The sequence below is a fragment of the Paraburkholderia sp. Ac-20342 genome (assembly GCF_017104985.1).
Classification (GTDB): Bacteria; Pseudomonadota; Gammaproteobacteria; order Burkholderiales; family Burkholderiaceae; genus Paraburkholderia.
In genome coordinates this window covers 1-57671 of record NZ_JAAGPQ010000052.1, presented here as the reverse complement: position 1 = coordinate 57671, position 57671 = coordinate 1, and the positions used below count along the sequence as shown (strand labels likewise).

Below are 57671 nucleotides of genomic sequence, written 5' to 3'. Positions count from 1 at the left end.
AAGCAGCCCCATTGCCGGCTCCTGGAAAATTCGCGAGTCCATCCGCTTAAGCGCGGGAGACTTTTTCAATTCAAAGCCGACCTGATCCTGAATATCGCGATCGAAATCAATTCCCGGAGCGATTTCGATCACGACCGGACCATCGTCTCCCAGCTCGAACACAGCTCGCTCGGTGATATACAGAACCTGCTGTCCCTGCTTGCGCGCTCGCGTCGCATTCAAGGTGACTTGCTCCACCCGGTTCACGAATTTTTTGTGTCGGCCTTCGCGCACGATTCTGAGCTCACCGTCCTCGACCGCCACCTGGAGACCGCCCGTGGTGAGCGATCCGCAAAACACGAGGCGAGATGTACGATCGGTGATGCTATTGAAGCCTCCGCAGCCATTCCATTCGCGCCCAAACTTGCTGACATTGACATGTCCCGCGGCATCGATTTCGCCGATGCCGAGGAACGTCACGGAAAGACCACCTGACTCATAGAAGCCAAACTGGAAACTCGAATCCATGATCGCATCCGCATTCAGCGCTGGAACGAACGACTTGCCCAATACCGAGGTGAAAATGCCGCCGAAAATGCCGTGTTCGTTGGTGAAGGTCAGATCGTCGAGAATGCCTTCTTCCAGCGCGATGCTCGGCAGGCTGGTGGCAACACCCACGCCGATGTTGATGACATCGTTTGGCCTCAACTCCAGCGCCGCCCTGCGCATCATTACACGCAGCATTGGATCCTCGAGACGCGGAAGACGATGGAGCGGCACCTTTAACGAACCAGAGAGCGCCGGATTCGCTCCTAGCGCAGGGTCGAACATCTGGCTGGACACCTGCGTTTGCGCTGGATTCACGACCACCACATCGACCAGCGGGCCAGGTATGCGGACCAACTTTGGGTCAAGGCTGTTCGCCCTCGCCAGCCGTTTCACCTGTGCAATCACGAGGCCACCGCATGCCTTCGTCGCGGAGGCGAGTTCCAGCATGGCGAGCGTATTCGGCTCTTCCTCGAAACTGATGTAACCGTTCTCGTCTGCTGTTGTTCCGCGAATGATCGCCACATCGATATGGTGCGTGGGGTAAAACAGATACTCCTTGCCCGCCACTTCCGTCACCTGAGCCATCGTGTCGCGCGACCGGGCGTTCATCCGCCCAGCTTCGTTGCGAGGATCCAGAAACGAGCCAATGCCCACCGTCGTATGCACGCCCGGTTTGCCGCTCGCGGCGGCATCCAGTAACTGCACGAGCGTCCCCATGCCAATGACGTAGCCTTCACAGGCCTCGTTGCGAATCATCTCGATGAGCGCAGGGTGCCGGGAACTGCTGAAGGACGCCCCGATCATTCGCGCAAGCAGCCCTTCATGTGCGATGCAGTTGAGTCCGCCAATTCCCGCCCGATCTCCAGGCAACGCAGGCGCAAACACAGTCAGGTTGCGGGGGCTGGCTGTTTGCACAAAGCGCTCTTGCAGCGCCTGGAGTACGGCATCTGCCTCGAGCGATGGCCCCGTGCCCCCGATCGCAACGGTTGCGCCATCAGGGATGCGGCTGACGGCGTCAGCCGGGCTCAAAAACTGGACATGGGATAGCATAGTTACGTTCTCTCTAGAACTCGAAACAGTTGGCCGGCATGAGTTGAAGCTCCGGCGAAATCTCGAAGTCGCAATCCAGCACGCGCTGCAGATCTCGTTGCGGATCAACGCCTGGAGCGACTTCCAGAAGTACAAGTCCGCGATGGCTCAAACCAAAGACAGCTCTCTCGGTGACATAACGCACGTGAGTTCCCAATAGACGGGCACGTGATGCCGAAAACGTTACCTGTTGAACCGCCTGTCTGAACTTGCGCACGCCCTGACCTTCCAGCGTGGTACAGAAAACCACTCGGCGAATGCCTTGCGTGATTTCGATAAAGCCACCGCTGCCCGGAATTCGCCGGCCTAACCGGCTGACATTGACGTTGCCCGCGCTATCGATCTCGCCGACGCCAAGGAATGCGATATCGACTCCGCCGCCCGCATAGGTGCGCAACTGGTCGGCCGCGTCGATGATCGCCTCCGGGTTATGGGCCAGCGGAAACGTACTGCCGCCAGCCGAATAACCGTTGAGTCCACCGATCACGCCGTGCTCAATCGTGAAGGTCACCCGATCGAACAGGCCAGTGCGTATGGCTTCGTTCGGCAGAAAGCCGGGAAGACCCGCGCCGATAGCAATCGACTCGCCTTCGTCGACTTCCATCAGCGCGCGCCGCAAGACGATGCGCTTTTCACGCGGCACAGTCGGCAACGTTGACATGTCCATACGTGCGTCGCCAACCGTGGTCGGATCGAACGCGTGGCGCGTCGTTTGCCACTGCGACGAGTGTTCGACGACGGCGTCGACAAGAATGCCCGGGATCCTGACTTTGCGCGGATCGAGCGTGCCCGCGGGCACGATGCGCTTGACCTGGACAATCGTGCGACCGCCCGACGCGCGCGCCGCCTGCGCAAGCAGCAGGCTGCCGCACACCGACGGCTCCTCCTCGGTGCTTACGTTGCCCAGCGTGTCCGCCACCGTTGCGCGGATGATCGCCGTATCGACCGGAAGGGCCCGATAGAACAGATATTCGGTACCATGAATTTCGATGCGTTCGACGAGACGGCGCGACGAACACGAATTGAGAGAGCCTCCGCCAAAACGCGGGTCCATGCAGGTATCGAGTCCTACTGACGACACGACGCCCGGGCGTCCGGCAGCTGTCGCTTCGAGCATTGCGTACAGGATGCCAATCGGCAGGTTGTATGCCTCCATCTCGCCATCGTTGATCCGCTCCACGAGTTCGGTCATGCCAGACGGCCAGATCGCCCCGCCGACCATGCAGCTCACCAAACCCGGCACGCCCAGCGCGCTGGTCCCGCGGCCATCGATTTCGCCAGTGCGTATCGGATGGATTTCGGTCAGATTGCCGGGTTCGCCGGTACGGCGGTAACGGCTGACCAGCGCTTCGATAATCGCGTCAGGTTCTCCAACACCGCCCGCCCCACCGATGGCGATCGTCGACCCGCTGCGAATCAACGAAATCGCTTCATCGGCACGCTGAACCTTCGGACGCGCGGTACCGCGCATTTTTTCTCTGGCGCTCACTATCACCTCGGTGCAAACGGCGCTTTGCGCGCATTGGGCCGATCGCCGCGCAATTCGACCTGAACTGGGCAATCCCATTCAGAATCGGTCTGCGGGAAATCACTGCGGAAGTGGCTGCCACGTGTCTCGCGCCGGATGCTTGCAGCAGCGACCATGATTTCGCCGACGTCGAGCAGGTTCCACGCCTCGTTCATTTCCACGGCCTGTGCGGGGGTGTCGATCCGAAACCGATCGGCAAGCACCGACTCGCGAATAGCCCCAAGTTCCTGTGAGGCACTGTCGAGCGACTTCGCCGAGCGGATAATCAGCACATGCTGGCTCATGGCCGCCCTCACCCTCCGCTTGACTTCGCGCACGTCTTCGCTCCCGCCGCCGAGCGCGAGATGACGCAGTTCGGGACGTTCGGTCCGCAACGCGAGTCCCCGGCGTGACATGCCCAGTTCGGCCGCACGACGGCCGGCACGACGGCCGAACACCTGACACGTCAGCAGCATGTTTCCGCCCAGCCTGTCGGCGCCATACGGACCGCCCGCAGTTTCGCCGACGGCTAACAGATTGGGCACAGTGGTCTCGCAATCGTCATTGATAACCATGCCGCCGTTGATCGAATGCCCGAACAGGCCGATTTCGAGCGGTTGCGCATCGACGTCCATGCGTTTGCGCTTCATCCAGTCCTTGGAGATCGGCCACATCACCGACAGATCGCCACCAGGCGGCAACAGCGTTTGATCCACATTGCGCAGATCGAGAAGGAAGCTGCCGGAGTCGGGCACACGTTGTTCGTCGATGGCGCGTTTAGCGGCGATCTCCAGCCATCTCGACGCATCCGAGGTACTGAAAGGATAGTGCTTCACCTTGGTCTTCATCGCGTGCGCCGCCTCGACGTCCGGCGGCAGCACGCCGTCCAGAATGTCCTGCCCGTCGCGATCGGTGAATCGCGGCAGCAACGCCCAGTACCACGGCAGCACGATATTGAGCGACGGCCTGACAGTGCCGAAGCCTGCCTGCATGAATTCCATGTTGACCAGCTTCGCACCGTTCCGATAGCCCCATGCGTAGCCATCTCCGGTAATGTCGGGTGGCATCAGGCTGCGCTCGAACAGTTGACCGGCGCCGCCGGTCGCGAGCACGGTCGCGCCCGCGCGTACTTCTCTAACGACGCCGTTCTCATCGGCGCAAAGCACGCCTTCAATCCCCGCATCGCTTTTGAGCAATCCGAGCACTGCGTTGTGCTCGAGTACGACCACACCCAGCTTCGCGATTTCCTGCGCCAGCACTTCGGTGATCGGCTTGCCATGGTGATAGATCTTGCGATTGCGCGGCCGCGATGCGAAGTCTCCCATCGCCACAAGCGGCTTGCCGGTGTTCGGGTCCATGACGAACTGGATACCCCAGCGTTCCAGATCGTGCGCGGCGGAAATGGCTTCGTCGACGAGAATCCGCACAAGACGCTCATCGTTGCAACCCTGGCCGACCCGCATGATGTCGGCGAAGTGAACATCAGGCGAGTCGAGCGGATCGACCGCGCCGTCGGGCACCGAAAATCCGGCGAGTTCTGCGACGCCAAAAGCCGTCGCGCCGCTTCGTGTCAGGCGGCCTTTCAACACGAGAATCGTCGAGGCGCCCTGTGCTGCCGCCTCGTATGCGGCGCGCAGCCCGGCTCCGCCGCCGCCGACGACCACCACATCGGCACTGAGTGGTTCATGCTCTAACCAGTTCATGTCTTGCCTGAATAAATGGAATGGATTGAAAAAACGTAGACGTTCAGATCGCGCCGCGCGTATTGACGTAAAGCGCGTAGAGAGATCGCGACGCAGCCATAAACAGACGGTTCCTGACACGGCCTCCGAAACACAGATTGGCGCAGCGCTCCGGCAAGCGGATCACGCCAATCGGGCGGCCCGAGGGATCGAACACTCGCACGCCGTCCAAATCGTCGCGGCCCATTCCCCAGCCGCACCACAAGTTACCGTCCTCATCGCATCGCACCCCATCCGGAATACCCTCGCCACAATCGATCAGTACACTCGACGCGCCGAGCGAACTGCCGTCGTCATTGACAGGAAACGCCACGATCTTGTGATGCGGCTCGCCTCGACTCTCAACAACGTAAAGCGTCTTCTCGTCGGGAGAAAAACAGAGTCCGTTCGGAGACAGGACATGTTCGGCTACCACGGAAAGCACACCTTGCACGGAAAGCCGGTAGACGTATGTGCCCAGTTCCGCCTGCGCGCGCCGCCCGAGATAATCGTTGCTAATGCCAAAAGGTGGATCCGTAAACCAGATCGAGCCGTCAGACTTCACTACGACATCGTTTGGCGAATTGAGTCTCCGCCCTTCGAAATGATCGGCGAGCACGGTGATCGATCCGTCGTATTCGGTACGTGTGAGCCGCCGTGTGCCATGCTCGCAGCTCACCAGACGGCCCTGTCGATCACGCGTGTTGCCGTTCGTGAGCTGAGACGGTTTGCGATAGACCGATATCTCTCCGGTCGCTTCAAGCCATCGATAGACTGTGTCATTCGGAATATCGCTGAACAGCAGATATCCTCCGTCGCCGAACCAGCACGGACCTTCGGTGAAACCAAAGCCGGTTCCCAGTCTCTCGACGCGAGCCAGCGACAGTCGGTACCGTTCAAACGATGGATCTAGCGCCACGACGGCGGGATCGGGATAGCGATCGCAGGGCTGCCAGGAAGTCGTCATCGGCTCAGTTCACAGGTCGAAAAGCAACAGGTTCTTCATGCCGCCGTCTACGGTCAGCGTCGTCCCGGACGTCGATTTGGCTGCCGGATGTGCCAGATAAACGACGGCTTCCGCCACTTCCGCCGGACTCACGAGAAAACCAGTCGGCTGACGATTCTGGTACGCAAGAAGCTGCGCTGCGGGATCTTTCGCGCGTGCCACGAGCGTGGAAATGAACGGCGTGTCGACAGTTCCGGGATTGACGCAATTGACGCGTACCCCTTCGTGAAGCAGATCCGCGGCCATCGCCTGTGTCATTGAAACGATCGCGCCTTTTGTCGCCGAATAAACCACGCGCCGACGCAATCCCGTCGCTGCCGTACACGATGCGATGTTGACGATCGACGCGGACTTCGAATGCTTGAGATAAGGCAATGCCGCTCGCACGCATCGGGCGTACCCGACTACGTTGATGTCGAACACTGGCAGCCAGTCCGCGATCTCGCCATCCTCGACGCGCCCCTGGTAGCTAATGCCCGCGTTGTTCACGAGTACATCAATGCCACCAGCGGCGTCCGCGAACCGCTCGATGGCAGCATTGACCTGCTGGTCGTTGCGTACATCGACGACGAAGCCCTGCGCGCCCTCAGGCACACCTTCGATCGACAGATCGAGCACACCGACATGCATGCCCCGCTCAATGAACGCCTGAGCAATCGCCTGACCGATGCCGGCACCTCCCCCCGTGACGATCGCCTTCATTCCCTCGTAGGGATTTTTCATACCCTTTCCTCCGCATAATCAAATTGATGAACGCTATGCCGCAGAAACACCGCGCATACCGCCGCCAGAATTGCCATCGCGCCCATATACAGGGCAATCACCGGCCAACCCCAGTTCTGCTTGAGGATCGTCGTCGCCACGAGCGGTGAGACGCCCGCGCCCAGGATCGGCCCGATTTGTTGAACCAGCGACAAAGCTGTGTAGCGCACCTTCGGCGGAAACAGCTCGGAATAAAAGGCGCCTTGTGGGCCAGACACCGACGCGTGACCCACGGTGAGCGCGAGCACCAGCGCGACACCAATCCATAACGGCCTGCCTGTGTTGAGAAGCATGAAAAACGGCCATGCCAGGATTGCCTGATAGATCATCCCGCCCGCGAACACCGCCTTGCGTCCGACCTTATCTGAGAGCCAGCCGAAAAACGGCAGCGTGAAACATTCCAGTACCGAAGCGAGGATCATCCCGTTCAGAACCGCTTGCCGCGGCACTTTCATTTGTGTGACGCAGTAAGCGATCGCGAAGACGGCATAGATATTGAACAGGCCGCTCTCGGCAATTCTGCCGCCGATGCCTAGCAGAATGCTTGCCCAGTGACCGCGAATCGCCGTGACGAGTGGCAGCTTCTCCATGTCGCCACGCGAGCGCATCGCGACAAAGTCCGGCGTCTCGGAGATCTGCATCCGGATGATCACGCCAAGGACGAGCAGGACGATCGTCAGCAGGAACGGGATACGCCAGCCCCAGCTCATGAATGCCGTGTCGGACATGAACGCGTTGAGTACCCCTAGCAGAAACAATGGCAGTAGCAGGCCAGCGGGAATGCCAATGTGGACAAATGCGCTATAAAAACCACGCAGCCTCGTTGGTGAATGCTCGACCACCATCACCATACCGCCACCGTACTCGCCGCCTATACCGATACCTTGAAGGAAACGCAACGTGACCAGCGTTACCGGAGCCCAGATGCCGATCGACTGATATGAGGGAATCAGGCCGACGATCACAGTGGCAACGCCCATGATGATCACGGTCATCAGAAGCGACTTCTTGCGTCCGATCCTGTCGCCCAAATGACCGAACACAATCCCTCCCAGAGGGCGCGCGCAATACCCCACGAAAAACGTGACGAAGCCAAGCAGTACGCCGACCAGCGGATCGTGCGCCGGAAAAAATATACGGTTGAACACGAGTGCCGTGGCAATCGCATAGAGCGTGAAATCGTAATACTCGATCGTCGTGCCGATCGCGCAGGTGGCGGCGATCTTCGGCATGCCCTGCTCCAGGGTTTCGCGAGCACTCGCGCTGCGTTTGTCTCCTTGCACCGGCTTGCTACTGGTAAGTGAAGTCATCGTTCCTGTCCTATCAATAAGACACGGCATACCCCAGTTGAATTGAGCCAGCACTGACGTGCCAGCAACCGAGGCTGTCTCCGATTTAAATTATATTGATCGGAATACGATCACATGTATACAATCCGATCATCAATTGAAACTGCCCAAATAGTATGAGTCGGATAGCTGCTTGTTTATCGGGGTTATCACGCATATCTGCATACTCGTGGGGCATCTAGTATCAAACACATGGAAAAACATATGAACGCAATCCGATCAACTGGCACTCCAGACGAGCTATCTGTGGCATCGCCTGCGGAAGGTGTCCGCGCGTCGCCCGCTGACAATCCGAAGAACGTTGTGAACTCCGTGGCCAAGGCGTTCAGCGTGCTTCAGTGCTTCAGTGCCGGCCAGCACGTGCTGACGATTCCCGAGATCGCAGCGAGAAGCGGCATCGACCGTGGCACCGCATTCCGGTTGACCCACACGCTGGTGAGTCTTGGTTATCTACGGCCGGTTGCCGAACGCCGCTTCAGGCTGACGCTGAAATGCCTGGATCTGGGATACGCAGCGCTCTCGTCGCAGGACCTCGGATGGCACGCGGGCCCACTACTCGAAGAATGTGTTCCCGACTATTGCGACGCGGCGTCGGTCGGAGTATTGGAGGGCGCGGATGTCGTGTATCTCGCGCGCGTGGAGCAAAACCTCGGACGGTACAACCTGGATCGAAAGCCGGGACGTCGCGTACGTGCGTATGGCGCCGCACTAGGCCACGTGATCCTCGCGTTCATGCCTTTGCCCAGGCAGGTGGAAGTTCTAGCGAGTGCAGAACGCATCAAACTTTCTGAACATACGCTGACTGACCTCGATGCGCTCCTCGAGCGTCTCAAGCATGTGCGCGAGCAAGGGTACGCCATATCGGATGGCGAGAACGCCTATGGCTTGCGGACGATCGCCACTCCGGTTTTCGATCCTGACGGCAATCCAGTAGCGGGAGTTAGTCTGACCATCGACGCACAGCGAATGGCGATGCAGGAGTTTGTGACACTCGCCAGATCGCGGGCCCAAGCAATTGCCACTGAGCTTGGCCGTGCCCTACAGGCCGCTTCCGGCGGCATGCAAACCGACCCACCTCATCGATCTCATGGACACTCGCATCAATCAATTTAAGCAGGCGTTGCTCGCCCACAAACAGCAGCTCGGCCTCTTCTCCACGCTGGCCAGCCCCAATCTCGTCGAGTTGTTGGCGGGCTGCGGATTCGACTGGCTGTTACTCGACACCGAGCACTCTCCGAGTGATATGCCGGAGATCGTGTCGCAGTTGCAGGCTATCGCGGCGTTGCCCTGTAGCGCGATCGTGCGCCCGGCGTGGCTCGACATGGTTCTGGTCAAGCGCTACCTGGACGCCGGTGCGCAGTCTCTGCTGTATCCGTGTATTCAGACCGCGGACGAAGCGGCTGCCGCCGTCAGTTTCACACGCTATCCCCCGCGCGGCGTACGTGGCGTCTCGGGCAGTACGAGAGCGGCGTCCTATGGCCTCAACAACAATTACTTCCGTACCGCGGAAGATCAGATCTGCGTGCTGGTACAGATCGAAACCCAGCGAGGTCTGAACAATCTCGAAGCCATCGCGAGCGTTGATGGCGTCGACGGCGTGTTCATCGGACCGACAGATCTGGCCGCCTCGATGGGTCATATCGGCGACGCGCTCCATCCCGAGGTCCTCTCGGCGATCGATGATGCGTTCGCGCGTCTGCGCGATCTCGGTGTGCCGGCCGGGTATCTGACGCTCAACGAACAGGAGGCGTCACGGCGCATCGCACAAGGCGTTGAATTCGTGGGAGTGGCCACCGACACCTCCATCATCATGCGAGGCGCGAAAGGATTGATTGATCGAATGACTGCCGCGCCCGTGGCAGCGCACGGTTAGGTGCCGGCATGGCCCGTATTGCATTCATTCATACTGTGGCGTGGCTGGTAGACGAGTTCCGGAAGCAGGTCGCCGAAACACTTCCGCACGCCGACGCTTTTCACATGCTCGATGAGAGCTTGCTACAGGACCTGCTTGCCCGCAAGCCCGTTCCTGGCGTTTATCGGCGCGCTGTCACGCAGATCATGCAGGCCGTCGACGCGGGCGCCACGCGGATCGTAATGACGTGCTCTTCCACGTCACCGTCGGTGGATATCGCCCGCACGCTGACGTCGGTGCCAATTCACAAGATCGATGACCCGATGGCGGAGAAAGCTGTGCGGACCGGGCAAACGATAGGGCTACTGTGCACGGCTGACAGCACGATACAACCGAGCACCGCGTTGCTGCACGCGCATGCCCAGACTCTCGGCCGCGAAGTTCGAGTTGTACCGTCTCTTGTGCCGCACGCATTGGACGCATTGACGCGCGGCGATCGCGATCGCCACGACGAACTTGTGCTTCGCGCCGCCCAAACGCTCGGCGATGAAGCGGACGTGATCGTCCTTGCGCAAGCATCGCTAGCGCGATTGGAGCCCGCATTGAATAAAGAATTGAAGGCGCCCGTTCTCGCCAGCCCGCCTCTGCTCATGGATTTACTGCGCAGCGTGCATTGATCGACACGCCGAAGCGCCACCCAAGGAAAAGTCATGGAACGCGAATACTACGAATCGCCCACGGGCAATCTCGACGGCGTCGAAATCGGCACGACCGTTGTGTTCACAAAGACGGTCTCCGAATCCGATATTTACCTGTATGCCGGCATTACAGGCGATTTCTCGCCGAATCACATCAACGAGGAATACATGAAGGACAGCCAGTACGGAGGCCGTATCGCACACGGAACGCTGCTGATGGGCTTCATGTCGACGGTCTCCGCCCGGACTCGCATTGGCCGTTCTGTATCGCTCGGGTATGACAAGGTGAGATTTCTCGGTGGCGTACGCCCGGGCGACACCGTGACGACACGCTATACGGTCGAGAACATCGACAAGGAAAAAGGAAGAATGACCTCGCGTGTCGAGTGCTTCAACCAGCGAAAGGAACTCGTCGCGGTTGCCAGCCATATCAAAATGATAGTCAAGTGAGAGGGCTCACGTTTCGCCGGCTTTAACAAAGACCACCGCGCCAGACTTACCACATGACTGAGCTTTCTCCCGCCCGTTCCTTTGCTAGTGTCTCTTCGCGCACCGTTTGCTTTCCGACGTTCGACGAGGCAACGCAATTATTAAACGCACCGGTGCCACTTCTGTCGCATTTGACTTGCCGTCTCTTCCAAAGTTGGAGCGCTCTTTGGCATGAAGTCAACCGGTCCGGCTTTGTCCCATCCGGAGCCCGTTAGGACCGAGCACGACTAGCGTTGCGCAAGGGCCCCCTTTCGTGATGGTTGACCTGGCTGCTGTGCAGCGCAACATCGCTTCCTACCCAGCTCGGACATAAGCGCGCTATCATGGAAAGATCGACTGGAAGCGGCGCGTGCAAGTCTGCAGGGGTTCGCAGAGAGCCCGTTCGGGAGGTACATCATGAAGCCAACTGCAAGTGCCTGCAGGGGCACATCAATGGCTGCTTGTCTTGGCGGCCTGTTGATATCGTCGTTCGCGATCGGCGCGACTGAAGCGACGATTACAATTATTTCGGGCACATCCGGCGGCAATTGCGGTGCGCCGCACGGCAACGTCACGCAGGACATCGCGCAGCATTGCAACGGCTTGCACACGTGCGACTATCCGCTCTCCACTACTGCGAAACCTTCCGGAGATTGCCGCGGTGACTATCTTGCCGAATGGCGCTGCGGCAGCCAGGAATTCCACAACGCCAGGCTCGACGCTATTGCCGGCGGAGGCGATCGCCTCGTGCTCAGTTGCGTGCCTCCTCGTGGCGCGGGGCATTGACTTGCGCGGGACGCGTAGAAATATGGCCCGGATGGATTCGAGCAAGGTGACTTACTTGGAGGCGTGGCGGCGCGGCGTTCTCCTTAAAGCGTGTCGCATGCCGTCAGTATTATGAGAAGCCGCTCAAGCGACCTGGGGCTTCGGCTAGCTGCTGGCTCAGCGCGATACCTGTAACAATATCTCGAAATCGAGACTCAGCGATGGCGTGATCTCTCCGCAATGCAGAAATTCTGCTGTTATTTTGGTGAGGCTCAACGCAAGCTGCTTCGGCGCTGGTTACAGCGGATGACGCACCAGTCGTTCAACAGACACCGGTGCGAATCAACACAATGGCCTCCTTCGATAAACTAGCAGCGGATACCAAGCTGGTTTGCGCCGGTACTGACGGTCAAATCTTGTTCCGTCATCCGATTCGAGATGGTTACTCCCGCAGATTTCAACTGGATGTGGGCCGATCTCTCCTCCCTGACTCCTCGCCCCCGAAGAACTGACTGGCTGCCGTTGGCAAGCTAATAGTGTGTGGTCGCCAGCCATCAAGTTCGCCCGCCACTTTGTTCGGCGAACATTGCGAGGGCGAGATCATCTAACGAGGTGGGAGCTAGGGTCTCAGGCTGGCTCCATACATAAACCGCCCCCCACTGGCACACGCACTTCGAAGGATTGCACGACCTCCATTCGTGCCCTACGGAGACGCGGGCTTCGCAACCATCCGAGCTGCGGTGCTCTTGAGTATTTGAGTGAACTCTGACGCAATAGTCTTCGGCTCGACACCACGACGAGTGGCACCGATCAAATCGATGCTGACGGAAGGTTCTACCAGCATTGATACCATCACTCGCCGCCTCAAACAGTCAGGAAGGGCAAACGAAGGAATGATCGCGTTCCCTAGTCCTGCTTCGACCATCCCAACCAATGTTCCTATGAAGTTCATAGTCGGACGCCTCTCATGCGCTCGATCGATCCGCTTCAAGTGACCTTCAATGAGGTACTGAATCGGGTTGTCAGGCGGCAAACTAATCAAATCAAGTCCTGAAAGGCTATTCCAGTTTCGAGGCGGTCCAAGCCCAGCACGACCAGACACCGGTGAACCGAACGATTGAACCGGACTGACCAACATCAGTTTGAACTTACAAATGGGCGTTCTACCCAATCCAACCGCTGGCCGGATAAAGAATCCCAAACCAATGTCGACGCGTCCGTCCAGCACCGCTTGACGAACGCTTCTCATCTCGACATCTTCGAGCTCAACCGTCACTCCCGGGTGACTAGTCCTAAAGTCGTTCAATGTCGCCGGCAGTAGATTGGCGGACACCATAGGGGTAGCTGCCAGCGAGAGTCTCGATGTGCGTTCGACATGCGTACCGGCGAGAGACTCTTCGAGGTCGGCGTAGTCGAGCAAAATCCGCTTAGCAGCGACTTGGAGTTTCCGACCGGCGTCTGTGGGCACGACCAACCTGGTTGTTCGATCGAACAGACGGGCACCAACGGTCGTCTCGAGATCTCGGATGAGCATGCTGATACCAGACTGCGACATTGGAATCTTCTCGGCAGCCCTCGAAAAGCTCTGCAGTCGGCAAACTTCCAAGAAAGCATGCAGTTGCCTCGGTTGAACGTTCATCAGCGACATTTAATTAGTCTCCATCTTAGGGCTCTCACGCCAAAAATGTTCCAAAGAAGAGGTCTGACGCCGACTCCCTTCGGCACTTATGAGCTTTTCTCACTGTGCTTCAGAGGAGCAGTCATGAAAAGGTACTACGAATCGTCTTAACCAAGGCTTCTTCTTACGCTTTAAGCCTGCAATCGGCCCCGTGCGACCGCTGACACAGCCCGCTTCCGAATTCAGCTGTACGGGCTGAATCTTGAATCATCTTTCGCAATTGAACTTATCAGCGTACCTGAAGAATTCATCAGAAAGTTCCGCTTGCCTGATGCAATCAAAATAGATTCAATAGCGGAACGAGGCTGAATGAGGCCGTGTGATTTGCCGTACCACGCGACTCAGGAGCCTCTGCGAGTGACCGTGTTGTAGACAAATCTCGGAGCGGGAGCAGTCGTTGGCATTTTCTGTAACCCGCCGCACTCGGCCTTGAAAGAAACCAATCACGGAGACATCCTTTAATGACATCAGTTCGCCGCAGCATTCGTGCTTCGGGTAAAGCCCAAATCACCGCTTCCCTCCCCTTCAAAAGTGCGCGCGAGCTCTCTGTTCGCCTTTCCTTCGCAGCTGCGAGTTGTGCTTTTCTATCTCTCACGGCCTGCGGAGGCGGAAATGTTGATTCGCAGGCAACTTCCCAAGCACCTGACCCGACCGTTGCGATGACGCAGCAAGGTAAAGTCACGGGGACGGCTACAAATGGAGTCATATCGTTTCAGGGCATTCCATACGCAGCTCCTCCGGTCGGAACGCTACGCTTTCAAGCTCCACAACCGACCGCGCAGCGTAGCTCTACGCTAGCCGCTAGCGCTCCCAACAGTGGCTGTGCCGTACAAGAAGATTGTCTCTACCTGAACGTTTGGAAGCCCGCTGATGTAGTTGCTGGCGCAAAGACACCCGTGTTGTTCTGGATTCATGGGGGCGGATTCTCCAGCGGCTCTGGAGGTATCTGGGACGGTACCGCCTTGGCTAAGGAAAATCACTTCGTCCTTGTAACAATAAACTATCGGCTTGGTGGGCTTGGCTTCTTTGCCCATCCCGCTCTGACCGCAGCAAACCCATCTGCAGCGACCGACTTCGGCCTACTCGATCAACAGGCCGCAATGAAGTGGGTTCAGGCAAATATTGCAGCATTCGGCGGTGACCCTTCGAATGTGACCGTCTTTGGCCAGTCGGCTGGTGGAATGTCGGTGACTACACACCTCGCGTCGCCTTCATCTGCCGGATTGTTCCAGAAAGCCATGGTGATTAGCAATGGTCCGGTTCGGCTCGATATCCCTCTTGCCTCCGCCGAGCAGCAAGGCGTAAAAGATGCAACAGCACTTGGATGTCCAGGCACAGACTCGTCGGTCCTCGACTGCCTCCGCAAGATCCCGTTTGCCACTCTTCGGGCTGGAACCCATGCATCGACAGGCGGAAGCGGCTGGCAACCGATCATTGATGGACATTTCCTGGTCGAGTCGACATCCGATTCTTTCGCTGCTGGCCGGTTCAACAAAATGCCAATCATCTTTGGTGGCATGCACAATGAACGGAGCCTGTTGGCAAAGAACTACGCATCGGCTCCACTCACAGATGCCAACTACGCGACGACTGTTGCGACACTCCTCAATTCCGTGTCACCGGTCACGACACCATCTGATGTCGAGCAGCTGTATCCGTCAGCCAACTTCGTGAATCCCACTCATGCCGCGACCGAAGCTGTTGGAGACTATGCGTGGTATTGTGGAACCATGACCGACGCGGCAAACCTCTCGAAATACTCACCATCAATCTGGCGGTACGAGTTCGCAGAGCAGAACCAGGCGCAGATCATTCCCGATGGATCGGCGAGTTACCCTGGTCCGATTCTTCCGTTTTACGGCCCGTGGGGAAATTTCCATTCGGCTGACAATCCGTATTGGTTCAGTCAGTTCGGAAGCTCTGAACAGACCGCGTCAAATCTGGCCTTGTCGTCAACCATGCGGCAGTATCTTCAGAACTTCGCTGCGGCTGGTGACCCCAATGGGGGAACGCTTCCCCATTGGGCCAGTGTAAGTGCCGGCGGCGGCACCGGAATGCAGTTCGCAACGCCCATCCGACCAAACGTCGACATCACGACTTCGCATCACTGTGACTACTGGGCTACCAAGCCTGCTAGCGGGCAATCGTACTAATCGCTCCCCTCTCACATCGTCGTCAGCGCGCACCAGAAATGCTAACTGAGACTGCGGCCGGCAGGCGCGTGCGCGTCGGCGACGTGTGAGAATAGGCGGTCCATCAACGAACGTAGGAGCGACAACGCCCCTCGTGAAAAAGAGATTAAGGCCTCGTCCAGTTATCCACTGATATCGTCTTCTCGCTCGATCCAGTTCGCTCCATGTATCACGCTGCGCGACCCAGTGGTTGCGACGCGTCGAAACTACTGTTCAGTAAATCAAAGTCACCTCCCTGAGAGTTGGGAAACTCCGCCAACTCCTCGCTTCTCAGCCACGAAGCCGGCAATGTGGCGCACATCGTGGCTATGCGCAATAGAGACTGCGGGATGACGTCAGATGGAGCGAGCGTGGGTTCGAGAGTGAAGTCGAAAAAACGAACATCAAGATGCCCGACTTCGCTAGCGTTTTAAAGTACTGTTGGACCGGTTGTGGTCATGCGCCGGCGAGACGGCTCCATGGAATCGGGCCACAACCAAAAGCCTGCATGTCTTGCACACGGTAACCCCGAACCACGTGCCTACCTGGATTATGTGCTAACTCGCACTTCCGATCACAAAATCATTCTCATCGATGAGTTCCCGCCGCGGCGTGTGGTCAACAATCTGCAGACGCCAGCGAGTCTGTCGAATTCCGTTGGCCCACCAGCAACTCTAATTCTCTGGCATTTCGCACGTCCACACGAATAGACGAGCTACCCAACGGGGTTGCCTACTACATGCCGACCCGAGCACTTCATGCACTGCCATCTTGTTTCCAATCTCGCCATGACGAGAACGGCGTACTAGCCAACCACGACTAGCAGCGGCCAGCGAGTAGGTATCTCAGTAGAAGGCCGATGAATTCGCCTTGATGGATTGGTCGAGACGATGGTCACAGTCGGTTGCGAGCAATGCCTTTGTGTCGGAGCCCTGTGGATTAGTATCCGCTTGAGAATGTCCCCAGATCGGCGTGCCGGCCAGGTCCGTTAAATTGAGTGAAGCGGATGCCACTCATGCTCGCAACCGCACCTGACCACTGCGCGGCGCCCGTCCATTAACCAGGTACCACCGCCAATAGCTCATGGGCGGATCTGATCTCCCCAAGTTGTGTCTGTGTGCACCTCGCCGTCAGCGAGATGCACACAGACACCTCCTTGCGCTCAAGACTGTTGTTCAGCGCTCTCGCAACCGCCAGATCCACGGATACCAACTTGCGCGGAAGCACGTATTCGTTCGTAAAGGGGTGTCGCACACCGGCTCAATGCGAGCCGTACAGGAGCCGGTGTCGGCTTGGCAGCAAGCATCGCTGTATCAAGTTCGATGTTAGATATCTCGATGCAGAACGGTAACGCTTGTTCGGCGGCCTCAGCTGAGTAAGCACGAGCACCATCGGCCCGAAACGCGGCATGAACTCGTTGAGCTTGCGGGGTCACCCGGGTTCTACGAGCGCCACGCGTCCGTCGAGTAGCTAGATACCCGACTTTCGGCTTCGAGGCACCTGTCGCTCTCGGAGAAGCTCGGCTGCCGACAGCGCTCGACCACGGTGTCATGCACTGGACGCGCATCGCGCCGAGCCTGGATGAGAGAAGTGGTTTCCATCCGTGATGTTGATCTGGACCGTCAGTTGCTCGGTGGCGACGTCCGTCGCGCACCAAATGGGGTAATACGATCCACTCAAAAAGCCAACAGTGGTGCCGGTTAAACCCAACTTGAAGTCAGATTCCAAACGCGCTATCAAAACTTGTGCATGACGCCGACCGCGATCGCCAACTGGTTCGCCCCTGTAGCAGCGGTTGTCACTGCGATAGGTGTCCCCCACCCGGTCGCGCTCATCGCAGCTTTCGAGCTGTTGATAACGTAGGTGACGTTGGTGTACAGCGCCGTACGCTTCGATAGCCAATAATCGGCATTAAGACCGGTACTAAGTGCGTGCGCGGAAACGTTGCGGTACGAATGATAGTAAGTAGCGGCTGCCACATCGAGCGCCGGGGTTACCAGATAGCGTACGCCCCCAAACACCATGTACTGCGGGGGCGAGGCGACGAGCGTCGTATTGATATCGTTCAGCAACAACTCGTAGCCGCCATATAACGTCGCTTTTTCGATCTTGTACGAACCGCCAAGCAGATAGCGACGCTCGCTATTGTCAGCCGATGCGACAGCCAAACCTTGCCGCTGTTCATAAGTGAATGTTAGATTGAGCGGTCCCTGTACGTAGCGGCCGCCGAAGTCGAATTGCTTGCCAACGCGAAACGCTCCAGGCACCGGTACACTAGCGGCAACCGATTCATAGCCGAAGCTGTATAGCGCGTTCAGTTCAAACGGTCCATAGTGCCCGAGATAAGACACCGCGTTATCCGCACGGCCCACGAACTGTGCATCCTGCGCGGAGAAACCGAAGCTCGAGTAGTTCAGCGGATCGAGCGCAAGGCCATAGCGATACATCGGGACCTGCTGACGACCAAACATCAGTGCCCCGTAGCTGCTTGACTCTAGGCCGACGAACGCCTGACGCCCAAACAAACGCCCTCCTTGCTGCAAGGCACCCGTGTTCATCGCCATGCCAGACTCAAGGGTAAATATCGCGTGTAGGCCGTTACCCAAGTCTTCTTTGCCGGTAAAACCCCACCGTGAATTTTGACGACTCCCCGTGCCGAGGGCAAACTGCGTCCCCGATGATCCTGGCGGCACGGCGCTATGGTTAGCAAAGGTAACTCCCGAATCGACGATGCCGTACAACGTAACGGAAGATTGTGCGTGCGCTGTACAACAGAACCCAATACCAAATGCAAAAAAAGCTTTGAACGACCGCGTGGAGATCTGGCTTTTCATCGAATTATTCCTTTTTTAAATTATTTGTACTACAAAATAAAATGGACAAAAAATAGCACTAGGTAGAGTTTGTCGCACAGATTCTCCGACTGTCCGACCTTATTCCAAGGTCCTTCTTACATGGAGGTACGCTTCTTGTTGTCCGCCCAGAACGGGCCCGTCCTTTGGACGGACAACTCCATCCTGCTGGCACGCAGGTCATTCATCTAGCTCGTCGACTCGTACAGTGCGTATCTGCTGTGCCTGATGACGCCCACGGGATCGTCTTTCAGTCCGACGACTTTCTACCTGGCCCTACTCGACATAGTCAGGCTGCTTGGCGGGCGAAGCTTGCAAAAATGCGGGATGCTCCGCGGCAAGAGAATAGATTGCGAGGCTTCGCGGAAACGCGCTGAGATCGCAATCCATGCGCAGCGCGTTAGCAACCTGCGGCACCAGGCACGCATCGGCCAATGTCGGCTGCTCACCGAAGCACCAAGGTCCGGAGTTGCTGCGGTCAAGGAGTCTCTCGACGCCTGCCATTCCTTCCGCAATCCAGTGTTGATACCATGTGCGCTTTTGCTGCGGTGTGACATTCAACTCTGCATCTAGATAGCGCAACACGCGCACGTTATTGACCGGATGCATGTCGCAAGCAACCAACATCGCGAGCTCAAGCACACGAGCACGCATGTGCGCTTCGAGTGGGATCAAGCGTGGCTCGGGATGTGTCTGGTCCAGATAGTCGATGATCGCAATGGACTGACCGAGTCTGAAATCGTTATCAACGAGAGCAGGCACCGATGCGGATGGATTCGTGTTAGCGACATAGTCCGCTGCTCGATGCTCGCCGACACGGATGTTGATGGGCAGCGTCTCGTGTGCAAGCCCTTTGAGAGCAAGAGCTATGCGGACGCGATACGAGGTCGAACTGTTGAAGAAGCTGTAAAGTTGCACGATGCGATGTCCTTTCTGTACAAGCGCGTGCCGTCATACGACGCGCACTGTGAGCTCACCGAGCCGGTCGACGCCGACCTTTATAGTGTCCCCCGTCTTCACCGGGCCCACTCCTTCAGGTGTTCCAGTGAAAATCACGTCGCCTGGCTCAAGACGGAAGAATTTCGAAAGATAAGCCACTGTCTCGGCAACCGACCAGATAAGGTGCGAAACGTCGCTCGTCTGCTTGGTCTCGCCATTGACCGTTAGCCACAACGCAGCCGTTTCGAAATGACCTACCACGCTCGCTGGATGGATCGGTCCCATTGGGGCGGAGCGGTCGAAGGCCTTACCGATCTCCCACGGACGCCCCATCTCGCGCATCTTCATCTGCAAATCGCGGCGCGTCATGTCGAGCCCGACGGCGTACCCCCATACGTAGTCGTTCGCCTGCTCAATAGAGATATCCGAGCCGCTCTTGCCGATCACCGCGACGAGCTCTGCTTCGTAGTGGTAGTTCTGCGTTTGCGACGGATACGCGAGATTGAGAGTTTCGTCATACGCAACGGGCACAACAGCGTCGGTGGGCTTGCAGAAGAAAAACGGCGGCTCGCGATCAGGATCAAAGCCCATTTCGCGTGCGTGCGCTGCGTAATTTCGGCCCACGCAATACACTCGGCGCACAGCTATTTGAGCGTCGCTCCCAGCAACACGTACAGCGACAGGCAATTCGGGTGGAAAAACAAATGACATGATGAATTCGCGTCCATTGATGGAAAAATCGAACGCGCCGTCGCTGCGACGCGATGTAACGAAATCTGGAATCCTAGCTTCGATCTTCGCGCAGCAGATTCAGCGCGTCGAGAACCGGGCGATCCGAGTAACTGAAAAGCACGCTTTCCGTCGATGCCGATAATTGCACCGGTACCCACGAGGGTACGACGAAGACATCGTGCGGTGCGAAGGTAAATTCATCTTTGTCGATTTTCACGCACCCCGTCCCTTCGACGACGCAATAGACCGTTGCATCTGTGCTGCGGTAGGTCCGCCCCTCGAAGCCGCGAGGCAAGTACTGCATGAACGTCGCGATAGTTGGCATGGGCCAGCTCCCCGTCGTGGGGTTAACATAGCGTAGTTTCACCCCGTCCCATTCGTCCAGTTCGCCCCCGCGACGCAGGGTCTCGAGCGCCTCGCGGGTACGCTCATAGGGATAGCTGAAAATTGGCGAAGTGGAATCTGAGGCGCAATACCGTACGGGTGCCATGTTGTGCCCGAAGCGAGCGAAGCTGTGGCCCTCTGGACGCGCGACCGGCTGCGTGGCCTCCGGATAGTTTTCTGCAAAGCTAGCATCCATCTGCGCGACAAGCGGAATATCAAGACCATCGAGCCACACGACCGGCTCACCACCGTCTTCGATTGACGGATTTCCGTGGTCATGCCACGTCCACGATGGCGTGATGATGAAGTCGCCGGGATGCATCGTCGTACGCTCTCCATTGACGGCTGTCCACGCACCCTTCCCTTCGACGATGAACCGCAGAGCCGATTGGGTATGGCGATGGCTGGGGGCAATCTCGCCGGGCAAAATCAATTGCAGCCCTGCGTACAGATTCGGCGTCATGCTGGACTTCCCGGGAAGACCTGGATTTTCGAGGACAAGCACCCGACGTACTGCTTCTTCGGCGCTGATAACAGCACCCGCCTGCATCACGAGATCACGCACCTGCGAGTATCTCCAAATTGCCGGAAGCGCTTTCGGCTGTGGCGTCTTCGGCACGAGGGTGTGCAGCGACTCCCAAAGCGGAGCCATACCACTGCGCGCGATCTTCTCGTAGTAGGTCGCGCGCGATGCGACGGGATGATTGACGGTCATGTACATCTCCTTTTTTGTACCTCGTGGTCCACGCGCACTATCCGTCATATGAGGCGGATCTGGTGCGCCCGCTGGAGCCGAGGTCAATTCAGATATTTCGCGACTGCAATGTTTCTTGCCTAGGCGTCGAGTCATGTATCGCCCCGCGCGAATGCAGCACCATAGACGCAATGCTGGCGACGAGAGCGGGAATACATCCGAGAGTGAACAACTGCGCAGGATCCCATTTGAGCGCAAGCAGCGCGCCACCAAGGAGCGGCCCCACAATGGAACCCAGTCGTCCGACGCCAAACGCCCAACCGACGCCGGTAGCCCGAATCGAGGTGGGGTAGGTACGAGCCGCGAGCGCGTTAGCAGCAATCTGACCACCAACGATGCAGAATCCCGCAGCGAGGATCGCGAGCGCCAATGCTAGGTATCCGCCACGCACGCTCAAACCAAGTAGCACTACCGAAGCCGCTGCGCCCAGATACACAACCGACAACATGACAAAGGGGCGGAGCCGATCGATGAAGCGCCCGAGCAGCAAGGTTCCCAATGCACCGCCGATCTGGAAGAAACTGCTAGTCGTAGCCGCCGCACTGACCGTCAGACCACTCTCGTGGAGCAGAATCGGCAGCCAACTCGAGAACAAGTAAAGCTGCAGGAGGCTCATGAAAAAAATGAGCCAGAACATCAAAGTGGTTGCTGCACGCCCGTATGAAAAAAGCTGGGCTACAGACGACACAGGCAGATCCGTCGCCTGACGAGTAAAGTTCGTGTCCGGTGTGAACGCGGTCTCCGGAGCGATTCGTGCGATTGCCGCTTCAATGCGCACACGTGGGACGCATTTCGCCACCATGAAATCAAGTGACTCTGGCAGATAGATCAACAGCAGCGGGACGAGAGCAAGCGGAGTGAGGCCTCCGACAATCAGTACACTGCGCCAACCCAATTCGTTAATCAGTGCACCAGCCGCGATTCCGCCCAACGCGGCCCCTAGTGAGAAGCCACAGAACATGCACATCACGACCGTGCTGCGGATGCGCGCAGGAGCGTACTCGGATGTCAGGGCGACGGCGTTCGGCATTACGCCACCCAGCCCCAAACCGGTCAGAAATCGCATGGCAAGAAGTGCGCCGACTGAGTTCACGGTTGCGGTGAGCAACGAGAACATGCCGAATATAGCGACGCTGATGATCAGTGCCATCCTCCGTCCCTTCCGATCGGAAAAGGAACCGAAAATCAGTGAACCGAACATCAGTCCGATCAGGCTCGACGCAAATACGGGAGCCAGCACTGGCTTCGATATGTGCCATTCGTAGACTAGGGCCGGTGCAATGTAACCAATAGCCTGGGTATCGAATCCATCGGTAAAGACCGCGAAACAGCAAAGTAGCGCGACGAGGAAACGTGTCCTTCCGAACGGCCCTTCATCGACAAGGCGCGTGATATCAACGTATTGCATCAGGTCTCCAGTGACGCGCTCAAACGCGTCTTTTCATGCCGCTCAATCTCGATCCGATCATTCGCGTCGGATGGCGTCGTGTTTCAGATGATCTTAAGCAGGCAAAGTCAACGACATTTGACGCTGCCTCACGATCGACGCTCGAATCTTGGCATTTAAGCAGACGTCTGTCAAAGTTTATACGCCAGGGTTTGCCCGAGGAATGACGTAAACAGGTACTAGCTGCTATGGAGTCTGATGTATTGAGTTGAGGCGCTGCGGGAGTGGCAACGGTGCGCCAGCGCCCGCTTCAAAATCGATTGGACCAATGGAAGTACCGACAATCACCAGATCCAGGATGCTATGAATCGATCGACCCGGCGATTGTGACGCGCGTGTTCGCATTGTGATAGCTGACGAACTTGTCCAGCAGCGACAGAAATATACGGCCTTCCTCTCCAGAGAATGGCGCGAGAAGTGACTGCTTTTCGCTTTCAGCCATTGCGGAGGCTTGCCGAAGCACCTTTTTGCCGTCAGTAGTTATTAGAATTTCGACTTTGCGGGCATCGAGCGAACTGGGGGATTTCATCGCGAGGCCGCGCTCAGTGAGCAGTTTGATTACGAGCGCCGTAGTCGAACGGTCGAGGCCAATGAGGCGAGCGACACCGATCTGGCTGATCGGCCCAACTAGATTCAGGATGTACAACACACCGTACTGGCTAGGCGTGAGATCCAGAGGCCCGCATGCCTCGATGAACATGTGCATCGCGATCTGGTGTGCCCTCCGGATCAGAAAGCCAGGACGACGGTATAACTCCTCCAGCAAGAAGTTGGAGGGAGACTGAGGCGCATTTTTTTTTGCCATGACTGACGGAGATTCTGAGAGTTTATCTCGATCAATTTTAGCGTAGCTCGGACGCCTCCTCTCTTTTGGCCGCCTCGACTGTATTCGCTTGCACGATTGACAGCTAGCGTTTTGGTCCATATTATTGATCAGACGTCTGTCAATTATTGTTTTTTGTTTGCACACGAGTGCAGGAGGCTGGGATGTCAAAAGAATGTGAAGTGTTGGTGATCGGTGCCGGCGTCGGCGGACTGACACTGGCGCTTGCGTTGCATGAGGCTGGCATTGCCTGCCGAGTCTATGAATCGGTTCAGGAAATCCGTCCGCTCGGTGTCGGGATCAACGTTTTGCCACACGCGACACGCGTGCTGGGACGCCTTGGATTGAATGATCGTTTAGGCAAACTAGGGGTTGCGACCAAGGAAGCGGCCTTTTTCAACCGACACGGGCAACTCATCTATCGCGAAGCAACCGGAACGGCGGCCGGTTATAGTACGCCGCAGTTTTCGATCCATCGCGGCGATCTCCAGCTCGCTTTGCTCGACGCGGTGCGCGAACGCCTTGGTAATGAAGCCGTCGTGTTTGATCGGCGATGTGTCGGTGCGGCGAGTTCGGATACTGAGGCCTCGGTCCGCTTCGTCGATTCGAATGAGAATGCTTATACGGTGAAAGCCTCGGTCGCAATATCATGCGATGGTCTTCACTCAGCCCTTCGCAAGCAGTTTTACCCGGATGAGGGCATGCCCAGATACTCTGGCGTGAACATGTGGCGTGGCGCGGTTCATTGGGAGCCCTTCCTGAGCGGCGCAACTATGGTACGAGCGGGTGCTCTTGTACCAGGGGTCGGCAAGATGGTCATTTACCCCATCAGGAATGATGCGGATGCCCAAGGTCGTCAACTGGTGAACTGGGTTGCGGAGCTCGATTCTCCTCAACCGGCTCGCCGTGACTGGAATGGTGCGGGACAGCTGGACGATTTTTTTCCGGCATTCAAGGACTGGCACTTCGAATGGCTCGATGTCGCAGCGATGATCGAGGCAACGAGCGGTATATTGCAGTTCCCCATGGTCGATCAGGATCCACTTCCACAGTGGACCTTCGGCCGCCTGACCTTGCTCGGCGATGCCGCGCATCCAATGGTGCCTCGCGGTTCCAACGGCGCCGGTCAGGCAATTGTGGACGCGGATGTGCTGTGCGCATATCTCGTCGAACTTGGTGTTGGACCCGATGCACTTCTCGCATACGACAAGGAGCGAGTCAAGGTGACGGGTGACGTCGTGCTGACCAACCGGAAGGCGCCGCCGGATAAGATTTTGCAGATCGTTCATGAACGGACGAACGGGCAACCGTTCGAGTCACTTTCCGGCATCATTGATGACTTGGAGTTGCAAAGTATCACTGCAAGTTACAAGGAAATCGCAGGTTATACCGTCGAAGAGCTGGGAGATGGGTGGCGCGTGCGATGACATTACCACTCACATGCAGTTCATGGAGGCGCAATTTTTCACGCGAACCTCGCTAAGCGAGCCAGAACCGAGGATGCACGTCGCCTCGTCAGGTCAGTACACGTGTTAGGGGACACACCTTGCGCCACCACTTTGTAACGCGACTTCGCATCTCCTAAAAGCCCAATTTTGCGACAGATCTGAAGACGGCGACGAGGTTCGCAGCCGACTGTTTTCGGATTCCATAATAACTATCTTCTCGTGAAAAACCGGGCGTTTGGGCGTGCAACGGGAGGTGGTTGCTGCGAATGCCGCTCTTGAGGGAACGTTCGGGGAAGGCGCAGGCATTCTCGATTGAACGCGATCTGACGCGACGACGTTGCTGGTAGCAGCTTCCACCCTTGTCTGAGATATGGGTGCCAGCGCGTCCCGCTCCGCCACCGATGAGTGCGGCCTTTCCGCTTGGACTGAGCGGACGTTGCACTGTGGTCGGTGCTCCGCGTTGTGTTCAAGGATTTCATAGGAAACGCCCGACCTCGCGAAAAATCCACTGACTTCAATGATCGAGCAAGCCGTCCTGCCAGGCATATGCGGAGATGGCGACGTTGGCCTTTTAGATAGCGTCTTTTGCATCGGATGCGTACGTAATCCGCACTAGAAATCCCGCCGTGCTCGCCCCCGAGATACGGGGTTTGCCCCCTCCGCCGCGCGCTGGAGTGACACCATTGACCATCCTGCCGCATCGCCATCGCCAGTGATCGGACCCGCAATCGTCGCGACGTTCGTCCCAACTAGCGGACCCCTTCGACCCATACTGATCGATTTAGTCCACAAAGCGCGCTTCGGATATCGTCTGGAAGCGCGATCTGCTGCAGGAATCCTAGACAGAAATGAGTGTTTGCGTAGTGGAGCAATTTTCCCACCACGCGGGAGCTTGGTGATGAAACGCAACCGGTGCTCGGTGGAGCAGATCGTTGCGGCGCTCAAGCAGTGATGGCTGCGCATGCCGGTAGCAGATCTGATCCGGCAACTGGGAATCTCCGAGCAGAGTACTTCCGCTGGATGAAGCTCGGCGCGGGCCCAGACGAACCGGGTCCGCGAACTGAAGGAGCTTCAGGAAGAGAATGCGCGGCTCAAGAAACCGGATGCGTCTCACGTAGTTGAGCTATGCGCTGCCTTTACCGGTAGAGGCCAATTGACCTACGCCACTCACAGCTTTCATGCTATGCCCCCCCGAGCGACCCAGCTGTCCCGAAACGAAGGGTCGAATGGCCGCAATTATGTGGAATTGAATACATTTTTATTGGCCCGTTACTGTCTTTCAAGGAATTTAATCGAACGTCAGGACTTTGCCGCCCGAGAGCGGCCATTCAGGGATTTCGCGTGCTGCGCCTCACAGCATGGGATGCCGGAATCGCAGGTGATGGTGGACGGCTCGCCGTGCGGACATGAAGATTGCAGGGTGCAAGCGACGGCCCTGCGAAACAGTATCGCCCGTGACGGGTATTTGAGGTGGGCGAGTATCACGGCGGAGATCGAGGCTCTGATTGACCTTGTGGAGGCGGCCGGCACGCGCGACGCGCGGTCTTGCAGCGCTCTTCACCTAGCCCGGTCGCTCCTTACCCTTGGGCACCCGATGGACGCGTTGGACCGCGGCCGACGAGCTTCAGCCACAACGGACGATTAAATATTAGAGGCACCTCATTCGAAAACAGACGCCTGACTATCCACAGACTCTCGGTCAGAATTTCAGTGCCCCCTCACCGGCTCGGCGGCACTGGGACTCGTCAGAAACGATGCCGAATGCCAAAATTGATGTTGAACTGCTTGTCGGTGGTCGACGCGGGCAGTTGCCCGATCTGCATGCGTGTCGCTCCGCCGCCCGCCGTTCCATAGATCGCCCACATATAGAGGTCGGTGCTCTTGGATAAGTAATAATCCGCGACGAGATTGTATTGCTGATAATTCGGATGCTGGTCCAACGAGCCGATGTTGCCGTAAATCAGATCCACCGCCGCGCCCAGCCGGATATCCGGTCGCATCCAATAGTCGGCCTGGGCCATATAGATGTTGAACTGCGTGTCCGCGCCATTGACCGACTGCGTCAGGACGGAGTGAGAAACGCCAACGCGTCCGATAAGGTTACCGAACTTGTAGGCGACACCTCCCGCCGCGATATTCAGGTCGCGCGCAGCCTGAAGATAGGGGCCGAAGATCAGTATGTTCGAGGCGCCGGTGCTGTCGAACCACGTTGCGTACGGATTACGCACGGACGTGTAAGCCGCGCCAACCTGCAACGGACCCTCGTTGTAGCCACCGCCTGCGCTCACCACGCTGTTGGTCGAGAATTGCCCGGGAACGCCGCCGAATGAATAGAGCGCGCCGGCCGAAAACCCGTGATACACCGGCGTCGTGTATTTGACGGAATTACTGGTCTGCCAGTCGTTACCCGTATTGTCGATATCGTAGACAGGCGCGGTGCCGCGGCCGTTGGCCATGATGGGCCCGACATAATCGACGACCGTATCGTACTGGCGCCCGAACGTCAGACTGCCGTACGGCGAACCGATTCCGAGATACGACTGGCGCCCGAACTGACGGCCGCCTTGCCCGAGCTTGCCGGTGTTCAGATCGAAGCCGTTCTCAAGGCGGAAAAAGGCCCGGTATCCACCGCCGAGATCCTCGTTACCGGTCAAGCCCCACTGCGAGCCAACCCAGGTACCGCTTCGCATTCGGACCGAGGAGCCGCCGCCCGCATTGTTGATGTAGGCAATCGCCTCGTCGATCTGGCCGAACAACGTCACCGAACTTTGCGCGGACGCGTAACCCGACACAGTCCAAAGTACGAGAAACATCCATTTCTTTTTCACTCTGCCATCCTTATTAATTTATATATGAAACGCCATTTCATCTTCAGTCCATCCAGCTGTCTAGGTGAAAGCCGGATCCCTTTGCGTCTGCCTCCTACTGCAATAGCCACCGTCTTTCCTCGACACCCCGCGCCATGATTCCCCGCCTATAGAATTTGTAGTACTTATCAAATACGCAATGAAACCGCCCTGAAGGCGGTCTTTCCCGGCTACTCCCCATCAGTCGGGCCGCGTTCTCGGCTATCGGGCGACGTAACGAGCACCGCCAATTCCTCGACCTTTGCATAGGGGGCCTCGCCGTCGATCGGCGGCAGCGTATCGCGATACGCCTCCCATGTCGCGCAATCCTGCTCGCTGCGCCATCCCGTGACGGAACTCAGGCAGTCGGGCATGCCGTCGCGCATGCCGACATGGCGAAACATCAGTCCCTGCTGCGAACTCATCCGCCGCGTGACTTCCCCGATCCGTGCGCGTGCCGCTTCATGCAGTCCCGGCAACACATGGTGATGCACGATGACAATCTTCATTCCACTGTCCTTTGTTATGAAATCAACCCGCGCCTTCACGCGAGCGCTCGGAGGTACGAATCAGACTCCGGTCGGCGAAGCGCATCAACTGCTCCCATTCAGCGCGCGGAATCGTCCATCCGTCAGCTCTGACGCGGGCCTTGAGCGCATCGAAGCGGGTCGAATCGATCGTGTACGCGCAGGCGTCGCCGGCAAGAACGGCCAACGGCTGCGGCGGCGAGGCGACGATCACCGCGTCAGCTTCGCCGAGCCATGTAACGTCGGGTTCGTCCGCTAGCAGCACGTCATCGCCTTGCAGCAACGCGCGAAACGTTGCTTGCGATGGCGTGCCGTGTTGCAACGCCGCCAGAAACGAGCGAGCCGCCGCCGGCACCGCGCCAGGCTCGTGCGAAGCCGCATAGCGCCAACCTGTCCCTTCGGCGCTGGCCGCGCTGAATACGGTCGCGTGCAAGACGCCGCCCGCAGTCTCACCCGCGGGCAAACCGGCCACCACGACCCCGGCATAGCCGTGTCGCGCGAGCCAGTACGGAACTGCATGCAGATCGCCGGGATGCGCGACGTTGCGCAGCGCGACCGCGACCCGTCCGCGTTGCGAACTCCACGCACACAGCCAGTCGGCCAGCGCCGCGCCGAAGAACAGCGCGGAGCCGCCCCGCGCGTCGCCCACCGCGCAGTCGTCATACTCGGCGACGATCTCGGGCGCACGCCACATCGCCGCGTCGAAGCTATAGAGTTGACCTGCGAGCGCGCTCAAGCGGCCGCCGCTCGTGAATTCGCCGAATTCGATCGCTTCCGCCGCGCCGCCGCTCGCACCCCAGGGCATCAGCGCAGTGCCGAGCACGCGCGCGGCCAGCCCCGGCACTTCCTTGCCGGACAGGCGAACCGGCGCCGATAACAGTTCATTCTCCAAGAAGCGGTTCCTCCATCGACTCGTAATTGCCCGGCACTTTTGGTAACAGCCCGTCGCCGGCATGGCCCGCGGCGAGTTCGCGCGGCAGGCCCGCGCCCTGGAACAGCGTCGCGCGCAGCCAGGTTCGCGAACGCGGGCGAAACTTCAGCATGCCGTAGGTGGCCAACTGGAAACGCATGATGCGCAGCGGAGAAAAGTCCTGGGCGAGCAGATCAGTACGGGCAATCGCATAGTGCGAATCGGCGAGCGTGCTGGCCCAGCCGACCATGAAGCGCATGTCCGGATGCGCGATCAGAAAGCGGCCGAGCGTCTGCTCCGGCGGCGCGGCGCGCAGCTTCGTCAGCAGTTCTTCCACGCGGCCCATGACGTCGACGGGCAGCGCGTACTGCTCGCCTTCGTCGAGATTGCGGCAGCCACGCCGCGGCTCCATGTTCTCCTCCGACGCGTACCAGAAGAACGGCCGCTCCACCTGCGCGCCAAAGCGGCTGACCCAGGCGAGCTGCGTTTCGATCCGGTCGCGCAGCACGCCGGCCCGCAGCGCCGGATCGAACGGCAATGATTCGTCGGCATGCAGCGCGCCGCCGTCGACATTGCCGCCGTCGTGACATTCGAGCAGCAGCGAATGCAGCAACTCAACGGTCTCGGTGCTGCTGCGGGCCCGCTCGCTGCCAATCAGTTCGACGACCGGATTAGCGGCGGCGCAGCCATCGGGCCGCCATGCGGAGCGGAGCGCGACGAACCGCTCGCGTGCGCGGCGCAATTCGGCATGGAGCACGTCACTCGCCACGAACTCGTCGAGTTCGCCGCTCGGCTCGTGCGCGAAATAGTCGATGGCCCGCGCGATCTGCCGTTCGAACTCGTCGCAACGGGCATCGGCGGCATCGAAAGTTTCGCCGTACATATCGGCGAGAGCCTGTTCGCGCGCGCCGATCCAGCGGTCCAGCAAACGCGGATGCCGGACCACGAACGGCACGAGCCCGATCCCCGATGAGTTGCCCACGCCGACGAAGCGCCGCGACTCGTCGGACAGATCGACCGCATGGGGATTACGCACGCGCGCCAGATGCAGCGCGAGGTCGTAACCGAATTCCCGCCACAGGTACGCGGCCAGCATCTGCGCGTGATACGGCGCCTGCAGCGGATGGCCGATCTCGCGCAGATACGCGTAATCGTGCATGCCGTTGCGGCCATTGCCGCTGAAGCCGGTCGTACGGATCAGATAGCCGACCTGATTCAACTGCCGCGGGTCGGGCTGCCGCCCCGCCGCGAGCGATGCCACCACGTGCTCGAACAGACGCGCACTGCGATTCGCGCGCGACCACGTAATCGTGCCCGGTGCCGCGCGTCCCCATGTCACCTGCTGGATCTGCTCGCGCGACTGCGCGATGTCATCCGCCGGCGGCTCGCCGAGAAACAGCGCTGCCCACGCGTCCCAGCGCGTCGCGATAATGCGGTCCTGCTGCAGATCCTCGGGCAGCGGATCGGAGAACACGACAAAGGTCAGCGTGTGGCCCGCGAGCCGCGCGCGATAGGCAATATGCCCGCGGCCCGCCTCGTCGAGACGCTTGTCGCTGATCTCGCATGAGAAGTCCATGCGGCACACCATGCGCAGAAACGAATGCGCGAAGCTGAACTTGGTGGGCCAGACCGAACCGAGCTGGGTCAGCTCCATCAGTCCGGCGCCGTGCCGCGCGGAAGAAAAGGAACGTGTCATGGCGGCCGTCACATCCCGAACGCGCCGCCGAGTTCCGCCGCGCGCGCGATGCGCGCCGAGCGGTTCCAGCGCGCCATCAGCAGTTCGAGCAGGCCGACCGCGTAGAACAGCACGATGCCCATCACGGTCAGCACGACCACGCACGCGAACACGAGCGGCGCGTCGAAATTGCCGGTCGCGAGCATCATGTAATAGCCGAGCCCCGAGCGTCCGCCGACGAACTCGCCGACCACCGCGCCGACCACGGCCAGCGCGATCGCCACCTTGAAGCCGGCGATCATGCTCGGCACCGCATGCGGAAAACGCACCTTGCTGAACACGGTCAGCTTCGTTGCGCCCATCGAGCGCATCAGCTTCAGCGTGTCGCGATCGACCGAGGCGAGACCGCTGACCGTATTCACGACCACCGGAAAAAACGCGATCAGGAACGCGACGATGATCTTCGGCAGGATTCCATAACCGAGCGCGACGAGCAGGATCGGCGCGAGCGCAACCTTCGGCACCGACTGCGACGCGATCAGGATTGGATAGACGATCCGGTCGAACACGCGCGAGTACACGATCAGCGCCGCGAGCGGCACGCCGATCGCGATGCTAAGTCCGAAGCCGGCCAGCGTTTCGAGCAGCGTGACCCAGGTGTGCGTCAACAGATTCGCGCGATGCTCGATCAGCGAGACCCAGATGCTGCTCGGCGGCGGCAGCAGATACGAGGGCACGTGGCCGATGTCGACCGCCGCTTCCCACGCGGCGATGATCACGATCAGGACCGCGAGCACCGGAAAGCGGGCCCACAGCGAGCCGAGCGAGCGGCGCAGCGCGCCATCGGATGCGGAACTCTGGTTCATCGACGACGCTCCTCTTTCAATACGCCCATCCGTTCGAAGGTACGGCGAATGTGCCGCGTATAGCGCGTGAATTCCGCCTCGTCGCGCATGTCGACGTGGCGCTCGCCGTCCAGTTCGATCGGCACGATTTCCTCGATGCGTCCCGGTCGCGGCGACATCACGACGACGCGATTCGACAGGAACACGGCCTCGCTGATCGAATGCGTGATGAACAGCACGGTCTTGCCCTGCTCGCGCGAGAGCTGATGGAAGTCGAGGCACATCTGGTCGCGCGTCATCGCATCGAGCGCGCCGAACGGCTCGTCCATCAGCAGCACGTCGGGATCGTGCACGAGGCCGCGCACGATCGCCGCGCGCTGGTTCATGCCACCCGACAGTTCATCCGGGAAACGGTCGATGAAATCGCCGAGCCCGACCCGCTGCAGCAGTTGCCGCGCGCGCGGCAGATACTCGGCGCGATCGAGCTTGCGCACTTCGATCTGCAGCAGCACGTTGCTGAGGATCGTGCGCCACGGCAGCAGCAGGTGCTGCTGGAACACCACGCCGAGCTCATGCACCGGCCCCGTGACGGGCTTGCCGAACACGTCAATGCGGCCGTCGCTGACCGGCATCAGGCCCGCGATCATATTGAGCAGCGTGCTCTTGCCGCAGCCGCTCGGACCGACGATCGACACAAACTCACCGCGCCCGATCGTCAGCGACGCATCGCTGACGGCCTGCACGTCACCGCGTTTCGAGCCGAAGCGCTTGGACACCTGATCGACGCAGATCGCGACCTCCCGCGTCTGAGGCGCGGCCGCGCGTTGCCCCGGCACCAGTTCGAGCGGTCGCCGCCCGTCATCGATTTTCAGCGGCTGACTCATGATGCACGCTCGTCCGCCCACGGCGCGAGCCGATCCGGGCTGTAAAGAATGTTGATCAGGGCGGGGCCGTCGTGCGCGAGCGCGCGGCCGAACGCATCGGCGAATTCGGCATTGGTACGCGCGGTGAAACCACGCGCGCCCATCGATTCGGCCAGCATCGCGAAATCGATCGAACCGAGTTCCGTTGCCACGGTGCGGCCCGGAAACTCGCGCTTCTGGTGCATCGTGATCGTGCCGTAGTTGCTGTTGTTGAACACGAGCGCGACGAAGCCCTTCAGACGCAGCCGCACCGCCGTTTCGAGTTCGCTCATCGTCATCGCGAAGCCGCCGTCGCCGGCGAATGCAACCGCTGGCGCATCGGGCCGCGCGAGCTTGGCGCCGATCGCCGCCGGCAGCGCGTAGCCCATGCCGCCCGCGGTCGGCGCGAACAGCGTGCGCGGCTGGTTCCAGCGGTAGTAGCGCATGAGCCAGCCGCCGAAGGTTCCGGCGTCGCTCGCGATGCTCGCGTGCTCGGGCAGCAGCCGCAGGATGTCGTGATACACGCCTTCGAGACTGATCATCTGCTGCGGCGCACCGGCGTCGAAGGCGCGCGGCGTCGTGCGTTGCACGTAACGCGCCCTGAGCGGCGCGATTGCGTCGATGCGGGCCGCGGCGCTTGCGCTCGCACCCGCGCCGTCGAGCGCCGCGCTCAAGGCACGCGTGGCCGCGCGCGCTTCGGCGACGATCGCGACATCGGCACCGGCCCAGCCGCCACCGGTATCCTCGGCGGACAGATCGATATGAATCAGCCGCTGACCGGCGACGGGCCAGCTATACGACTTCGTCGTGTATTCGCCGAGCCGCGTGCCGATCGCGACGATCACGTCGGCTTCCAGCAAAGGCGCGGCGAGATCGGCCGGCAAGACCGGCATCGGCCCGAGATACTGCGGATGGTTATTCGGAAACGCGTCGAAACGTCTCCAGCCCGTAAACACCGCGGCGCCGGCTTTCTCCGCCAGCGCGACCACGTCGGCGCTCGCGCCACCGCGCGTCACACCGCCGCCAACCACGATGCAGGGCCGCTTCGCCGCGCGCAGCAGCGCGGCGGCCGCCTCGATACCATCGGGCGACGGCGCCGCCGGATACGCGATGGCCGCCGCGCGCGCCGGCGCCGACACCGCCCGATCGCGGTCGACATCTTCCGGCAGGCTCACGACCACCGGACCGGGCCGGCCGCTGCGCGCCACGTGAAACGCCTTCTGCATGAGCTCGGCGGCGCGGTCGCCACGGCCGATTTCGAGCGCCCACTTCGCCATCGGCCGTGCATACGCGACCACGTCCATTTCCTGGAACGCCTCGCGATAACGCACGTCGGACGGCACCTGGCCGACCAGCGCGACGAGCGGCGTCGAGTCCTGCTGCGCCGTGTGCAGCGCGATGGCCAGATGCGTGAGACCCGGTCCGCGCGTCACCATGCATACACCGGTCTTGCCGGTCGCCTTGGCCCATGCGTCGGCCATCAGACCCGCGCCTTCCTCGTGACGCGTCGCGATCAGGCGCGGCGACTCGCTGCCGTGAAACGCATCCATCACGGCGAGATAGCTTTCGCCGGGTACGCAGAACACATGATCGACCTGCTCTGCGGCGACGGCCTCGTAGATTGCCTGTGCGGTACTCATTGTTTCGTTATCCCTCTATGCCTATTGCGCGATGAACTGATTGGTGTAGTAAGCAGCCGGTGCTTTCGGATCGTGGACGCCCGCGTATTTCGCCAGCACGTCGAGCATCTTTTTCCAGTCGCCCTCGTCGGTCCAGCCGATCGGATGAGCTGCGGTCGCGGCCGTATGCAATTGCTCGGCCAGCGCGATCTTGAGGCCGCCCTGCACGAACTCGCGGCTCAGGTCCGGATACAGCTTCAGGCTTGCATCGACGGCGGCTTGCGGATCCTTCACCGCCGCTTCCCAGCCCTTGCGGCTCGCATCGACGAATTTGCGCACGAGGTCCGGATGCTTCTGCAGCATGTCGTCGCTGGCGATCAGTCCGGTGCCGTAGGCAACCACGCCGTATTTCGCGTATGGCATGTACTTCGCGTCGGGCATGCGGCTGCGGATACGCAGCAGGTCGCCGGTCGCGAAGCCGGTCAGATACGCGCCGTTGGTCTTCAGAAACATCGGCACGCGCGCGTTCGAATCGACGATCTGCAACTGCACGTCGTCGGTATTCATGCCCGCGCTCGCGAGCGCCGGACTCAGCATGCGCAGATCGGCGGTGCCCGAACTGGAGATCACGGCCTTGTGCTGCAACTGCTTGAGGTCGCCGGTGAAGCCCGCGTTGGCGCGATAGATGAGCCCCATGGTCCCCGTTTGCGTATAGACGGAGACGAGCTTCACGCCGATGTTCTGCGCGGTCACGGCGAGCACGACGATCGACGCATCGGCAAGACCGAAGTCGTCGGCGCCGGAGGCCACCGTCTGCACGGTCGTGCCCGAGCCCTGACCCTGCTGGATCGACACATCCAGCCCGGCCTGCTTGTAGTAGCCGTTCTGCACCGCCAGCGCGAACGGCGCGACGTAGCCGTTGAACTTGTAGTCGGTGCGCAGCACGATTTTCTGCAACGGCTGCGCGAAAGCCGGCGCGCCGGCCGCCGCGGCCACGCACAGCGCGGCGGCGGTGAACGCGCGGATCAGTCGGGTCATGCGAAACGTGGTACGAAACATCGGTCCCCCTTGTCAATCTTCGTTGATGAACTGAAGCCGGCGCAGCCGGCATGACCTCTCAGGCGCTACCCGCCTATGCCGCCAGCGCCGCCACCGCCTCGTGCACGGCCGCGTTGACGGCGATCGGCTCATCGCGATGACGCGTGCGCGCCGCGCGCCGCCGGGTCCCCGGCAGACGTGCGCCGGGCGCGGCCGCGAACGCCTTCATGACCGCTTGCAGCGTGGTGTCGAACGCGCCGCCCGAGGTCGCGCCCGGCTCGATCGCGATAAAGAACTGACCGGTGCGCGGCGGGCCGCCCGCCGTGCCCGAAAACGGCGACGCTGAAACGCCCGGTGTCGCGCCGGCGAGGCAGGCGGCGAACATCTCGACCATCAGCGCATTGCCGACGCCCTTGTAGCCGCCGGCCGGCGCCATCGAACCGCCGTCGAGCGCGGCGTCGGCGCTGTTGGTAGGCCGGCCGTCGCGATCGAGCGCCCAGCCGTCGGGCAGCGGCCGCTGCTCGCGGCGATGACGGACCACCTCGCTTTTCGCCACCGTCGACGAACTCTGATCGATCACGAAATGCACCCCGCCGTCGCCGTCGGGTACCGCGAGCGACCAGGGGTTGGTGCCGAGTACCGGCGTCGCGCTGCCCCACGGCGCGATCGACGCGGGCGCATTGGTGAAGCCGAGCGCGACGAGCCCTTCGCTCGCAAGCGCTTCCGTGTGATAGGCGAGCACACCGCAGTTGTACGAATTCGTCACCGCCATCACCGCGGCGCCAAGCTGCTTCGCGAGCGGCACCAGTGCGGCGAAGCCAAGCCGGATCGGCAGATGCGCGAAGCCTGCGTCCGCGTCGACACGCACGACGCTGCCGTGCGTGCTCACGCGCGGCGCGGCGCCGGCATTGACCTTGCCGCAACGCAGATGCTCGCAATAGATCGGCACGTAGGCGAGACCGTGCGAGGCGATGCCGTCCGCTTCGGCCGCGGCCACCGAGACCGCGAGCGCATCGGCCTGCTCCGCGCGGGCGCCTGCGTTCAACAGCGCACGCCGTGTGAGCGCTTCGACGTCGGCCGTCAGCAATGCGATTTCCGTGCTCATGCTCATACTCCGTCCGCGCCGCCGAACAGCGGCTTGCCATCGTTCCGCTCGTCACGCGCGGCCGGCGTGCCTGGAGCCGGCGCGTGTCCACTCAACGCGTCGTGCAGAAAACGATGCCAGTTCTCGCCGAGAATGCCGTCGATCTCAGCCGCGTCGAAACCGATGCGTTCGAGGCCGCCGCGCACCTGGCCGAAGTCCAGATTCGAGCGGAACCAGTCGGGCTGCGGCGGAAAGCCGCCCGTCACGTCCTCGTCGGTTTCCACATGTTTCCAGCGGCCCTCGCGCATCCAGGCCAGCACGCTCGGCGGCTGCTCCTGGCACAGATCGGAACCGATGCCGATCCGCGCGGGGCCGATCCGTTCGGCGAGCCCGGCCACCATGCGCGCGAAGTCGTCGAGCGTCGTATGCGAGCCGTGGATCATATGACCGGGATAGAGCGACAGCCCGAGCATGCCGCCCGACTGCGCGAGCGCGTCGAGCACCGGGTCCGAGATGTTGCGATGGGTATTGCGCCACGCGTACGGATTCGCATGGCTCACGACAACCGGCCGTGCCGAATACTCGATCGCATCGAGAATCGAGCGCTCGGCCGCATGCGACATATCGATGATCATGCCGAGCCGGTTCATCTCGCGCACCACCTCGCGTCCCATGTTCGTGAGGCCGCTGTCGTTGCGTTCGGTCCAGCCCGTGCACAGCAGCGACTGGTTGTTGTAGGCGAGTTGCATGAAGCGGATGCCGAGCCGGTGCAGCATTTCGACGAGGCCGATGTCCGCTTCGATCGACGACGGATTCTGCAGCCCGAACAGGATCGCGGTGCGGCCGCTGTCGATGACCGCATCCATCTCCTCGCCCGAGCCCGCGAAGCCGATCAGATCGCCATGCAGACGCAGCCGCCGGTTCCAGTCGACCAGCAAATCGACGGTGTCGCGAAAGTTCTCGTGATAGGCGACGGTCACGTGCACGGCGCACACGCCGCCGTCGCGCATCTGCTCGAATACCTTGCGGGACCAGCGCGCGAACTGCATGCCGTCGATGACGATCCGCTTCGCGGAGTGGACAGTGCCGGTAACGGTACGGCTCATGCAGCCTCCCCTGCGTGCGTGTACGAAGTCTTGACCGTGGTGTAGAACTCGACCGCATAGCGGCCCTGCTCGCGCGGCCCGTAACTCGATTGCCGGGTGCCGCCGAACGGCACGTGATAATCGGTCCCGGCCGTGGCCAGATTGACCATCACGCAGCCCGAGCGCGAGCGCGCGCGAAACGCGGAGGCACGTGCGAGCGAACGCGTGACGATGCCCGCAGTCAGTCCGAACGGCGTGCCGTTGGCGACCTCGATCGCTTCGTCGAAATCGTCGACGCGCAGCACGCAGGCGATCGGCGCGAACATTTCCTCCTGATTGATGCGCATATCGTTGCGCGTGCCGGCGAATACGGCCGGCTCCATGTAATAGCCGGGCGTCGCGCGTTCGACGCGCGCGCCGCCGCACAGCCGTTCGGCGCCCTCGCGCGAGGCCAGTTCGACGTAGGCCAGATTCGCGTCGAGCTGTTCCGCGCTGACCACCGGACCGATCTGCGTGCCCGCTTCGAGCGCATGGCCGACCTTCAGTTCGCGCGTGCGCGCCACGAGCTTCTCGACGAACTGGTCGTGCACACCGCGATGCACGACGAGCCGCGACGACGCGGTGCATTTTTGTCCAGTGCCGCCGAACGCGCCGTTGATCGCGAGCGAGACCGCGAGATCGAGATCGGCGTCGTCCATCACGACGAGCGCGTTTTTCGAGCCCATTTCCATCTGCACGCGCGTGAGATTGCTCACCGCCGCGGCGGCCACACCGCGCCCGACTTCGAGCGAGCCCGTAAACGTGACGGCCGCCACGCGCGCATCCTCGACGAGCCGCTGACCGATCTGCCGGCCGCTGCCCATCACGAGGCTCATGAGCCCTTTCGGAATCGCCTGACGCGCGATGATTTCGGTCAGCGCCACCGCGCTCGCCGGCGTCAGGTTGGCCGGCTTCCATACGACCGCGTTGCCGAACGCGAGGGCCGGCGCGATCTTCCAGCTCGCGGTCGCGATCGGAAAATTCCACGGCGAAATCACCGCCACCACGCCGACCGGTTCGCGGCGCACGTCGACCTCGACACCGGTGCGCACCGAGGCGATCGAATCGCCCGGCTGACGCAGCACTTCGCCGCCGAACCACGTGAAGAACTGCCCGGCGCGATAGACCTCGCCGACGCCTTCGGCGAGCGGCTTGCCTTCTTCACGCGACAGCAGTTCGCCCAGTTCCTTCGAGCGCTCCATCAGTTCGCGCCCGATCGCATCGAGCACCGCGGCGCGCGCCTCCAGCCCCTGGCCGGCCCACGCGCGTTGCGCCGCCAGTGCCGCGTCGAGCGTGCTGTCGAGCTGCTGCGCGTCCGCCTGCGCATATCGGCCGATCACGTCGTGGGTATCGGACGGGTTCAGATTCTCGATGGCGTCCGCGGCGACCCGCCATTCGCCCGCTATCAGATTCGATTTGATTTCCGTTCTCCGCACATGAAATGTTGTCCATGACGGTTATAAGACGGCGTCAATTTGTTTCAGTCAATTCTAATAAACTATACTTTTGTTCAGATTTTCTGAAACGAGGCCGAGATGACGAATCTTGCGCAGTTCCGGGTGCTGGTGGCCGTCGCCGAAACAGGCGGTATTCGCGCCGCCGCCGACCGCATTCACCGCACGCCGTCGGCGGTATCGATGACGCTCAAGCAGCTCGAAGACGAGTTCGGCGGAGCGCTGTTCGAGGGCGAGCGCAAGACGCGCCTGACGCGTTTCGGCGAGTTCGTGGTCGATCACGCGCGCGATCTGCTGGAGCACAGCGACCGCGTGAGCCGTTCGATCAACTCGTTCATGCACAACGGCGCGGGCAGCATCGAGATCGCCGTGTTGCCGTCGATCACGCTGACCTTCCTGCCGAACGCGCTGCGCACTTTTCGCGGCGACCGCAACGCCGCGGTCGTGCGCGTGCGCGATCTGGACTCGCACGCGATCATCGAGGCCGTGAGCCGCGAAGTGATCGACTGGGGAATTGCGAGCTATCACCGGCTGCCCGATATCGACGCGCAGCCGCTGTTCTCGGAGCCACTGTCGCTGGTCGTGCGCACCGACGACCCGCTGTGCGAGATGAACGGCCCGATTCCATGGGAGGCGCTGCGCGACAGGCCGTTCATCGGCAATGGGATTTGCGACGGTATCGATACGCCCGCGTTTCTCGCGATCAGCGAGCGCCAGATCATGCATGCGCGCAGCACGCTGTCGCTGCTGTCGATCGTGCGCGAAGGGATCGGCATCACGGTGCTGCCGAGCCTGACGCGCATCGGCGGCGTGGACGGCCTGCGCTTCCTGCCGATCGACGACCCGAACGCGCGGCGCAACGTGTCGCTGCTGTCGCGCGCGGATCGCAACATGTCGCCGGCCGCGCGGCGTTTCGCGACGATCATGCAGGAGCTGATCGCCGTGCACGCGTGCGAGTACGGGCTCGATATTTGAGGGCCGGGGGATGGCCCTGTCGCTTCGATGGGGCTACACCCGTTACGCCCGTTACACCCGTTACGCCCGCTCCACCGGCATCGCGAGTTTCACCACCGCATCGAGCGCCCCGGCCACCATGCGGCGCAGCGTCGGCTGAACGCTTTCGGCTCGCTCGGGCAGATAAGCAAACGGCGCGGCTTCGTCCATGTAGGTGGACTGGCACATCTCGAGCTGGATCGCGTGAATGCCGCGCTCCGGCGCGCCGAAGTGACGCGTGATGTAGCCGCCCTTGAAGCGCCCGTTCGCGATCCACGTGAATTCACCCGATGCCGCGCCGGCTTCGGCCGCGGCCTGCACCGACGTTGCGGCAGTGCGGCCGTCCTGGGTGCCCAGGTTCAGATCGGGCAACCTGCTCTCGAATAGCCTCGGCAGCACGCTCGCGATCGAATGCGCCTCCCACAGCAGCACATTCGGATGGAGCGCGCGAAGCCGTTCGATCTCCGCGGCGAGCGCTGCGTGATAGGGACGCCAGTAGCGCTCCACACGCCGCTGCTTTGCCGCCGCATCGGGTTCGCAACCGGGCCGGTACACCGGCTCGCCGCGAAACGTCTCGCCCGGGCACAGCCCGGTCGTGGTCTGCCCCGGGTACAGGCTTTCGTCGTTGGGCGGCCGGTTCAGATCGATCACGTAGCGCGACACCCGCGCGCCGAGCACGGTCGCGCCCAGCTCGCGCACGAACGCGTACAGCCGGTCGAGATGCCAGTCGGTGTCGGCGAGCGTCAAGGCCGCATCGGAGTACCGCGAACGCAGCTCGTCCGGAATCCGCGTGCCGAGGTGCGGGATGGAAACCAGCAAGGGCGCGTCGCCGCGTTCGAGCGTGTACAGCTCAGTCATCGTCAAACTCCTGTCGTCAAGTATCAGCGCAGCGCGTCGTCCGGCAAGCGCGGAAGCGCCTGCGCGAGAGCCGGGTGAATCGAATGGTCGAGGACCGAGCGGGTGAGCGCGACGATCTCGGCCGCAAACTCATCCCACGCGCCCTCGCGGTACAGCAGGAAAAAATCGCGCCGCGCGAGCCGGCTGGCCGGCAGCGGCAATACCGCGATGTCCTTCAGGTAGTGCCGCGCCTGCCACAGGCACAGCGGCGTCGAAATCGCAAAGCCGAGGCGCGCGGTCACGAGCGACAGCAGCGGATCGGTCGCGTCGAATTCATAGCGTCTCGGACTTTCGATACCCAGATGCCGCGCAAAGCGCTCGATCTGCTGGCCGATCACCGAGCGCGCCGTATAGCGGATCAACGGCAGTTCGAGCGCGAGCGTGCGCCAGTCGACGTCGCGCCGGCCACGCAGATGGCTTTTCGCGACGACCGCCACGAAGGCCTCGGAAAACAGCGGCACTTCGACGATCCGCGCGTCGTCGAGCGTCGTTTGCGTGCACACGGCGAGATCGAGTTCGCGCTCGTGCAACTGGCGGCTGAGACCCGGCGTGAGGCCGGACCACAGCGAGATCTGCCGTGGCGTGCCGGAGACTGCCCGGATCAGCTCGGGCCCCACCGTCGCCGCGAATGAATCGACGCAGCCGAGCCGCACCGGCAGCTTGCCGGCCTGGGTCGCATCGCCGAGACGCGCGCTGACTGTCAGCGCGTGCTCCATCAGCGGGCCTGCCAGTTCCAGCAGCGCGCGGCCCGCTGCATTGGGCCGCGGCGGCCGGCTGTCGCGGTCGAACAGTTCGGCGCCCTGATCGCGCTCCAGCGCCGCGATGGCCTGGCTGATCGCGCTCTGCGTGACGCCGAGCTGCTTCGCCGCGCCCGTCATCGAGCCGGTCTCGCAAGCGGCGATAAACGCCTGCAGCGCGCGCAGATCGATCGGTGCCGGATTCCGTTTCATTGCCTCGCCCTTCCGTTCTGTTGCGTTCTCTTGCCCGCCATCCTGCACGCGTCTGCGCGCGGCATCGATTGCATGAGCATCAATGGGGGACCGTCATTAGTTTAGCTAATACAAAATTGCCGGCGCTGCCCCGCTGCCTACAATCCGCCCACTGCTATTCCCGGAGGGCTCCCATGAGCCACTATGATTTTGTCGTCATCGGCGCGGGCGTGATCGGCGCGTCGGTTGCTCATCACCTTGCCTCGCTCGGCGCGCAAAGCGTGCTCGTGCTCGAACAGGGCACCATCGGCGCCGGCACCACCTCGCAATCGTCGGGCCTGCTGCGCACGCACTACTCGGTGCGGCAGAACGTCGAACTGGCGCGCGCGTCGTGGTCGGCGTTCAACCATTTCGCGGAGTACGTCGGCGACGAAGAAGCCTCGTGCGGACTCGTGAAATGCGGCTACATGATCTGCGCGCCCGAAGGCGACAAACTGGCGCCGCTCTCCGCGTCGCTGCGCGCGCAACAGGACATGGGCATCGAAGTCCAGTTGCTGTCGCGCGACGAAGCGCGCGAGCGCATGCCGATCGCCCAGTTCGACGACGCCGCGCTGATCGGCTATGAACCCGAGGCCGGCTTCGCCGACGCCTACCTGGTCGCGACCAGCTTCGCGCGCTCCGCGCGCCGGCACGGCGTGAAGATCATGGAGAACACGCGCGTGACCGGTCTCGTGCGTGAAGGCCGCAAAATCGTGGGCGTCGAAACCAGCGCCGGCACGTTCGGCTGCGGCGCGCTCATCAGCACTCAGAACATCTGGACGCCGGAACTCGCCGGCTGGATCGGCGTGCCGCTGCCGGTCAAGCCGGAGCGCCACACCGTGCTCGCGCTCGAATGCGAGGCGCGCTACACGTTTGCGATGCCGGCCTTCAAGGATCTCGGCTCGCCGGGCATGCTCTATTACCGCAGCTACGGCGGCAGCCAGATGCTGGTGTCCGAAGGCGTGGTCGGCGAAACCCTCAATGCCCCCGAAACAGAACAGGGCGATATCTCGCTCGACTACGTCGCAGAAGTCGGCGCACAGGTGGCCGAGCGTTTCCCCGCCTACGAAACGGCCGGCCTCGCGTCGTCGTGGACCGGCGTCTACGACGTCACGCCCGACTGGAACCCGGTGCTCGGCCCGGTCGCCGATATCGAAGGCCTGAGCGTCGGCTTCGGCTTCTCGGGACATGGCTTCAAGCTCTCGCCCGGTGTCGGCAAGCTGCTCGCGCAACATGCGCTGGGCCTCGCCACCGATGTCTCGCTCGAACCGTACGCGCTGAGCCGCTTCGAAAGCGGCGCGCTGCTGGTCGGCAAATATGGCTCGGGCGCAGTGTCCTGACGCGGTGTCCTGACCAGGCCGCCGGCCGGCTACGGAGAACAACACATGGCTATCAACATTCTGGTCCCCATCAAACGCGTGGTGGACCCCAACGTGCGCGTGCGCGTCAACGCGGCGGGCGTGATCGATACGACAGGGTTGAAGATGTCGATCAATCCATTCGACGAATGCGCGCTGGAGAAGGCCTTGCAACTGCGCGAGGCCGGTGTCGCCGGGCAGGTGACGGTGCTCACTTGCGGCCCGGCTGCGTGCCAGGACGTGCTGCGCACCGCGCTCGCAATGGGCGCTGACGACGCGGTGCTGATCGACACCGCCGATGCGACGCCCCTGCTCGATTCATACGGCGTTGCACGTCTGCTGCAAGCCTATATGGCCACGCGGGAATACGGCCTCGTGCTGTGCGGCAAACAGGCGATCGACGACGATATCGGCGGCGTCGCCGCGATGCTGGCCGGTCTGCTGGACTGGCCGCAGGCGCTCGACGCAAGCGCGCTCGAAATCAGCGCCGACGGCTGGCAGGCGAGCTGCGGCGACGACAGCGGCACGGCAAGCTGGGCGTTGAGCGGCCCGTCGGTGGTCAGCGCCGATCTGCGGCTCGCCGAACCGCGTCGCGTAAGCTTGCCGAATATCGTCAAGGCGAAGCAGAAGCCGCTCGCCGTGCTCGACTATCGCACGCTCGGCGTCGAACTTGCGCCGCTCGTGAAAACCGATGCGTTGAGTGAACCGCCCGTGCGAGAAGCGGGCATTCGGGTTAGCAGCGTTGCCGCGCTGATCGACGCGCTGGCCGCGCACGAGGTCTTCAACAACAGCGAGGTGGCCGCATGAGAACTCTGGTTATTGCGGAAGCCGATGGTGATCGACTTGCGGACGCGGTGTTGCGCATCGTCACGGCCGCCGCGCAACGCGGCTTGCCGGTCGATATGCTCGTGCCCGATACGAATCTCGCCGCTCACGCAGCCCAGGTTGCCGGTATTTCGCGTGTGCTGGTAGCGCCGGGTGTCGCGGACCCGACGCCTGAAACGCTCGCACTGCGGCTTGCCGCGCTCGCACCCGGGTACTCGCTGATCGCCGCAGCCCATCGCACGCTCGGACGTGGCGCGCTGCCCCGCGCCGCCGCGCGCGCGGGCGGCGCTTTCCTGTCCGACCTGACCGCCGTAGCCGGTGCGAACCAGTTCGTGCGCGGACTCTACGCGGGCAGCGTGCTGTCGACGGTCACGGCGACAGCGGCCATTACGTTCGCGACGTTTCGCGCGTCGTCGTGGCCCGCGGCTCATGCCGTCGATGCGAAGGAAGCAACGGCCGAGACCGTCGCCCTGCCCGCGCTGGACAGTTTCGCGAAGACGCGCCTCATCGCGCGGCATACCGCCGCCCAGTCCGGCCAGGATCTGAGCTCGGCGCGGGTTGTCGTCTCGGGTGGCCGGGGGCTCGGCTCGAAGGACAACATGGAGCGGCTCGAACGGTTCGCCACGCGCATCGGCGCCGCGCTCGGCGCGTCGCGCGCGGCCGTCGATGCGGGCTACGTCTCGAACGCCGCGCAGGTGGGACAGACCGGCAAGATCGTCGCGCCCGACGTCTACTTCGCGTTCGGCATCTCCGGCGCGATCCAGCATCTTGCCGGCATGAAGGATTCGAAAACGATCGTGGCCATCAACAAGGATGCCGATGCACCGATTTTTTCCGTGGCGGATATCGGCCTTGTCGGTGATCTGTTCGAAGTGCTCGGCGAACTGGAACGGCACGCCGGAGCGGCCCGATGAAAAGCGCGGCGGCATGCGCGCCATCAGCGCAGTTCTTCGAATGCCTCGCGTTGCCGCCGCAGCCGTGGGCCAACGGCAATGGCATCACGCGCACAATTGCGCGCGGCGGTATCAGTGATGGGCCTGAAGATGATGTCCACTGGCGCGTGAGCCTCGCGACGCTGAGCACGTCTGCCGATTTCTCGCGCTTCGCCGGCTTCGACCGCACCTTGCTGCTCGTCGACGAAGGCACGGTCAACCTGCACTCGCAGGATGGCCAGCTCGTGGCGCGGCGCGGTCAGCCTGTGCATTTCTCGGGCGATCTTCAGATTTGGAGCACGCTGTCGACGCAGCCCGTCAATGTGCTCAACGTCATGACCCGGCGCAACGCGTGCCGTGCTTCGGTCAGCGTGCTTTCTCACGCGACGGCCATCGCGGTCGCGCCCGTTCAGTTGCTGATCGCGCTATCGGGACAATGGACCGCGCGCGGCGCCTCGCTCGACACTTTTGCGCTCGGTCCGCTTCAGGGCCTAGTGATCGAAGGCGGCAGCGAGTTCATCGAAGTCACTGCTGACGGCGCCGGCGCGCAACTGGTCTCGATCGACATCGCGTCGCTTTCTCTTTAACGCACGTATTGAAACATGCTTATTTCTGAATATGGTCCGCGCGAGTCGATGGAATACGACGTGGTGATCGTCGGTGGCGGCCCGGCTGGCCTGTCGGCGGCGATCCGCCTGAAACAGCTCGCCGCCGACAAGGGCGTCGAGCTTGGCGTGTGCGTACTCGAAAAAGGCTCGGAGATCGGGGCACATATCCTGTCGGGCGCGGTCATGGACCCGCGCGCGATCACCGAACTGTTCCCCGACTGGAAAGACAAAGGCGCGCCTTTGAACGTCGAGGTGAGCGAAGACCGCTTCCTGTTCCTCTCGGAAACCGGCGCGAAGAGCGTGCCGAACTGGGCGCTGCCCGACAATTTCAAAAATCACGGCAACTACGTGATCAGTCTCGCGAACGTCACGCGCTGGCTTGGGCAACAGGCCGAAGCGCTCGGCGTCGAGATCTTCCCGGGCTTTCCGGCGGCCGAGGTGCTCTATAACGACGACGGCTCGGTCAAGGGTGTTGCGACCGGCAACCTCGGTATCGGCAAGGACGGCGAGCCGACCGAAAACTTCCAGCTCGGCATGGAACTGCACGCGAAGTACACGCTGTTCTGCGAAGGCGCGCGCGGCCATCTCGGGCGACAACTCAACGACAGATTCAGGCTGCGCGAAGGCGCCGATCCGCAGGTCTACGGCATCGGCATCAAGGAACTGTGGGAGATCGATCCGGCGAAACACAAACCGGGCCTCGTCATGCATACGGCCGGCTGGCCGCTTGAAAACGACACCTACGGTGGTTCGTTCCTCTATCACCTCGACAACAATCAGGTGGTGGTGGGCTTCGTGGTTGGCCTGGGTTATACGAATCCGTACCTGTCGCCGTTCGAGGAATTCCAGCGTTACAAGACCCATCCTGCGATCCGTGCGATTCTCGAAGGCGGCAAGCGCGTGTCGTACGGCGCGCGTGCTATCACCGCGGGCGGCCTGATGTCGCTGCCGAAACTGGTGTTCCCCGGCGGCGCGCTGGTTGGCGACGATGCGGGCTTCCTCAACGTATCGCGCATCAAGGGTTCGCACGCGGCGATCAAGACTGGCATGCTCGCGGCCGACGCCGCATTCGAGGCCGTGCAGGCAGGACGCACGAGCGATGAGCTGACCGCCTACCCGGAGTCGTTCAAAACGTCATGGCTCTATAACGAGCTGTATCGCGCGCGCAATTTCAAGCAGTGGATGAGCAAGGGCCTGTACCTCGGCACGCTGATGGTCGGGCTCGAACAGAAGGTGTTGGGCGGCAATGTCCCGTGGACGCTGCATCACCAGCATTCCGATCACGAGATGCTGAAGCCGGCCTCGCAGTGCAAGCCGATCAACTATCCGAAGCCGGACGGCAAGCTCACATTCGACCGGCTCTCTTCGGTGTTCATCTCGAACACGAACCATGAAGAGAATCAGCCCGCGCACCTGACGCTGAAAGACCCGTCGGTGCCGGTCAATGTGAACTGGCAGACCTATGCAGGACCTGAATCACGCTACTGCCCGGCGGCGGTGTACGAATTCGTGAAGAACGAAGACGGCAACGAGCGGCTCGTGATCAACGCGCAGAACTGCGTGCACTGCAAGACCTGCGATATCAAGGATCCGACGCAGAACATCGTGTGGGTCACGCCGGAAGGCGGCGGCGGTCCGAACTATCCGAACATGTAGCAAAAGCGGCTATCACCTCTCGGGGTGGCATATCTGGAAGCATCCGGTTCTCGGCTCTTCGCCCCAGCATCAGCCAAGAACCCGCAACCTGGCTCCAGTCCCATGGTCTTAAGTCCAGCGAGCCGGCGCTTGAGATGGCATTCAATGCCAAGCAATTTTGGGAAGGCACTTCAATGCAAAATGTGTTTCCAAGTGTCACTATTAAGATAACTATTCTTATCATAAGGTGTCGATTTTCGCGTTAAACTCGCACACATGAGAACGCGTCACACTTCAATCCCCGCACTTCCCGCACCCACGCTCGCAAGCCTGCCGAACGCCGACGAACTCGCCGTGCTGCGCGCGTGGTATGCCGGCCTGCCGGCGCGGCAGGCGGTGGCGCGCTACCTGCCCGCGGCGCTGGGTGACGGTAAATCCGCGCGTGGCGTCCTTGGGAAAATCCGCCGCAAACTGCTGGCCGTTGCGCAGTCCCTTCATCGCGCCGATCTCGCCGCCCTGCTCGATCATCCGGCCGACGAACGCGAACAGCACGCGAAGACCGTCGCGCACGTGATCGAGGTCCTGCGCTCCGCACGCCCCGCCGAGCCGCAGATCGCCGACGACATCGCGCAGTGGCTTTCCCCGCGCGTGGTGCGCGTGCTGCGCGAATACGGCATCGCGACGCTGGCTGACCTGACCGTGCGGGTTCCGCGCCGGCGTCAATGGTGGAAAGCGGTACCCGGTCTCGGCGCGGCGGGTGCGCGCGCGATCGAGACGTTTTTCGCCGCGTGGCCCGCGCTCACCGAAAAGGCGCGCACGCTGGTGGTGTCGAGTCGGCACAGCGACATCGTGCCGTGGGAAACCCTGAAGCTCCCACACGAGGTCGACGGCACCAGCGGCACCTTCCGTGCGCCGGTCGCGACCTGCACGCTGGACGCGTCGAACGACTATGAGGCGGTGCAGACGTGGCTCGCGTTGCAGGAGTCGCCTGCGACCCGCCGTACTTACCGCAAGGAGGCCGAGCGCCTGATCCTGTGGGCGATCGTCGAGCGCCACCGCGCGCTGTCGTCGCTGACAACCGAAGACGCGATCGCCTACCGCGCGTTTCTCCGACATCCGTCGCCGCGCGCACGCTGGACCGGTCCGGTGCGACCGCGGACGTCACCTGACTGGCGGCCGTTCAACGGCAACCTGTCGGACCGCTCGGCCGCGCATGCCCTGTCCATCCTCGGCGCCCTGTTCCGCTGGCTGATCGAGCAGCGCTACGTGCTCGCCAATCCGTTCGCGGGCGTGAAGGTACGGGGTAGCAAAGGTGCCGCCACGCTCGATGCGTCGCATGCGTTCACCGAAGGCGAATGGGCGCTCGTGCGGACCATCGCCGATGGCCTCGAGTTTCCGGCTGCGACAACGGCCGGCGCACCGGGAGCCGGCTGGAGCAAGGCGGCCGCGCAGCGTCTGCGCTTCCTGCTGGATTTCGGCTATGCGACTGGCCTGCGTGCAAGCGAACTGGTCGGTGCGACGCTCAGGGACGTGAGAAACGATGCTCGGGGCGATCACTGGCTGCATGTCACCGGCAAGGGCAACAAGGTTGCGATGGTCGCGCTGCCGCCGCTCGCGTGGGAGGCGCTGTCGCGCTATCTGGCCGAACGGGGATTGCCGGTTTCCGCGGCGCAATGGCGTCCACAAACGCCGGTCATCGGGAGCCTCGAGACCGACAGTGACGTGGCGATCAGCAGCGTGCGGCTGTGGGGCGTGCTCAAACGGTTTTTTCTGCTGGCGGCGGATGATATCGAAGCCGACCACCCGCCCCTCGCGGCCAAGCTGCGCATTGCCAGCACGCACTGGATGCGACACACACACGCCACTCACGCACTCGCCCACGGCGCCGAACTGACGACGGTGCGGGACAACCTGCGGCATGCATCCGTCTCCACCACGTCGATCTATCTGCATAGTGATGAAGTGAAACGGGCGCGGCAGATCGGGGAGGCTTTCGCCAGTGAAAAACGTCGATAGTCAGGCGTCGTCCGCATCGACCACGCCGGGCGTCGTTGCGGTGCGGCAGTCGTTCAGCCTTGCCACCACTATGACAGATCATCGGCCATAACGGACATCGGGATAGGGTTGCTGCTGCGCCAGCAATTTGACCGACTGCAGCCGTTGGCCTAGTTTAACAGCTGAATGAAGCTTTCTAGAGCGGCGAATTCCCCCTTCTCACTGAGCAACCTATCGCTAAAAAAGCCCACAACCGTCATTTAGCGAGTCTCACCCTCATTACAAAAGTATTTCGTTGATACGCAGGTTATAGTGCTTGTAATAAATCCGATCACTGGCCTGAATCAGCGATTCTGCGCGATCTGCTCGAACAGCTTCCCGGTCCAGTGAATTCATACTTTGGACGTATGGAGGAACGTGTGGGTAACAAGATTCCTAACTCGGTCATCGGCGCAGTCGCCTCCGTAATTGCTGCCTACTATTACAGTCATTCCACGCTGAACTCCCTGTTCATGGAAAGCGGAGCCCCGGGCGAGGTGCCTGAAGGAAACTGCGAGACGAAGTGTTCGCTATGGCTCAAGAGATGCAATGAAGAAGGGTCGGTGGACGGTTTGGCAGTCCTCGGTCAAGTTATCCAGAAGTTTATGGATCAAGAGCCTAACGGATGGCGTCCAGAGATCGCTGAAGGTCAAAAACGAATACGTGAAAGTCTCGCTAAAAATCAACTCACATATCAAGTAAACGGATATGTTGGGCTCGCGGGGGCGAGTCTAGCAGCAAAGACTCTCTCCGATTTTCTCCGCGCTGGTGATTTCGTCTCCGTCGAGGCAGAGTTTGCTCGGGCAATCGGGCAGCTTGAACGGGATCCCCAAGCTGCTATCACTGCCGCCTGTTCAATCATTGAGGCAACATGCAAGACCTACATCGAGACATTCGGCCTTGAAATGCCTGCCAACCAAACGGTGACACCCCTTTGGCGCATGGTGCAGAGCCACTTGGGCCTCAATTTAGACCCAACACTGCGAGACGATCAAAAGAGAATTCTTCAAGGGCTTGCATCAATAGTTGACGGAGTTGGTGCGTATCGGACTCATATCGGCTCAGCTCATGGTCGAGGAGTGAGGCCGCCTTCGCTGGAGGTTTCAGAAGCTCGCCTCGCGGTCAATGCATCATACTCCTTGGTCATTTTCATCATGGAGCGTTGGCACTCCGTGCAGACACCCACGCCTTTGCAGCGGACTGCCTTCGGCAGTCGATGATCACGACGTTATGCCTCGGAGAAAAGCTATGCAGCATGACAACGTCACAGGATCACTGACACAAAAGGCTTTCCAATTCTTCTTTTGGTTCGCACGCTTTGAAGCAGCACTTAAGGAATCCGGTTTTTTAAAAAATGAAACCGAAGGTGCGGCAGCCGAGCCAAGCTGGCAGCACTTTGTCGACTCTCATGCAGGAAGATATGCGCTGACCGAGTCTGGCAAAAAGCTGATTGGATTGTCCCCAGAGCGCCAAGTGGTTGGAAATGGCAAGGAACTCTCTTGGCGCCCCGTGGGCATCAACGATTGCAGAACAGATCTTTGCAAGGTCGTTCGCATGCTCAAGACAGTACGGAACAATGTATTTCATGGAGGCAAGAGCGGCGGGGCTGGTTGGGATCAGCCCAGCCGAACCGAAGAGTTGCTGGACGCAGCAACTTCTGAACTTCACGCTCTGGCCAAACTTGCAGGGTTAGAAGCGGATCTTTGGCAAATATACTAGAGCGGGTCAACGGAAACAAAGGCCGTCAGCCACCAAGACAAGGTAGTAAAAGCAGAGGAACATGATGTCCAACTTCTCGAGCGAAACAAAATGAGACGGCAGGCTACCTGCGCACCGCGCAGACTGCAGATCAACGCCGCTATTCGTCAGGTGAGAAGCCACATTGCCGACTTTTAATCCTGTTGGCCTGATGTCGAAAAAACCGAGATACGCTCGCACGGCGTACGACAGCGGTCGGCCGAGAGGGAATGGACACCGCCCTCCCTCCGGGGAAGTGGGTGCGATAGAGGGCCCCCGGAACCGAACGGCATCAATGTGCAAAAGTGAAGTTGCGACACAGCCACTTGAGGAGCGGACGCCCCAGATGAATGCTACGACTTACGGACTGGATGTTGCAAAGTGGGTGGGCGCGAGACTCAACGCCGCAGTTATCCAATCTAGACCGCCGTTGTAGTCCACCAACCCTCCGTCTGCCCGGCCATGCCCGCCCAAGCTTGCATCTCGGGGAAAATCTCGTTCCAACTGTTTTCGAGCAGACGTCGGCGGATGATGTTTTCGTCCGGAAAGAGCGTCTGAGCCAACATACTGAGTTTAAAATGTCGATGCTCACTGAGAGTGCCGGCGGAGCAGAAACGCTTGACACCTAGACGGGCAATATCCTGTCCGGCTATTTCGAACTCGCCAATAGATGTAATGAAAAATGGCATCGTTTCGGTTAAGTTTGAAGGAAGTTCAGCTTCTTCCAGTCGCTGCCTCACACATTCGTTGAGGAGATCGAATACCTGCGGGGCGAACAAATACCAGTCCTCGTAAGTTACGACGAAGGGATAGATAGGTAGCTCGTTGGGAATCCATTTCGAGTATCCATTGATCGCATCATCGATGTTCCCATATAGCTGGACGACGGCTTCAGCAAGCTCATCAAGTGATTTCTCAAGCGCTGATCCGTCCACCATTTCCTTGGCCCCTTGCTTCATCCGTCGCGTCTTGGATTCGATAAATATGTTTCCCGTGGCGTCGCTTACGATCGCATCCACGCCATGCCGCTTATTTCCGGAAACTTCGTAGGGCTGCTCGCCCGAGACGGAGAACCGCTCCAAATCGAAAATCTCCGATAGGACACGCAGTACGTAACGCTCGAAAGCTCGTCCATACTCATTGCCAAACTCGATCCCGAGTTGGCTTTTCCCCTTGCCGAGATCATAGAAAAGTCCTTCGGTGACACGCCGAAGTAGAAATTCAGGGAAAGGATGCCAGTAGATCTGTGTCTGATGATCGTCCAGGTTGATCAGAGGAGTAGCTTCCATCGGGTTCCATGTGAACGCCCAGCCCTCATCGTCACGCTGCAATGCTTCGATATTTCGACGAATTTCAGTCAACGTTGTACCAGTCATCTTGAAGAACTTGTCGCGCGCATCGTGTGTTACGCCGAACGCCGAGTAATCCTGTGCCGTGCTGGTAACCACCTTTTTCTTCCCCGCGCCAGCGATGCCCATCGCTAGAAAAAACATCTCTCTCACCGAGATACCCGTTACCCGCTCAAAGATAGGCGCCAACTCGGGATCGCTGTAGATATGAAACGCTCGGAACATACGGCCCTCGTCTTGCGGGTATTGCCAGCGAGCCTGCTGATGGATCAGTGTATGCAACGCGCGCATCGCGTCGTCACCAGAGCTGATCGTGCGCTCCGAGATCCCTTCGCTGATCCGCCGAATGTGGTTGATCATCTGAAAGAGACCCTGAGGCGTAGCGAGCGTATTTTCGTCTCCTGCCGCGTGCAACAATATTTCACGGGTCAGAAGATGAAGCTCCCACACATGGATCTCGAAGACTGGGCCGCCAGCTCTCGTCCGAAGGTTTAACATCCCCGATTCGTCCACATGCAACTGGCATTGCCATATGCACTCCAACGCGGGCCGTAACGCCATTTTTCGGAGTTGATTCCTGAATGGCTTGTACAGATCGTAGATCTTCATCGTGCGCGAACGCCCCCGGGATTGATGATGACCTCCTATCATACAAGCCTTGCAAGAGAGAAAATGAGCAACTGCGGATTCAACCGCTCGTTGCAACACCTAGCGTTTCTGCCAGCCTTTCGACAGGGCTCGTAAATTGCAGAGTCTGAGGGGGCGACCGTTCAGGCGTGCGGCAACCCTGTTCAGCTCGGCCTCTGAACAGCCACCCAAGGGCATGCCCTTGGGGAAATACTGGCGGAAAAGGCCATTCGTGTTCTCGTTACTGCCTCGCTGCCATGCACTTCGTGGATCGCAGAAATACGTCTGCACGTCCGTGGATATCGTGAGGGTCCTGCGATTCGCCACCTCGGTGCCGCAGTGCCATGTCAGCGACCGGCGCAGTTCCGCCGGCAGTCGGTTCACCTGTTTTATTAGTGCCGACACCACGCTTGTCGTGCCCTTGCCTGCCACCTTGGCCAGCATTACAAAGCGCGAGTGCCGTTCCACCAGGGTGGCAATGTAGGTGTTGTCCGAGCGGTCAGCAGATCACCTTTGCAATGGCTGGGCAACGCGCGGTCTTCCGCTTCGGCCGGGCGTTCACTGATCGAGACGGCCTGGCGTATCCTGGCTCGGCCCTGGCTTTCCGGAGAGGTGCTCCTCGCCTGACGAGAGTGGGCGACGAGTTCCTTTATAAGGGCGCGCCGTGCCTGGATAAACAGGCTTCGGTAAATCGTTTCATGAGATATCTGCATGCTCCTGTTGACCTGGAACTCGCGCTGCAGCCATCCCGCCATCTGCACAGGAGTCAATTGTAGTTTGAGCTTGGCCGCGACGAGCCTGTGCAGCCGGCAATTGTGCGCCAGTGCACGAGCCTTCGGTCGCCGTGCCCGCGCCCACGCGGTGGCAACAGCCTCATGAGCCTGATACCGGCGACTGCCGCCATCGCGCGCGACCTCCCGCGTGATGGCGGACGTCGAGCGCCCCAGTTGCAATGCAATCTGGCGCATCGAGGTGCCGACGACCAGCTTTCGCGATATCTCCTTACGTTTGGCAAGTGTCAGCGAACACGCAGATCTTGTGCGGGCGCCCGGCGATATCCCGCCGGTCTTGCTGATAATCCGATAGTCCCCTCTGGGATGACGTCCGAGCATACGCGGGATAGCACTCAGCCACTCGCCTGCGCGCCACATCGTCCAGATCCCGCCCTTCTGCTGCGCATTCAACCAATGCTTCCTCTGTCGTTCCCTAGTGCTCCACTCTCCGATTCCGTACCGGAACAGACGTGTTGCAACGACCAACTGACTCAATCATGTCTTTCGCTGAAGTCTAAAAATCAGCCGGAGTTGGCGTATTGACTACAAAAGGGCTACCTCTTAAATAGTAAACACATCACGCAAATGTCCCGCACCGAGTGCCGCTTCGGTCTATGCGCCCTCGGCGCTTATGCCCGTAAGTTGTCGCGGGCGAGTCGTCGCTTCCGGTTGCGGGTTCGTGCATTGGGTCGCACCGTATCGAGCGAAACTATTCCGTGCCATCTACTCACGGGCTCCGTCCTGGCTAAAACTTACTGCCGTGCCCGGAGACGCAAATATTCATGCCATATTTCAGCGTTGTCATCAAGCAACGAATCGCTATATATTTGTCCCAATAGTCCTCTCATGGCCTTCGTTGCAGCCGGCCATGCAGTCACCACTCGGGAGCTCAAAGACGCAAAGGCGCGAAACCCTTCAGTTACATCGTTCGTGCGACAGAGCAGGAGAGAAGCCTCAATGAGCTCCGTCAACGATGTTCCGCGTGGGTCAACGGTATTGAATTCAACCGGCGCTAAATTCTTTCGATGTTGGAAGGCAAACCGCTCCGCGAGTTGCACAATTTGGTTAGCGACCTTTTCCCGCAACTCCGTGGTGCCGTAAAAACTCACGCATCCAGCCAGCGCTCGGCAGCCAAAATACGGATACTCCAGTTGGCCGCTTAGTTCAATCATGTCCGCATGTTCAAGAAGAGCGGGAATCCTTTGCACAACCGCAGTTGACAATCCGATTCTGGACAACGCGTGAACGTGGATCCAACCAGTAGTCGAATTTGGATTGCTTTCAAGCAACTCCACAAGCGCGCCTTCAAACTGTCCGATAGACTCTGAAGTAACCAGTATCTGCCCCGGAAGGTCCGCATGGCTGAACTTCAGGAACGCCCCGGTCAGGTTGGAGGCGCTTTCACGGCTCACCAACATCCATGGGTTCACTGTTTCTGAAACACGCATCAAAGACGCTACCTGACTCCATTGCTCGGCCGATAGCACGTCGTGGCTAGCTCCAGAGCCGATGACGTAGTTCAGTCCGCAGTAGAGTAACCCAATACTCGTGTGAGCACTCGCGGAAGCAATGTCCTTTGCCATCGCCAATTGGCCAAGTGCTGCCTCAGGGGACAACGCTGTTTTGAACGCTCTGAAGCGTTCGGCAATCAGGCTGGCCGAGTCCGCCGTGTTGTTCAACAAAATCATAAGATTCGAAGCGTGCAGCCAAAATGCAACGATTCTTGCTGTGTCATCTACGCCTCGCCAATCGCTCATAGTCCGCGCATTAGCCTCGCTCCACGTCAGAAGCGCCCCCATCGCATCTCCCAAAACGTCCCACCTCTCAAGCACAAGAGATGCAATTTTTCCGTATGTCTCCGTGACAGGAGAGGCTTCGCTGTGGGGACGCAGCAGCGACAACGCATGAATAAAGTGAGTCGGTGACTTACCTGCAAAGCCCGACCAATTCATGAGAAGTGCCTGCTGCACTTCTAAGCCCGCACGCGAGAACTCATCACGAAACGCGAGGGGAAGCGGTATTGGAAGTGATGCCAAGCGAATGAAGCATTCTTGCAAGCCGAAGTCGCCAATAAGCGCTTGAGCTGCTAGCTCCCAACGCACGTTAAAAGAAGCGTCACTATCTTTTGTGAGTCTAAGATGATTCAAAACTTCATTCGGAGGCGGAACTCCGAAACTCGCCACAGGCAACCTTCCGTTGTCGAACAGTTTCTGCCGCAGAGTATCGCATCGGTGTCGAAGTGTGCTGCGCCTTGCCGTGTCCGCCGAAGCGAACCGTTGTTGAGCATCTGGCAGTCGCAGAATCTGGCTGATGATGTGCTCTCGTTCGGACACTCCGCACTCAAACCACTCCGGGTGTTGCCGTAGAACTGCCCCGAGTTCGTCGGGAGTCTTACTAAATATGCAAAAAGCTTCGTCATCGATTCGATACTCGTTACCTTCAGCGCGAAGTGAGAGACCTGCACCCAATCGGCGAAACTTTACTTTCGTTGCAGCGCCCTCAACCTGAGTGACCGACCGACCAAACTTGATTGCCTTTTCAACCGCTTGAAAAAAGGCCCCCCGCTCAATACTGACCGCCCCGACTGTCACCACCGAGACCGTCCGCGTCTTAAGTAGCGATCGCAGAGTCGAGTCCGATTCGAGCCGCTGGCGAATTTTCTCCGGAAACATGGCTAGTGCTTGCCGAAAGTATGCTGCCGTCGTGTCGCTCGCATGCGCAATTCCATCCTGGTCTACGGGGTCGAGCGACAGACCTTGGATAAGCATCGCAAGTTGCTCGTCGACCTTCTGGCAAAGATTGGTATCAGCATCAAGTCGACCCGCCACTGCGTCTTCGAGCCACAGAGCAAAGGCATTCTGACGCGTCTCTGACACGCCGGCAACCAGTTGAAATGCGGTGCAAATCGCAGAGCAGATTGTGACGGCAGCATATGTGCGCACCCCTTCCCGGTCGTTTCTTATGGAGGGGTGATTGCCGAGATGCCTTTCAACCCGCATAGATGACCAGAGCCACTCGGCCTTCGCCATCGCCTGCTCGTCGTCCAGCGCGCACGATTTCCAGACTGCAACAAGGCAATCATCAACCAGACGTCGAAGTGCGAGCAGTACCCACGTCTCGTCGGGGTGACCGACCAGGTTCGCTGGATAGTCACCTATCTTCAGGTGCTGCTCCAATATCACGATATGCGCAACGTACCGCCTCAAAGTGACGAGCTCGTCCGTCTCTCTCACGGCACCGTCGACAACTGGTGCTCCAAGAAGATGGAACATCACCTCATCCTTCTCGAGGGGCAGAAACATTGCTGCCGACCGGCGCAAGCGCAGCATTTTGTCGAAGTACTCGCTGTCCGAAAGCTGGCCGGAGCGACGTAGAACCCGGAGCACCTCGAAAACCCCGATCAGCGGAGCCACGCCTATGGTCGGATAGCCTGTCAGATGCCGGTCATCGCACACGAATACGGCATTTTTCTCGGGCGTACACTGCAACAGCTCAAGCATGCCCAATGCCGGCGTGATTTCCTCAATGAGTAACGATTCGTCCGATGGGGCGTCCGGGTCGTCATGCTCCTCAACTGTCGCATGAGCAATGAGCGATTTATAGTCTCCGGCAAGAAGACTCTCTGCTACGTGTCGTCGCAGCGCGTCGATTGAGTCAGCGCAACGCCTGCGGTACTCACCGAGTGCAAACTCTTCGCGACAAGAGTTCGCAAACTCGCTTTCGACCATAACGTTGTAGATGGAAAGAATAGCTTCGAGCGAACTCGCAGTGGCCACGATCTGAAGCGCGTTGGAGGGAAATATTAGCTTAGTGTTGATTTGCACGGAATCCTGACCCACCCTCGGCAGTAATTTGCATCGAATCTTGACCCACGTAGAACACTGACCTGCTCGGCAACGGGCGGGGGAACGGAGTGATCGACGTGGCTATATTGAGCA

General features: G+C 60.4%; 44 protein-coding genes and 1 pseudogene (1 of these 45 running past the window's edge). 16 read left to right on the top strand and 29 right to left on the bottom strand.

The features are described from left to right. The 6 genes in view from G3N58_RS21275 to G3N58_RS21250 are tightly spaced (at most 13 nt apart) and all read right to left on the bottom strand, a layout consistent with a single transcriptional unit that may run on beyond the window. Window positions 1–1578: the 5' portion of a CoA-transferase gene (locus tag G3N58_RS21275; protein WP_206000135.1), read on the bottom strand. It extends 24 nt beyond the left edge of the window; only the first 1578 of its 1602 coding nucleotides appear in the window; it begins with the start codon at window positions 1576–1578; the stop codon falls past the left edge of the window. A gap of 13 nt (window positions 1579–1591) precedes the next feature. Then, window positions 1592–3106: a CoA-transferase gene (locus G3N58_RS21270; protein ID WP_206000134.1), complete on the bottom strand. Its 1515-nt coding sequence runs from the start codon at window positions 3104–3106 to the stop codon at window positions 1592–1594. A gap of 2 nt (window positions 3107–3108) precedes the next feature. Beyond that, complete coding sequence (locus G3N58_RS21265; protein WP_206000133.1) at window positions 3109–4947, bottom strand: FAD-binding protein; 1839 nt, start codon at window positions 4945–4947, stop codon at window positions 3109–3111. Next, the gene (locus tag G3N58_RS21260) at window positions 4871–5812 is read right to left on the bottom strand and encodes an SMP-30/gluconolactonase/LRE family protein (protein WP_206000132.1); all 942 of its coding nucleotides are present in this window, start codon (window positions 5810–5812) and stop codon (window positions 4871–4873) included. Before G3N58_RS21260 ends, G3N58_RS21265 begins: the two co-directional genes overlap by 77 nt. A gap of 9 nt (window positions 5813–5821) precedes the next feature. Then, window positions 5822–6574, bottom strand: coding sequence for an SDR family oxidoreductase (locus G3N58_RS21255; RefSeq protein WP_206000131.1), 753 nt, complete (start codon window positions 6572–6574; stop codon window positions 5822–5824). Further along, complete coding sequence (locus tag G3N58_RS21250) at window positions 6571–7923, bottom strand: MFS transporter (RefSeq protein WP_206000130.1); 1353 nt, start codon at window positions 7921–7923, stop codon at window positions 6571–6573. The genes G3N58_RS21255 and G3N58_RS21250 overlap by 4 nt, the downstream gene beginning before the upstream one ends. Window positions 7924–8166: 243 nt before the next feature. Between G3N58_RS21250 and G3N58_RS21245 the strand changes: the two genes are divergently transcribed. The 5 genes from G3N58_RS21245 to G3N58_RS21225 all read left to right on the top strand — a co-directional run bounded on the left by G3N58_RS21245 (window position 8167) and on the right by G3N58_RS21225 (window position 11766). Continuing rightward, window positions 8167–9075: an IclR family transcriptional regulator gene (locus tag G3N58_RS21245; protein WP_206000129.1), complete on the top strand. Its 909-nt coding sequence runs from the start codon at window positions 8167–8169 to the stop codon at window positions 9073–9075. Further along, a complete protein-coding gene (locus G3N58_RS21240) occupies window positions 9050–9835 on the top strand; it encodes an aldolase/citrate lyase family protein (protein WP_206000128.1) in 786 nt (261 codons plus the stop codon). The genes G3N58_RS21245 and G3N58_RS21240 overlap by 26 nt, the downstream gene beginning before the upstream one ends. 8 nt (window positions 9836–9843) lie before the next feature. Continuing rightward, window positions 9844–10491: an aspartate/glutamate racemase family protein gene (locus G3N58_RS21235; protein ID WP_206000127.1), complete on the top strand. Its 648-nt coding sequence runs from the start codon at window positions 9844–9846 to the stop codon at window positions 10489–10491. Between the two features lie 33 nt (window positions 10492–10524). Then, window positions 10525–10962, top strand: coding sequence for a MaoC/PaaZ C-terminal domain-containing protein (locus tag G3N58_RS21230; protein WP_206000126.1), 438 nt, complete (start codon window positions 10525–10527; stop codon window positions 10960–10962). A gap of 435 nt (window positions 10963–11397) precedes the next feature. Continuing rightward, window positions 11398–11766: a hypothetical protein gene (locus tag G3N58_RS21225; protein ID WP_241017186.1), complete on the top strand. Its 369-nt coding sequence runs from the start codon at window positions 11398–11400 to the stop codon at window positions 11764–11766. A 682-nt stretch (window positions 11767–12448) separates the two neighbouring features. Here the strand turns inward: G3N58_RS21225 and G3N58_RS21220 are convergent. Further along, on the bottom strand, window positions 12449–13393 hold the full coding sequence (locus G3N58_RS21220; protein WP_241017185.1) for a LysR family transcriptional regulator: 945 nt from the start codon (window positions 13391–13393) through the stop codon (window positions 12449–12451). Window positions 13394–13884: 491 nt separating this feature from the next. Between G3N58_RS21220 and G3N58_RS21215 the strand changes: the two genes are divergently transcribed. Then, window positions 13885–15576 (top strand): carboxylesterase family protein, encoded by a 1692-nt coding sequence (locus tag G3N58_RS21215; protein ID WP_206000125.1) that lies wholly within the window; start codon window positions 13885–13887, stop codon window positions 15574–15576. A gap of 1754 nt (window positions 15577–17330) precedes the next feature. Here the strand turns inward: G3N58_RS21215 and G3N58_RS21210 are convergent. The 6 genes from G3N58_RS21210 to G3N58_RS21185 form a co-directional block, all read right to left on the bottom strand. Next, window positions 17331–18428, bottom strand: a complete 1098-nt coding sequence (locus tag G3N58_RS21210) for a porin (protein ID WP_206000124.1) — start codon at window positions 18426–18428, stop codon at window positions 17331–17333. A gap of 294 nt (window positions 18429–18722) precedes the next feature. Then, window positions 18723–19364: a maleylacetoacetate isomerase gene (gene maiA, locus G3N58_RS21205; RefSeq protein ID WP_206000123.1), complete on the bottom strand. Its 642-nt coding sequence runs from the start codon at window positions 19362–19364 to the stop codon at window positions 18723–18725. Between the two features lie 33 nt (window positions 19365–19397). Continuing rightward, window positions 19398–20096, bottom strand: a complete 699-nt coding sequence (locus tag G3N58_RS21200; RefSeq protein ID WP_206000122.1) for a fumarylacetoacetate hydrolase family protein — start codon at window positions 20094–20096, stop codon at window positions 19398–19400. A gap of 73 nt (window positions 20097–20169) precedes the next feature. Further along, complete coding sequence (gene gtdA / locus G3N58_RS21195; protein ID WP_206000121.1) at window positions 20170–21216, bottom strand: gentisate 1,2-dioxygenase; 1047 nt, start codon at window positions 21214–21216, stop codon at window positions 20170–20172. Between the two features lie 88 nt (window positions 21217–21304). Further along, the gene (locus tag G3N58_RS21190; RefSeq protein WP_206000120.1) at window positions 21305–22663 is read right to left on the bottom strand and encodes an MFS transporter; all 1359 of its coding nucleotides are present in this window, start codon (window positions 22661–22663) and stop codon (window positions 21305–21307) included. Between the two features lie 340 nt (window positions 22664–23003). Beyond that, window positions 23004–23507, bottom strand: coding sequence for a MarR family transcriptional regulator (locus G3N58_RS21185; RefSeq protein ID WP_206000119.1), 504 nt, complete (start codon window positions 23505–23507; stop codon window positions 23004–23006). Window positions 23508–23689: 182 nt separating this feature from the next. On the opposite strand from G3N58_RS21185, the gene G3N58_RS21180 reads away from it, so the two are divergent. Further along, entirely contained in the window at window positions 23690–24952 is a 1263-nt protein-coding gene (locus G3N58_RS21180; RefSeq protein ID WP_206000118.1) for a flavin-dependent oxidoreductase, read from the top strand. Window positions 24953–26718: 1766 nt separating this feature from the next. Here G3N58_RS21180 and G3N58_RS21175 read toward each other — a convergent pair. From G3N58_RS21175 to G3N58_RS21125, 11 genes are all read right to left on the bottom strand, one after another. Continuing rightward, a complete protein-coding gene (locus tag G3N58_RS21175; RefSeq protein ID WP_206000117.1) occupies window positions 26719–27786 on the bottom strand; it encodes a porin in 1068 nt (355 codons plus the stop codon). A gap of 224 nt (window positions 27787–28010) precedes the next feature. Then, window positions 28011–28328, bottom strand: a complete 318-nt coding sequence (locus tag G3N58_RS21170) for a hypothetical protein (protein ID WP_206000116.1) — start codon at window positions 28326–28328, stop codon at window positions 28011–28013. Between the two features lie 22 nt (window positions 28329–28350). Then, window positions 28351–29238, bottom strand: a complete 888-nt coding sequence (locus G3N58_RS21165) for a hypothetical protein (protein WP_206000115.1) — start codon at window positions 29236–29238, stop codon at window positions 28351–28353. Further along, window positions 29228–30952, bottom strand: coding sequence for a hypothetical protein (locus G3N58_RS21160; protein WP_206000114.1), 1725 nt, complete (start codon window positions 30950–30952; stop codon window positions 29228–29230). Before G3N58_RS21160 ends, G3N58_RS21165 begins: the two co-directional genes overlap by 11 nt. A gap of 8 nt (window positions 30953–30960) precedes the next feature. Continuing rightward, window positions 30961–31797 carry an ABC transporter permease gene (locus G3N58_RS21155; protein ID WP_206000113.1) on the bottom strand — a complete coding sequence of 279 codons (837 nt, stop codon included), beginning with the start codon at window positions 31795–31797 and terminating at the stop codon, window positions 30961–30963. Beyond that, complete coding sequence (locus tag G3N58_RS21150) at window positions 31794–32660, bottom strand: ABC transporter ATP-binding protein (protein ID WP_206000112.1); 867 nt, start codon at window positions 32658–32660, stop codon at window positions 31794–31796. The genes G3N58_RS21155 and G3N58_RS21150 overlap by 4 nt, the downstream gene beginning before the upstream one ends. Beyond that, a complete protein-coding gene (locus G3N58_RS21145) occupies window positions 32657–34318 on the bottom strand; it encodes a thiamine pyrophosphate-dependent enzyme (RefSeq protein ID WP_206000111.1) in 1662 nt (553 codons plus the stop codon). Before G3N58_RS21145 ends, G3N58_RS21150 begins: the two co-directional genes overlap by 4 nt. A 21-nt stretch (window positions 34319–34339) precedes the next feature. Next, window positions 34340–35335, bottom strand: a complete 996-nt coding sequence (locus G3N58_RS21140; RefSeq protein WP_206000110.1) for an ABC transporter substrate-binding protein — start codon at window positions 35333–35335, stop codon at window positions 34340–34342. Window positions 35336–35429: 94 nt separating this feature from the next. Continuing rightward, the gene (locus tag G3N58_RS21135) at window positions 35430–36440 is read right to left on the bottom strand and encodes an Ldh family oxidoreductase (RefSeq protein WP_206000109.1); all 1011 of its coding nucleotides are present in this window, start codon (window positions 36438–36440) and stop codon (window positions 35430–35432) included. Between the two features lie 2 nt (window positions 36441–36442). Then, the gene (locus G3N58_RS21130; protein WP_206000108.1) at window positions 36443–37525 is read right to left on the bottom strand and encodes a membrane dipeptidase; all 1083 of its coding nucleotides are present in this window, start codon (window positions 37523–37525) and stop codon (window positions 36443–36445) included. Then, window positions 37522–38964, bottom strand: coding sequence for an aldehyde dehydrogenase family protein (locus G3N58_RS21125; RefSeq protein WP_206000139.1), 1443 nt, complete (start codon window positions 38962–38964; stop codon window positions 37522–37524). The genes G3N58_RS21130 and G3N58_RS21125 overlap by 4 nt, the downstream gene beginning before the upstream one ends. A gap of 114 nt (window positions 38965–39078) precedes the next feature. Here G3N58_RS21125 and G3N58_RS21120 point away from each other — a divergent pair, with 114 nt between their 5' ends. Further along, a complete protein-coding gene (locus tag G3N58_RS21120; RefSeq protein ID WP_206000107.1) occupies window positions 39079–39972 on the top strand; it encodes a LysR family transcriptional regulator in 894 nt (297 codons plus the stop codon). A gap of 60 nt (window positions 39973–40032) precedes the next feature. Here the strand turns inward: G3N58_RS21120 and hutG are convergent, their stop codons facing one another. Then, complete coding sequence (gene hutG / locus G3N58_RS21115) at window positions 40033–40848, bottom strand: N-formylglutamate deformylase (protein ID WP_206000106.1); 816 nt, start codon at window positions 40846–40848, stop codon at window positions 40033–40035. Window positions 40849–40871: 23 nt separating this feature from the next. Beyond that, window positions 40872–41837 carry a LysR family transcriptional regulator gene (locus G3N58_RS21110; protein ID WP_206000105.1) on the bottom strand — a complete coding sequence of 322 codons (966 nt, stop codon included), beginning with the start codon at window positions 41835–41837 and terminating at the stop codon, window positions 40872–40874. A gap of 173 nt (window positions 41838–42010) precedes the next feature. Here G3N58_RS21110 and G3N58_RS21105 point away from each other — a divergent pair, with 173 nt between their 5' ends. The 8 genes from G3N58_RS21105 (at window position 42011) to G3N58_RS21070 (ending at window position 50966) form a co-directional block, all read left to right on the top strand. Beyond that, window positions 42011–43195, top strand: a complete 1185-nt coding sequence (locus tag G3N58_RS21105; RefSeq protein WP_206000104.1) for an FAD-binding oxidoreductase — start codon at window positions 42011–42013, stop codon at window positions 43193–43195. 51 nt (window positions 43196–43246) lie between these two features. Continuing rightward, window positions 43247–44020 (top strand): electron transfer flavoprotein subunit beta/FixA family protein, encoded by a 774-nt coding sequence (locus G3N58_RS21100; protein WP_206000138.1) that lies wholly within the window; start codon window positions 43247–43249, stop codon window positions 44018–44020. Beyond that, complete coding sequence (locus G3N58_RS21095) at window positions 44017–44952, top strand: FAD-binding protein (protein WP_206000103.1); 936 nt, start codon at window positions 44017–44019, stop codon at window positions 44950–44952. The genes G3N58_RS21100 and G3N58_RS21095 overlap by 4 nt, the downstream gene beginning before the upstream one ends. Beyond that, complete coding sequence (locus G3N58_RS21090) at window positions 44949–45557, top strand: HutD family protein (protein ID WP_206000102.1); 609 nt, start codon at window positions 44949–44951, stop codon at window positions 45555–45557. Before G3N58_RS21095 ends, G3N58_RS21090 begins: the two co-directional genes overlap by 4 nt. A 15-nt stretch (window positions 45558–45572) precedes the next feature. Continuing rightward, a complete protein-coding gene (locus G3N58_RS21085) occupies window positions 45573–47234 on the top strand; it encodes an electron transfer flavoprotein-ubiquinone oxidoreductase (protein WP_206000101.1) in 1662 nt (553 codons plus the stop codon). 255 nt (window positions 47235–47489) lie between these two features. Continuing rightward, complete coding sequence (locus G3N58_RS21080) at window positions 47490–49229, top strand: site-specific integrase (protein ID WP_206000100.1); 1740 nt, start codon at window positions 47490–47492, stop codon at window positions 49227–49229. Between the two features lie 398 nt (window positions 49230–49627). Then, on the top strand, window positions 49628–50467 hold the full coding sequence (locus tag G3N58_RS34645; protein ID WP_346778283.1) for an abortive infection family protein: 840 nt from the start codon (window positions 49628–49630) through the stop codon (window positions 50465–50467). Window positions 50468–50495: 28 nt separating this feature from the next. Continuing rightward, window positions 50496–50966 (top strand): hypothetical protein, encoded by a 471-nt coding sequence (locus tag G3N58_RS21070; RefSeq protein ID WP_206000099.1) that lies wholly within the window; start codon window positions 50496–50498, stop codon window positions 50964–50966. Between the two features lie 437 nt (window positions 50967–51403). On the opposite strand, the gene G3N58_RS21065 is transcribed toward G3N58_RS21070, so the two are convergent. From G3N58_RS21065 to G3N58_RS21055, 3 genes and pseudogenes are all read right to left on the bottom strand, one after another. Beyond that, window positions 51404–52942 (bottom strand): hypothetical protein, encoded by a 1539-nt coding sequence (locus G3N58_RS21065; RefSeq protein WP_206000097.1) that lies wholly within the window; start codon window positions 52940–52942, stop codon window positions 51404–51406. A gap of 79 nt (window positions 52943–53021) precedes the next feature. Continuing rightward, window positions 53022–54111, bottom strand: a pseudogene (locus tag G3N58_RS21060) (IS30 family transposase). A 374-nt stretch (window positions 54112–54485) separates the two neighbouring features. Further along, the gene (locus tag G3N58_RS21055; RefSeq protein ID WP_206000095.1) at window positions 54486–57557 is read right to left on the bottom strand and encodes a hypothetical protein; all 3072 of its coding nucleotides are present in this window, start codon (window positions 57555–57557) and stop codon (window positions 54486–54488) included. Window positions 57558–57671 lie beyond the last annotated feature (114 nt).

What these genes read in the sequence shown, in the direction of transcription:
- G3N58_RS21260 (WP_206000132.1), bottom strand. Translation starts at nt 5,812, where the DNA reads ATGACGACTTCCTGGCAGCCCTGCGATCGCTATCCCGATCCCGCCGTC.
- G3N58_RS21255 (WP_206000131.1), bottom strand. Translation starts at nt 6,574, where the DNA reads ATGAAAAATCCCTACGAGGGAATGAAGGCGATCGTCACGGGGGGAGGT.
- G3N58_RS21250 (WP_206000130.1), bottom strand. Translation starts at nt 7,923, where the DNA reads ATGACTTCACTTACCAGTAGCAAGCCGGTGCAAGGAGACAAACGCAGC.
- G3N58_RS21245 (WP_206000129.1), top strand. Translation starts at nt 8,167, where the DNA reads ATGAACGCAATCCGATCAACTGGCACTCCAGACGAGCTATCTGTGGCA.
- G3N58_RS21240 (WP_206000128.1), top strand. Translation starts at nt 9,050, where the DNA reads ATGGACACTCGCATCAATCAATTTAAGCAGGCGTTGCTCGCCCACAAA.
- G3N58_RS21235 (WP_206000127.1), top strand. Translation starts at nt 9,844, where the DNA reads ATGGCCCGTATTGCATTCATTCATACTGTGGCGTGGCTGGTAGACGAG.
- G3N58_RS21230 (WP_206000126.1), top strand. Translation starts at nt 10,525, where the DNA reads ATGGAACGCGAATACTACGAATCGCCCACGGGCAATCTCGACGGCGTC.
- G3N58_RS21225 (WP_241017186.1), top strand. Translation starts at nt 11,398, where the DNA reads ATGAAGCCAACTGCAAGTGCCTGCAGGGGCACATCAATGGCTGCTTGT.
- G3N58_RS21220 (WP_241017185.1), bottom strand. Translation starts at nt 13,393, where the DNA reads ATGTCGCTGATGAACGTTCAACCGAGGCAACTGCATGCTTTCTTGGAA.
- G3N58_RS21215 (WP_206000125.1), top strand. Translation starts at nt 13,885, where the DNA reads ATGACATCAGTTCGCCGCAGCATTCGTGCTTCGGGTAAAGCCCAAATC.
- G3N58_RS21210 (WP_206000124.1), bottom strand. Translation starts at nt 18,428, where the DNA reads ATGAAAAGCCAGATCTCCACGCGGTCGTTCAAAGCTTTTTTTGCATTT.
- G3N58_RS21200 (WP_206000122.1), bottom strand. Translation starts at nt 20,096, where the DNA reads ATGTCATTTGTTTTTCCACCCGAATTGCCTGTCGCTGTACGTGTTGCT.
- gtdA (WP_206000121.1), bottom strand. Translation starts at nt 21,216, where the DNA reads ATGACCGTCAATCATCCCGTCGCATCGCGCGCGACCTACTACGAGAAG.
- G3N58_RS21190 (WP_206000120.1), bottom strand. Translation starts at nt 22,663, where the DNA reads ATGCAATACGTTGATATCACGCGCCTTGTCGATGAAGGGCCGTTCGGA.
- G3N58_RS21185 (WP_206000119.1), bottom strand. Translation starts at nt 23,507, where the DNA reads ATGGCAAAAAAAAATGCGCCTCAGTCTCCCTCCAACTTCTTGCTGGAG.
- G3N58_RS21180 (WP_206000118.1), top strand. Translation starts at nt 23,690, where the DNA reads ATGTCAAAAGAATGTGAAGTGTTGGTGATCGGTGCCGGCGTCGGCGGA.
- G3N58_RS21175 (WP_206000117.1), bottom strand. Translation starts at nt 27,786, where the DNA reads ATGTTTCTCGTACTTTGGACTGTGTCGGGTTACGCGTCCGCGCAAAGT.
- G3N58_RS21170 (WP_206000116.1), bottom strand. Translation starts at nt 28,328, where the DNA reads ATGAAGATTGTCATCGTGCATCACCATGTGTTGCCGGGACTGCATGAA.
- G3N58_RS21160 (WP_206000114.1), bottom strand. Translation starts at nt 30,952, where the DNA reads ATGACACGTTCCTTTTCTTCCGCGCGGCACGGCGCCGGACTGATGGAG.
- G3N58_RS21155 (WP_206000113.1), bottom strand. Translation starts at nt 31,797, where the DNA reads ATGAACCAGAGTTCCGCATCCGATGGCGCGCTGCGCCGCTCGCTCGGC.
- G3N58_RS21150 (WP_206000112.1), bottom strand. Translation starts at nt 32,660, where the DNA reads ATGAGTCAGCCGCTGAAAATCGATGACGGGCGGCGACCGCTCGAACTG.
- G3N58_RS21145 (WP_206000111.1), bottom strand. Translation starts at nt 34,318, where the DNA reads ATGAGTACCGCACAGGCAATCTACGAGGCCGTCGCCGCAGAGCAGGTC.
- G3N58_RS21140 (WP_206000110.1), bottom strand. Translation starts at nt 35,335, where the DNA reads ATGACCCGACTGATCCGCGCGTTCACCGCCGCCGCGCTGTGCGTGGCC.
- G3N58_RS21135 (WP_206000109.1), bottom strand. Translation starts at nt 36,440, where the DNA reads ATGAGCACGGAAATCGCATTGCTGACGGCCGACGTCGAAGCGCTCACA.
- G3N58_RS21130 (WP_206000108.1), bottom strand. Translation starts at nt 37,525, where the DNA reads ATGAGCCGTACCGTTACCGGCACTGTCCACTCCGCGAAGCGGATCGTC.
- G3N58_RS21120 (WP_206000107.1), top strand. Translation starts at nt 39,079, where the DNA reads ATGACGAATCTTGCGCAGTTCCGGGTGCTGGTGGCCGTCGCCGAAACA.
- hutG (WP_206000106.1), bottom strand. Translation starts at nt 40,848, where the DNA reads ATGACTGAGCTGTACACGCTCGAACGCGGCGACGCGCCCTTGCTGGTT.
- G3N58_RS21110 (WP_206000105.1), bottom strand. Translation starts at nt 41,837, where the DNA reads ATGAAACGGAATCCGGCACCGATCGATCTGCGCGCGCTGCAGGCGTTT.
- G3N58_RS21105 (WP_206000104.1), top strand. Translation starts at nt 42,011, where the DNA reads ATGAGCCACTATGATTTTGTCGTCATCGGCGCGGGCGTGATCGGCGCG.
- G3N58_RS21095 (WP_206000103.1), top strand. Translation starts at nt 44,017, where the DNA reads ATGAGAACTCTGGTTATTGCGGAAGCCGATGGTGATCGACTTGCGGAC.
- G3N58_RS21090 (WP_206000102.1), top strand. Translation starts at nt 44,949, where the DNA reads ATGAAAAGCGCGGCGGCATGCGCGCCATCAGCGCAGTTCTTCGAATGC.
- G3N58_RS21085 (WP_206000101.1), top strand. Translation starts at nt 45,573, where the DNA reads ATGCTTATTTCTGAATATGGTCCGCGCGAGTCGATGGAATACGACGTG.
- G3N58_RS21080 (WP_206000100.1), top strand. Translation starts at nt 47,490, where the DNA reads ATGAGAACGCGTCACACTTCAATCCCCGCACTTCCCGCACCCACGCTC.
- G3N58_RS21070 (WP_206000099.1), top strand. Translation starts at nt 50,496, where the DNA reads ATGCAGCATGACAACGTCACAGGATCACTGACACAAAAGGCTTTCCAA.
- G3N58_RS21065 (WP_206000097.1), bottom strand. Translation starts at nt 52,942, where the DNA reads ATGAAGATCTACGATCTGTACAAGCCATTCAGGAATCAACTCCGAAAA.